We start from the raw sequence: 56217 nt of genomic DNA, 5'->3' as shown, positions 1-56217 counted from the left end.
GGCGCGGGTGTTCACGTCCGAAGCAGCCGCGGTGGCCGCCATCAAGGAGCGAGCGGTGAGTCCGGGCGACGTGATGGTGATGATGGGCATCGGCCCGACGGGCACGGGGATGGAGGAGACCTTCCAGGTCACGTCCGCGCTGAGGTACCTGAGCTACGGCAAGGAGATCTCCCTGATCACCGATGCCCGGTTCTCGGGCGTCTCGACCGGCGCGTGCGTCGGTCACGTGGGCCCCGAGGCCCTGGCGGGCGGGCCGATCGGGAGGGTGCGCGACGGCGATCTGGTGGAGATCCGGATCGACGTGGCGAACCTGGAGGGGACGATCGACCTCGTGGGCGACGGGTCGGGGCGGTTGACGCCGACCGAGGGCGCCCGGCTCCTGGCGCAGCGCTCGCCGCACCCGGACCTCGCGCCGCATCCCCAGCTCCCCGCCGACACGCGCCTGTGGGCCGCGCTCCAGGAGGTGAGCGGGGGGACGTGGGCCGGGTGCGTCTATGACACCGACCGCATCGTCGCCGTTCTCCGCGCGGGACTGGCAGCGTTGGACGGCGCCGACGGGTGACTGTCACGCCGGCGGGTCGCCTGACGATCGCCGGAGCGAAGCATCACGGGTCGCGGCTCCCCCGACGCGGTACTGGCTAGGGCGTGCCTCATAGGCCCACATGGCGAGCTCCACGCGATTGCGGACGCCGAGCTTCCTCATGAGGCTGGCGAGGTGGGCCTTGACGGTGCTGATGCTGATGTACAGCTCGCCGGCGATCTCGTCGTTGGTGCGCCCCAGCGCCACCGGAACGAGAACCTCCTCCTCGCGGGCCGTCAGGGGTTCCAGGGGCTGCCGTACAGGTCCTGGCTCTGAGTGTGCGAACGCTGCCAGGAGGCGGACGGTCACGCTCGGTGCGATGAGCGCGTCCCCGTCAGCCGCGGCGCGGATCGCCTGGGTGAGCAGCGCGGGTCCGGCGTCCTTGAGCAGGAACCCGCGGGCACCGGCCTTGAGCGCCCCATAGACGTACTCGTCGAGGTCGAAGGTCGTGATCACCACGATCGGCAGAGGGTCGTCGACGTCGGGTCCGGCCAGCTGACGGGTGGCTTCGATGCCGTTCATCAGCGGCATCCGGATGTCGAACAGGCCGACGTCCGGGCGGAGCTGCAGCGCCAGGCGCACGGCCTCGCGGCCGTCGGCGGCTGCACCGACCACCTCGATGTCGGGTTGGGCGTCGAGCAGCATCGTCAGACCGGAGCGGACGATGTGCTGGTCGTCGGCGATCAGCACCCGGATGCTCATCGTGCGGTCCCGGTCCGGGGAAGCGTCGCTCGGACCCTCCAGCCGCGGCCGGCGGCCGGCCCGGCTTCGAACGCGCCGCCGAGCAGGGTGGTTCGTTCCTTCATCCCCACGAGGCCGAACCCTTCCGTGCTGCTGCCGGCCGGGCTGGGCGCACCGTCGTCGTCGACGGTCAGACGAACCCCCTCGGCGTCACCGACCACGGCCACGGTGACCCTCGTCGCGTGGCGCGCGTGCCGACGAGCGTTCGTGATCGACTCCTGGGCCAGCCGGTAGATCGCTGCGCCGACGGCCGGGCTGAGGTCCTGGAGCTCGCCGGAGAGCATCACCTGGACCCGAGGACGCGACTCGGAACCGCTGGCGAGCTGCTCGAGGTCGGCCACCCCGGGCTGCGGCGCGAGCTCCGCATCCTGCGAGGCGCGCAGCACGCCGACCATGGTGCGCATCTCGACGAGCGTCCGGGTGGCGGCGTCCTCGATGGTGGCCAGCGCCTCGACGGCACGCCCCGGGTTCGAGGCCGCCACCGCACGTCCCGCCTGCGCCTGGATGGCGATGCCGGAGACGTGGTGGGCGACCGTGTCGTGAAGCTCGCGAGCAAGCTGCTCGCGTACGCGGGCCTTGGCTTCGTCGATGTCGCGCATGCGGGTGACCGCGTGATACCGGATCGCAGCACCGAGCGCCGCGGCGAACAAGAAGAAGGCGTACGCGCCCACCGCATCGACCAGGCTCGTCGGGTCCGCCACGAGGCTCACGGCCAGCCAGGCGGCGATGAGACCGAAGCCGAGCACAGCCTCACGACCGGCCCCCCAGCGGAACAGGGAGTAGGCCAGGACCAGCACCCCGCCGACGCTCATCAACAGGACGGCGCCCTCCCCCGCGACGATCCGCACACTGTCGAACACCGTCAGCAGGCCGAACGAGGCGACGACGGCGCCGAGCGGGTGAGTGCGTCGCCAGAGCAGGGGGGCAAGAGCCAGGAGCACCGCGACGAGCACGATCGGCCGCCAGATCACGTCATCGCGAAGGACCGCTTCGGCCACGGACCAGACGGCCAGCACGGCGACGAGCACCCAGTCCCGGAGGTTCCGTGCGGGAGGGTTCACCGGTCGAGGCTCGGCCCACAGGGTGCGCAGGACGGTCGTGACCATCCGGTCAGCCTAGGGATCGCGCCATCTGCGGCGAATCAGCCGAAAGCACAAGATGGCCCCTGAGCGACCGGCCAATGCAGGTCGGGCTGCACGGCCGGTGTGCCCAGCACGGCGGTCGGCGATCGTGGCGGAACAACACTTCACCACGAACAACGGAGCACACGATGAGAAACCGTGAAGACCACACCACCGCCCTGGACGAGTCGCGGCTGCCGGTGCGAGCCAAGCTCGTCGCGGCGTGGACGAGCCTCATGTTCCTGTACGCCTACGTCGACATCATCGGCTTCTTCGTGCCGGGCAAGATCGACGACATCCTGGTCGGCGTCGTCTTCGAGTTCGACATCACGCAGGCGCTCTTGACCGGCTTCCTCGTGCTCATGGCCATCCCGATCCTGATGGTGGTGCTTTCCGCCACGCTGCCAGCCCGCGCGAGCCGGATCGCGAATCTCGTCGTGGCATCGATCCAGATCCCCTTCGCGATGTTCAACGCGGTAGGCGAGACCTGGACGTTCTACTACTGGGGCGCCGTCGTGCTGGAACTGGTCCTGCTCGCCGCGATCCTTCGGCTGGCGTGGACCTGGCCTAGCCGCGTCGCGTCGCCGGTGACCACGACAGCGAGCGTGTACGACGAGACTCATCAGACGCAGCGGCTCGCATGACGGCAGCCGAGAAGTCGCCGATCGACAGTTCGACGCTTGTTGGGTGAACGTGCCGGTGGGACGCTCCGGCCCATGAGTTTCGACGTCCACGTCCAGCGCTTCGTCGACGGCGAGCCGGCCGACGCGACCAGTGCCCAGCTTCGCGATCTCATCCCGCCCCGCTGACGCAGCAACTTGCGAGCGGACTACTCGATCGCCTCGGAGGTGGAGTCACCACCCGCCGGCCTAGCGCGAACGACGGCCGGTCATCCTCGGGGCCGATACCCCTGCCCGACGGCCTAGTTAGCATGGCCGCCGGACGACCTGGAGGCCATCTGTGACGACTGCCCGTGCTCGCACGACCACCGCCCTGCTGACCGGCCTGACGACGGCCGCGTACTACGCCGTGCCGGACGTGACCAGCACCCGCGCCACGCGACGATGGCTCAAGGCCGCCTGCCTCGCCGCCGGTGCGGCGGTCGCCGTGCCGGACGCGCGCCAGGCATGGACGGAGCTGCACGAGGCACGGCGGCGCCGCACGGCCGGCGAGGCCACGAACTTCGACGGCACGGCCCTCGACGGCATCCCCGTCGCAACTGAGAACCTCGCTCAGAGCGTGCTCGACGACGTCGGGGGCGGCCCCGCGCCCTCAGCGGCCGCGCGCATGGTCGTGCGCGGCGTCGTCGTCGTGGTGGCGCTCGCCGGCTCGGTGGCCGTCACGGTCGCGTTCGAGCGGTGGGTGTTCCGCCGCGGTGAGGCGCGCGCCGCCGCGGGGGTGCGGTTGGCGCACACCCGCACGGGTCTGGTGCTCGGGGCGCTGACCGCGGCGAGCGCCCTGATCCCGGACTCGGCCGAGCGCCGCTGACGTCTCACCTGTACCTCGCGCAAGATCCCGGCCGGGTCGTAGACCTCCAAGAAGTCCGCGCGAGGATCGATGCTCACAGTGATGCGCCCCAAGTCAGGTCGTCCGGCGGTCAGCCACCGGTGCCGTCCTTCGACGTCCCCACTCGAAGGCGGCCACCAGAGACGTCTTCCGCATCCGCAAGTTCGAGCCAGTGGCGGAGCGAACGGCGTCGCTACGCACCCGGCGAGGTCGCCGAACTTCGGGTGCCGACGTCGGACGGTTGGGTCGGGTCCGGGCGCTCCACCGACGTCCTGGCCTCAACGTCAGCTGGCGAGGCAATGCGCGCGCTCGAATCTGTGGCGACTACGTGCGGTCGGCGGTCCGGAGCACGTCCAGCGCTTCGCCGGCTCTAGCGCGAACCAGCGGCCAATTGGCGTCACCGAACCACAAGCGATCCACATCCTCCGGTTGCAGGCGACCAGCGACGGCGAGCACTGCCTCGACCACGCGACTTACGGCCAACGCCTCACGCTCGTCGTACAGAGTCCGGCCGATCGACTCGCTCGGGTCCTTGGCATCCCACCAGGTGTCATCAATCAGCCAGTGGATCGCGTTCGTGACATCTGGCCAGCGCGGGTCTACGTCACTGCCCGACAGGCGGGGAGGCTCCGCTGCCAGGCACTCCAGCGCCGCGAGTACGTCCTCACGCCAGTCGGGAAACTCCAGCGTCATGAAGACGCCCTGCGGATCCCGTACTTGTGTCCGCGCATGGTCGAAGGCTAGCGGCGCCGCGCATCCGCGCTCGCCGTGCTCGGGTGGCCGGTGCGGACGCCCCACCACCTCGCCGAGACCGAGCAGATCCCCTGCCGCCGGCTCGGCACCGTCATCCTCATCCCGGCCTCGTGGGTCGATCGGGAGCCCGCGCAGCCGCGCCGCCGCTGATGTCCGTCACGCGACGGACACTGCCCTCGGGCACGGTGACCTGGCGCGCGAAGGTCTTCTTCGAGCACCGGGTCATCGCCGAGAAGTCGTTCCAGCGGAAGACCGATGCCCGGCGCTGGGAAGCAGACCAGCTGGTCAAGCTCCAGCGCGGCACCTGGATCGACCCGACCCGCGGTCGGGTGTCGTTCGGGACGCTCGCCGAGGAGTGGCAGGGCTCGCGACAGCACCTCGCGGTCCGGAGCCAGGAGACGACGCAGTTCCTGCTCGACTCCTACGTCATCCCCCTGCTCGGACGCTTCCCGATCGCCGTTATCTCCGCGACGGACGTCGAGCGTGTGCTCACGTCAATGACGGTCCGCGGGCTGGCCACGGCCACCCGGCGGCGCGTCCTGTCCGTCATCCGACTGGTGCTCGACTACGCCGTCCGCGACCGGCGCATCTCGGTCAACGTCGCCCGCTCGATCCCGCTCCCCAAGGGCACCACCAAACGCGAGCCGCACTGGCTGCGCGCGGGACAGCTGGGCAAGCTCGCCGACGCGATGCCGCCGAACTGCCGACCGGTCGTGCTCTTCCTCGGCCTGGCCGGCTGCCGGTTCTCGGAGATGTGCGCGCTGCGGGTCGACGACGTCGTCCAGACGCCGCACGGCTTCGGAGTGCGAATCCACCGCGCCGCCCCACAGTCGAAGCGGACCAGCGGGGCGATCTTCGGCCCGACGAAGACACACCAGACCCGGACCGTGCCGGTCCCGCCGACGCTCGAGACCTACGTCCGAGACCGGATCGACAGCGCGCCGTCCGGCTCGTACCTCTTCCCAAGCCCGACCGGCGCGATCTGGACCAACACGAACTTCCGGGTCCGGTCGCGCTGCACCGAGACCACTCAGTCGGTCGGCCTGGCCGGCACGACGATCCACGACCTCCGCCACACTGCTGCCTCGCTTCTCATCGCCGCCGGCGCCGACGTGAAAGCGGTCCAGATGATCCTCGGCCACGCCACAGCGACGATGACGATGGACCTCTACGGCCACTTGTTCTCAGAGGCGCCCTGGGTCGCGATGGAGCGAATGCCGATGTTCCCGGAGCCCGGCAACGCGACGGGCGACGCCACCGCCAAGTGACTCCTGGAGTCGGAGGCAGCCGCGGGGGTGTCGATCCGACCTAAGTCATCCGTCGATGACGGTCGCGTTCTTCCAATCCCAGCAATCAGGAGACGTAATGGGGGAGCAGAACGCCGAGTCGTGACGCTCGGCGTATTCGGTTGCGGTGGGCTCGCCACAGTTCGGGCAACTGTCGGTGGCCATCATTTCTCCCGGCGTCGGGTCGAAGGTCGGCACTTCGGAAGGGTGCCTAGCGGAAGTCGTAGTCCTCATCCATTCCGCTCGACAACCAGATGTCCTTGGCGTCCGATTCGCTCAGCGTCTGGCTGTCGTCATGGTCGTCACCAATCATGCATCGACAGACTTCCTCGTTCCGCTGCTCCACGCCGTTGATCAGGGTGTCGTACCAACGCAGGTGCTTCGGTCCCGTGGGCATGTCTCGATGTTACGGAGTCCGACCACATAGATCTCGCGCTTCGCCCACCTGAACGAGGGCGAGAAGACGAGCCCAGAAGTCGCAGCGTCACAGAAGGCCAGAGGCGGATGCCCTTGCATCGAGCCACGGCAGTGCGAGGCAGAAGAGGTCCCGCATGACCTCGTCAAGAATCGGCTCAACGGGCTGGCCCGTGGTCAGCTCCCACCAGTGGTCGACTCCCTCGTTCCGCAGAAATCCGATTCGGTTCTGCGCTGCAGGCGGGCCGATGTGGGTCGTCGGGCTCGGCTCCTTGCCCATCCACGGGTCGCGGGCAACGACGCTCGCCCACGCGTCACGCCGGATCACCGAGACGTTGACCGTGAAGGAGACCGAGTCGCGATCACTCCAGTACGACTTCTGGAACGCGAGTTGCGCCCAGTGAGTCGTCGACGGCACGGCGAACTTGCCTGACGATCCTCGCAAGCCGACAGTACGAAGCGCCGGGGCGACCTCGTCGCGAAGCACGCGCTTGTAGACCTCCTGGGCCGGCTCATCGCTCGGCTCCGCCGGTCGGCGTCCGCTCTTCCACGCGTCGTAGTGGGCCCGCGTCACGGGCTCAGAGTAGTGATCGACGACCCCCGAAGGCGGTCCAGATGATCCTCGGCCACGCCACCGCGACGATGACGATGGACCTCTACGGCCACCTGTTCTCCGAAGCGCGGTGGGTGGCGATGGAGCGGATGCCGATGTTCCCGGAGCCAGGTGCCGGGGACCGGTCACCGGGCGGCTGAAGTGGCGCGGTTGACCAGGCAGTAGCCCATATCGTCGTCCGCATGGTTGATGTCCCCTGGAAAGTGAGGCAGTACTGCTACTTCTGGATCGCGAGCGAAGTCGTCAGCGCCGCGGACATCGCCGACGTCCTCGGTATTTCGCCGGATCGGACCGCCGTCATGGGTGCCACTCGCACGTCTCCTCGGACTGTTCCGCCCGAACACCGGTGGGAGATCGTCTGCGACGTCCATGGCCGTATCGACCAGCAGGCAACCTCGGTACTCAACCGAATCGCGCCCGTCACCCAACAAGTGCGAGCACTAGTGGACCGCGGCGACGTCAGGGCAGGCCTGATGATGGTGCGCTTCTTCGATGACGAGGACGGGGGCTACCGAGCCATGGGCTGGTGGCTCAACCCCGATCAGGTTGGTCTCCTGGCCGCCATGGGTGCTGCCATCGACGCCGATGAGTACGCAGGCGACTTCACCGCACACTCTCCGGACTAGGGGGCGAACAACTCGGACGTGGCACCGTTGGTGACTGGGCAACGGATGTCGATCCATATCCGAGCAGGCGACCGCGCGCCGACCGGAGCAGCCCCATCCGGCGGTGCCGGCTGGCGCGGGTCAGGGGGGCGCAGACCAAAGACGTCCGTCGCAGTCGATCTAGACCCCCTCGCGCGCTGACACAATCCGAGCGTGTACGGACTCGAGGTTGGTACGGACGTCAGCGGCCTGAAGGGCCGCACCATCGAGCAGATCGCGGTTGGCGAGCATCAGGCGCAACTCCATCTGTCGAACAGCGCCAGCATTTCCATCGAGGGCGACTTCTCGATGACGTCGGCCGGCGGGGCACCAACAATCTTCGAGCGTCCGAGGGACGCCGCACAGGCCCTCGCCGACCGCCTGGGCCTCGACGTCGTCTCCGCGGACGTTCTAGAGCCTGGCGTCCTCACGCTCGAGTTCTCCGACGGATCCCAGCTGCGCGCCTACGACTCCAGCGACCGCTACGAGAGCTACCAGATCCGCATCGGCGACCGGCTCATAGTGGTGTGAGCCCGTCTTTGGGGACTGCTGACCATTTGCTGACCACGAGGCCCCTGCAAGCACCGCGGCGGACTCACCGGATGCAGCCACCAAGGCTGTGAACTGCAACAACACACTGTGCGCCTGGGCAGATTCGAACTGCCGACACCCGCTTTAGGAGAGCGGTGCTCTATCCCCTGAGCTACAGGCGCGCGGGCCGCACAAGCGACCCGTGCACGCCCGAGAGAACCCCGGACGCCGGGTCAGCCTACAAGGCACGACCCGGTCAGTTCACGCCTCGCTGAGGACGCAGAACTCGTTCCCCTCGACGTCCGCCAGCACGACGAACGAGCGCGACGGTCCTTGCCCCACGTCCACGCGGGTTGCTCCCAGCGCCTCGAGCCGCGCGACGTCGGCCTCCTGGTCGGCGGAGAAGAAGTCGAGGTGCACGCGGTTCTTCACGGTCCGCTTCTCGGGGACGGGCTGGAACACGATGCTGGGCGGGCCGTAGACGGTCTCGCCCTCCTGTGCCTCGATGATGACTTCGCCGCGCTCTCCGGACCCGCGGCCGGACCAGCCGAGGGCCTGCTGCCAGAAGTCCGCCACGGTGGCGGGGTCGGTGCTGTCGATGACGATGCCGCTGAACGTAAGAGTCATGCGCTTCATCGTGCACCGGGGGTCTGACACTCCGCAGACCCTTGGCAGAGCCGCCCGAGAGCCGCCAGAGTCGTGCCATGCCGATGGCCGGAGCGCTGCCCGCCACCTTCGAGGGCGACGTCCTCGTCCCTGGTGAGATCGAGTACGACGCCGCGCGCGCCGTGTGGAACGGCGCCGTCGACCGTCGCCCGAAGTACGTGGTCCGCTGCGCGGGCACCGACGACGTGCGCGCCGCGGTCCGCGTCGCGCGCGAGCTCGGTCTGCCGATCGGGGTGCGGGGCGGCGGGCACAGTGCGGCGGGGTGGGCGGTGCCGGACGGCGGGCTGATGATCGACCTGTCGCGGATGCGGGGCGTCGTCGTCGACCCCCATGAGCGCACAGCCCAGGTGCAGGGCGGGGCGCTGCTGGGGTCGTTGGACGCGGCCACGCAGCCGTTCGGGCTGGGGACGACGGCGGGGATCGTGTCGCACACGGGCATCGGCGGGCTGGCGCTCGGTGGGGGTGTCGGCTGGTTGGGCCGGCAGGTGGGGCTCACCTGCGACAACGCGCTCGGGTACGAGGTGGTGACGGCGGACGGCGACCTTGTGCGTGCGACGGCCGACGAGAACCCCGACCTGTTCTGGGGGTTGCGGGGTGGCGGCGGCAACTTCGGGGTCGTCACGCGGTTCGACCTGAGGTTGCACGACGTCGGCACGCAGGCGCTCGTCGCGGAGGTGGATCTCGACCCGGCGCACGGGCTCGAACCGCTGCGGGCGTGGCTGGCGGCGGCAGACGACGCGCCGCGGCGCGCGACACTCATCGCGGAGGTGCGGGCCGGGGGTCCGCTCACTCTCGGGTTCGTCTGGGTCGGACCGCCCGACGACGCTGCCCCGTTGGTCGCGCAGCTCGACGGCGTCGGCGCCGTCCTGGAACGTCGTGTCGCGCCGATCAGCTACCTCGACCTGCAGCGGCAGTCGGACGTCGGGGCGGCGTACGGCTACCGGCGCTACGCCAAGAGCCACTACGTCCGGGAGCTGCCCGATGCGGCGCTGGAGGCGTTCCTCGCGCACACGGAGGCAGACGTCGGTGCCGCGAGCCTCGTCCAGTACGGGGGCGCGATCGCGGACGTGGACCCGGGAGCGACGGCGTTCGCGCACCGCGACACCCGGTTCGAGTACGACGTCGGCGCCAAGTGGGCGGACCCCGCCGAAGACGAACCGCACGCCGCGACGTGCCGGAGGCTCGCGGCGACGATCGAGCCCTGGAGCAAGGGCGTGTACGTCAACGCGCTCGGGGTCGAGGGCGCCGCGGGAGTCCACCGGGCGTACGGCGACGCCACGTACGCGCGCCTCCAGGCGCTGAAGACGATCTGGGACCCCGACAACACCTTCCGGCTCAACCAGAACGTCCCGCCCGGGTGAGCACGGCGCCGCCGCGTCAGATGCATCCATGTGGGCGATAGACACCCTCGCCACGTCGCGGTCACGCTTCGACGGTGTCCTTCCCCGGTGTCCGTCTCGCTCTGGTGGCCGTCGCTGTCGGGCTGACCGTGGCGGGTTGCCTGCCGGAGCCCGTGCAGCCGTCCGCACCCGCCGGCATCGTCGAGGAGGTACCGGCTGCGCCGCCGGCCGCCCCCGCACAGGAGTGCGTCGTCAAGGGGAACGTCTCGATCGACTCGGGTGAGCTGATCTACCACGTGCCGGGTCAGGAGTTCTACGACGAGACGATCATCCGCGAGGAGTTCGGCGAGCGCTGGTTCTGCTCCGAGGAGGAGGCCGTCGCGGCAGGGTGGCGCAAGAGCCTGCGGTAGGCTGGCGGGGAGCGCACGACCCTGGGGGTGACTGCCCCATCGGGTGTCGGGACGCCGCTCCACCTACGGCCGCGGGGCGGCGGTCGGCGTCGGGCGGGCGAGGCCGCGGCGCTTCTGCTCGCCCCACTCGGTCTTGCCGCGGACGATGTCGACGTACCCGAGCAGCCGCCAGGTGAGGTGGACCTGGTGGTAACCGATGCTCTCCACGACCGTGTAGGCCATGAGTCGCAGGACGTCGCGCCGGCGCTTGTACCGCCCGAAGCTGAGCTCCTCGATGGCGAGGGCGGCGGTGGACAGGACGACGCCGAGCACGACGGAGACGGCGAGCATGGACAGGAAGTAGCCGGTGGACACGACGCCGGCGGCCCAGAGGGCGGCTGTCAGCAGGAGGCCGAGGAGCGCGAAGATCGGGCTGAGGAACTCGAACACGGCGAAGTAGACGAGGACGAGCACGCCGACGATCCCGTACCTCGGGTTGCCGATCATGGTGCGGTGCCGGCGCAGGGACTCCCAGAGGCCGCGCTGCCAGCGGCGTCGCTGGCGGCCGAGGGTGGCGAAGTCCTCGGGGACCTCGGTCCAGCAGGCGGGGTCGTCGACGAAGGCGATCCGGTAGGGCTCGCCGCGTTCGCGCAGGTAGCGGTGGAGGCGCAGGGTCAGCTCGAGGTCCTCGCCGACGGTGTCGACCCACAGTCCGCCGACGGTCTGCAGGAGGGCCCGGTCGTAGATCCCGAAGGCGCCGCTGATGAGCCCGAGGGCGTTGAGGCGTCCCCAGCCGACGCGCGCGACGAGGAACGAGCGGATGTACTCGAGGGTCTGGACGACGGCGAGGCGGTTGCGGGCGAGACGCACGTCGAGGACCTGGCCGTTCTCGATCCGGCAGCCGTTCGCGACGCGCACCGTGCCGCCCGCGGCGACGAGGGACCCGGGCTGGTCCAGGAGCGGCTTGGCGATCTTCAGGAGGGCGTCCTGCTCGAGCAGGGAGTCGGCGTCGATCATGCACACGTACGGGTAGCGGGCGGCGTTGACGCCGGCGTTGAGGGCGTCCGAGCGACCGGCGTTCTCCTTGTCCAGCACGAGCAGGTCGGGGTGCGGGCGGGAGACGTACGCGGTGCGGATCCGGGCCGTCGCGATGCCCTCCCGGATCGCCTGCCGCACGGGCACGAGGTCGAACGCCTCGACGAGCGCGTCGATGGTGCCGTCCTTCGAGCCGTCGTTGATGACGACGACCTCGTGCCGCGGGTAGCGCAGCGCGAGCAGGGACCGGACGCTCTCGACGATGCCGGCCTCCTCGTTGTACGCGGGGACGAGCACCGAGATGCCGGGGGTCAGCGGGGAGGCGAACACCTCGTCGAGACCCAGGTAGTTGCGCCGCCACAGCTTCTTGCGCAGGTCGACCCACGCGAGCGCCGTCAGCGTCAGGTAGAGGAGGTCGAGCACGACGAAGTACGCGAACGACAGCACGGAGAACACGACGAAGACCGTCTCGGCGCCGCTCACAGCCGCAGCCGATCCGCGGCCTCGAGCAGGTGCGGGCCGGAGTCGGGCTCCTCGGCGGCCCGGAGCACCAGCGCGGGGTCGATCCGGGCGAGCGCCCGGGCCGCTTCGGAGGCGGGGTCGAACTCGTCGTGCCGGGCGACCTCGAGCAGCGCCGCGGTGGCGGTCCGGCCGCCGATCTGGCCCAGGGCGCGCGCGGCGGACGCCCGCACGTACGGGACGCGGTCCTGCAGGGTGGCGACGAGCTCGTCGCGCGCGGTCCCGCTGCCGAGCCGGCCGAGCGCCGCTGCGGTCGCGGCACGGACCTCCGGGGACCCGTCACGCAGACGGCTCGGCAGCGCGTCGGCGTCGTTGGCGGCCCCGAGCAGACCGATGAGCTCCGCGGCGTCCGCCCGGAAGTGCGGGTCCTCGTGCCCGAGGAGCTCCAGCAGCGACGGCACCGCCTGCGGACCGATCTCCAGCAGGGCCGCACCGGCGACCGCCCGCGGCACGCGGAGCGCGACCGACGCCGCGATCACCTGCTGGACGGCGGTCGTCGCACCGAGCCGGCCGAGGCTGCGCGTCGCCGCCGCGCGCACGTCGGCGCTGCGGTCGTCCAGGGCCCGCACCAGCTCCGGCACCGCTCGCGACGAGCCCAGGTCACCGAGCCCGAACGCGGCCTCCACCCGGGACCGCTCGCGGACGCCGTGCAGGTGCCGGAGCTCGCGGTCGACCGCCCCCGTCGACTCGAAGTACCCCGAGATCCGGTCGTCGGCCTCGCCCCGCAGCCCGCGCGAGTAGTGCACGAGCAGGTCGGCGAACACCAGGGTGTCGGGACCGGACAGCGTCGGGACCTGCGGGTCCTCACCGTCGATCAGCGCCAGCGCGGAGGGGCGCAACCGGTTCGCGGTCTCGCGGCGTCGCGCCTCCCGCCGGGTGAGCCACGTGCGGTGCTCCAGCGCCGCGAGCACGGCGACCGCACCGAGCACCGCCAGGACCGCGATGACGACGAACAGGGTCACCGGGGCACCGCCCTACCGGCGACCGAGGATCGCCTGCACCCGGGACCGGAGCTCCTGCGGGCTGAACGGCTTGCGCACGTAGTCGTCGGCCCCGGCGTCGAAGCCCTTCTGCACGTCGGCGTCCTGGACCCGGGCGGTCAGCAGGATGACGGGGATCCGGCTGGTCGCCTCGTCGGCCCGCAGCGCCCGGGTGACCTCGTAGCCGTCCAGCTTCGGCATCATCACGTCGAGCACGATCAGGTCGGGGAGCGTCTCCCGCGCGGCCTGCAGCGCCTGTGCGCCGTCGTGCGCACGCACCACCGTGTACCCGGAGCGCTCCAGCCGGAACGCGACCATCTCGAGGATGTCCTCGTCGTCGTCGGCCGCCAGGATCACGGGCTGCCGGGTCGGGCTGCCGTCACCGCTCATCGTGCTCCTTCGTCAGCTGGGGGGACCCGGGGGCGGACAGCGCCCGGACCGGGAGCTCGACGTGGAACGCCGTCCCGACGCCCTCGGTGCTGCTGACGGTGATCGTCCCGTCGTGCACCTCCACGATCGACTTCACGATGCTCAGCCCCAGGCCGGTGCCGGCGACCGCACCGACCGTGGACGTCCGGAAGAACCGCTCGAAGAGGTGGTCGACCTCGTCCTGCGGGATGCCCATGCCGGTGTCCTCCACGGTCACGTGGACGACGTCGTCCGCCCCGCGCACCTCGACCCGCACCACCCCGCCGGGCGGGGTGAACTTGACGGCGTTGGACAGCAGGTTGTCGAACATCTGCCCGAGCCTGACCGGGTCCGCCCAGACCTGCGGCACGGGTTCCGCGACGGTCAGGTCGACCGTCACCTCGCCCTGCTGCGCCCGCGCGCTGACCGTCTCGACGCTCGCCTCGGCGACCGCGGCCACGTCCACCCAGCCGAGCTCCAGCGACAGGCGCCCGGCGTCGACGCGCGCGACGAACAGGATGTCGTCGATCATCCGGTTCAGCCGGCGGCAGTTGCGGTCGATGATCTCCGCGAAGTGCCGCTGGTCCGCGGTCAGCTCGCCGGCCTCCCCCTCCAGCAGCATCTCGATGTACCCCCCGAGCGAGGTCAGCGGCGTGCGCAGCTCGTGCGAGACCGAGCTGACGAGCTGGTCCTTCATCCGGTCCAGCTCCCGCAGCTGGGCGTTCTGCACGGCCAGGCTGTCCGCGGCCTGCCTCTGCGCCTCGAGGAGCTGGTCGCGCTCCAGGGCCACGGCCAACCCTCGGGCCAGGCTGCCGAGCGCGTCGCGGACCCCCCGCCACGTCGTCCTCGCCCGGTCGGCCACCACGGAGGCGACCACCACCCCGCCGACCTCGACGGGCACGACGAACAGCTGCCGCTCGTCGAACGCGGACGGGTCCTGCTCGACGACCCGTGCGTCGCCCTCGGGGACCAGCTCGGCGGCGGCGCGGGACGCCTCGTCGAGAAGGTCCTGACGTCCGCCGCCGCGCAGCATCGCCGAGCTGAACCGGCCGAGGGTCGCCCCTCGGGCCGTCGCGGCGCGCGTCTGGCCTGCGAGGTCGATGAAGCGCGCCACCACCAGCGCCGCGATCAGGGTCAGGGCGGTGATCGTGATCCAGGCGTACCGCGCCTCCCCGAGGATCGCCTGCACCGCGAGGACCGCCACCGGGATCATGCTGACCAGGTACAGGGTCACCACCCGGGGCACGCTGTACTCCGGCGTCCTGACCTCGGCGGGCTCCGTGGTCAGCTCCGTCATCGTCGGGTGCAGCCCGGCCAGGCCCATGGTCAGCACCCCGGCGAGGAGGAGCGCGTCGGCCGTGGAGGCATCGCCCGGCGAGGTGAACAGGCTGGTCACGCTGTAGAGCAGGTCGCCGGTCAGCAGGAGGGACAGTCCCAGCGCGAGGATCTGCAGCGACGGCGTCCGCCAGTTCACGGACAGCAGGAACCGGAGCGCGAGCGCGAGCAGCAGCACGTCGGCGAGCGGGTACGCGCTGGCCACGATCGTCGCCAGCAACGAGATGCTCGGATCGTCGACGTACTGCCTGGCGATGAGCAGGAAGGCGAACATCGCGGCGGTCGTCGTGATGATGGCGGCGTCGATGAGCGCGCCCCGATCACCCTCCGGGACGCGCGCGTTGCTCGCAGCGTGCAGACCGATGGCGAACAGCGGGTAGGCGATCAGGTAGAACACGTCCGCGAGGGACGGGAAGGGCTGGCTCCCCGCCACCTCGTGCAGGCCGTACACGAAGTCTGCGACGGCGAACGACGTCAGACCGCAGGCGATCAGCAGCCACGCGGCCGGCACACGCGGTCGGTACCGTCGCACGCCGACCACGATCGCGGCCGCGGCGACGAGGCTGCCGGCGGGGTAGAGCACGAGCACCCGGAACGCGAGGAAGTCGTCCGGCACCAGCACGTAGGCCAGCCACAGGACGAGCGCACCGATCGCACCCGTCCGCCACAGGCGGAGGTCCGCCGACGTCTGCGCCGCCGCGACGGGCTGAGGTCCATCCAGGACGGTGGCCACGTTCGATCCTCCCACGGGCGTCCGGGGGCGGGTAGGCCGCCCCGTCCCGCTACCCGTAGAAGCTCTTCAGCAGCTCGAACACGACGATCGCCGGCCACACGATCGCCTTGGGGATCGCGAGGACGAAGTCCCAGAAGTTGTCCCCCGCGGAGAAGTAGTAGATCGCGGCGCCGACGAAGCCGAGACCGTAGACCGCGCCACCACCGGCCGCACCGCCGGCCGAGCTCTTCGACGTCATGCCAGTCCCCTCAGCGAAGAACCGCCGACAGCCCCTCGCGCGAGTGGACGCCGGTCTTGGCGAACACCCTAGCCAGGTGCGAGTCGACGGTGCGGACGGACAGGGTCAGGCGCGACGCGATGGCGCGGCTGGTGAGCCCGCCGGCGGCGAGCGAGGCGATCTCCTGCTCGCGGCGCGTCAGCGACACGATCGACTCCACCGGCGGCAGCCACAGGCCGCAGCGGTTGAGGTCGCGCTCGGCGATGCGCACCAGGTCGTCGTCGCCGGCGGCCTGGGCCTCGACGTGCCGGACGATCGCGGTGGCCCGCGGCCCGTCGACGAGCGGTGCCAGCTCCCGCACGCGGCGCAGGACGTCGGGGTTGACGCCGCGGGGTCGGGTGCCGGGGCGGCGGCGGTCGGCGGAGCGGTGCAGCGCTTCGAGCTCGACGCGCAGGAGCCCGCGCTCGCGGGCCCACCCGGCGAGCGCGCGGGCCTCGTCGACGGCACGCGGGTCGCGGAGCCACGCGAGGGTGTCGGCGCGCAGGAGCTGCACCTCGCCGTCGACGCCGGCCATCGCGCGGGCGGTGACGTCGGCGTGCTGGGCGAGCAGGCCGCGGGCCGTGGCGGCGTCGCCGGTGGCGGCTGCGGCGAGCGCCTCGGCCGCGAGGTTGTAGACGGCGACGCCGCCGAGGTCGGCGTGGCCCCGGCGGGCGCTGGCGGCGTGCAGGTCGGCGTGCGCCTGCATCCAGGAGCCGCGGGCGATGCCGATCAGGCCGCGGCTCACGTGGACGGCGACCCAGTCGACGGCTGCGTCGCTCTCCTGGTCGAGGGCGTCGACGACGCGCTCGGCGGTGGCGACGTCGCCGGACCAGAGCGTCGTGAGGAACGCGGCGACGGAGACCTCGCCCCGACCCCACCGGTACTGGTCGTGGTGGGCGGCGGCCAGCTGCGCGGAGCGGGCGGCCAGGTGCGCGGCGTCCGCGAACCGCCCGGACTGGGCGAGGCCCACGATGGTCGGGGCGGCGAGCGGGAGCGCGGCGCTGCCGGCGGACGGGTCGAGCAGCACGGCGAGGGCGTCGTCGAGCCGGGGACGTCCGCCGTACCCGAGGCGGGTCAGCCGGGCGCTCTCGAGCTCCTGCAGCCCCCGGGCGGCGTGCTCACCGGCGCGCTCGAAGATCCACCGGGCGGCGATGTCGAACGGGACGAGCGCCTCGTCGAGGTCGCCGTCGCGGTGGTACGCGATCCGGGCGCGCAGGGCCGTCGCCGCGACCATGAGCCGCACGGTGGGCGCGTCGGCCCGGTCGGTCCCCCAGAGGGTCTCGAAGACGTCGGTCAGGTCCCGGGAGGCCCGCCCGGCGTCGTCGAGGTGCCACCACGCGTCGGCGCGCTGCATCGCCAGCGTGGCCCGACGCGGGTCGCCGGGCGGGGTCCGGCGCAGGGCGGAGGTCAGCAGGCGGGTGGCGGTGTCGGGCTGCTGGAGCTCGAACGCGGCGTCGACGGCGGCGTCGAGCCGGGAGGGTTCGACGGCCAGGTCGCAGTCGAGCGCCAGCGCGACCGAGCGGACCAGCGCGGCGCCGGTGCGGTGCCCGGTGTTGGCCAGCCCGGCGACGCGTTCGAGCACCTCGCGGCGACGCGCCCGCGGCACCCCGGACCGGACCGCCTCGGCGTAGAGCGCGTGCGCGAGGTCGACCGTGACGTCGCCCTCCCCCGCGACGGTCAGCCGGGGCGACATCGAGACGAGACCGACCCGGGACAGCTCCTCGACGACGGGGCGCGACACGAGGTCGAGCAGGACGCTCAGCGAGACCGGGCAGACGAGCGCAGCGATCTCCAGGGCCACGCGGGCGTCCCCGCTGAGCCGGGACATGTCGTGCGCCACGACGTCCAGCAGCCGTCGACCGGGCGCCGCGCCGCCGACCCACACCCACGCCCCGCCCTGCTGCTCCAGGGCGGGCACCACCTCACCCAGGTGGAACACGTTGCCGGACGTCTCGGACCAGACGCGGCGGACCGTGTCGAGCGAGACCGGCCCGCCGAGCTCGCCGACGAGCCACTGCTGCACCTCGGCGAGCGTGAACGGCGGCACGTCGATGCGTTCGACGACGTCGTCCTTCCACAGCTCCAGCCAGGGCGACTGCGACACGGCCGACGAGCGGGCCGTCGCGACGAGCTGCACCTCGTGCTGCTGGACCATCCAGGCGAGCGCCTGGCTGCTGGCACGGTCGAGCAGGTGCGCGTCCTCGACCCGCAGGATCACCGGACCGCCGCGGGAGCGCGCGCGCAGCGAGGCGGCCAGCGCGTCGACGGCGCGCGCGAAGCTGCCCAGGGAGCTGATCGCGACGTCGCCCAGCAGCGGTTCGAGCGCCCCCAGCGGGATGCCCGCCGGGCAGGTGGCGCCGGAGACGCTGACCACCGTCGGCATCGGGGACGTCGGGGTGCCGATCCACAGGTGCGCGAGCGCGGCCGTCACGAGGTGCGTCTTGCCGACCCCGGCGTCGCCGACGACGAGGACGCTCCGGCCCGACTGGACCTCGGCGCGGACCTGCTCGGTGAGGGGTCGGACGACCAGGGTCCGACGCGCGACCGCGCTGAGGCTCTCGGCAGGAGCCGTCGACGACGTCGACGGGACGTCGGTGTCAGCCGCCACAGCCCACTCCACTCACCGATGAGCACCCGGACCCTCGCCCCCTGCCGTTGGGTGGTGGCATTGCGTGGGTCGCCTCTGAGGCTTGTTCGGTTCGCACCTTATGCGCGCTTTGCGTCCAGGTTCAAACCTCGGTAGCGATTACCGATGCCCGGCGGTGACCGGCGTTCGTACCGTGGCGATCGACACACCCGCGTCGCAGCGTCCCTCCGCAGGTCAGATGCAGGACCACCCAGGGGATGCGATCCGAGCAGAGGATGGCCAGTGCCTACTTACACCGCGCCCGGCGTCTACGTCGAAGAGATCCCCTCGACCCAGAAGGTGCTGGCGTCCGCCCCCACCGCTGTGGCCGCGTTCGTGGGGTTCACGGAGCGAGCACCGCAGGACGACCCGAACGACCCGCAGGGCCTCGCCCCGCGGCTCGTGACCAGCTGGAACCAGTTCGAGAGCCTGTACGGCGGCTTCGTCGAGGGCGCAGTGCTGCCCCTCTCCGTCTACGGCTACTTCCTGAACGGCGGAAGCCTCGCCTACATCGTCCGCGTGCCCAACGCCGAGCCGTCCGGTGAGCCCGCCCGCCTGGCGCTGCCGGCCGCGGACCGCTCGCTCGGCCTGCCCATCGCGGTGGAGTCCGTCGAGCCCGACGCGAACCTCACGGTGGTCGTCGAGACCTCCGACGTCGCCGACGACCACGACGGGCCCGCCCCGTTCAGCATCACGATCGTCGACGGCGGTGAGGCCGTGGAGAGCTACGACGACCTCACGCTCGGTGGCCCGCGCGACGCCGCGACGGTCATCAACAAGACCTCCACGCGCGTCAAGGTCGAGGTCAAGCTCGCTGACGACGTGGACCTGAAGAGCCAGCTCGAGCTGCTCAAGCCCGGCGCCTACAGCCTGGAGCAGGCAGCCGCGAAGCCGGTCCCGGTCAACGGCCGCAAGTTCGCCGGGTCCGAGTCCGCCCGCACCGGCATCGCCGGCCTCGCGATCGCCGACGACGTGACGATCGTGCTGGTCCCGGACCTGGTCACCGCCGCCACCAGGGAGGACGGCACCCTCGACCTGGGACTCTGGAAGGCCGTGCAGACGAGCCTCATCGCGCACTGCGAGCTGCACGCCAACCGGGTCGCCATCCTGGACGCCCCTCCGGGCCTGTCGCCGCAGTCCGTCAAGGAGTGGCGGACCGACACCGCGCAGTTCGACTCCGCGTTCGCGACGCTCTACTACCCGTGGATCAAGGTGGAGAACCCCACCGGCTCCAACGGCAACTCCGAGGTCCTCATCCCGCCGTCGGGCCACGTGGCCGGCGTCTGGGCGCGGACCGACGAGACGCGCGGCGTGTGGAAGGCCCCGGCCAACGACACCATCCGTGGCGTGCTCGACGTGGAGCGCTCCATCACGCAGGCGGAGCAGGGCGTGCTCAACCCGCTCGGCATCAACGCGATCCGGCCCTTCGGCCAGCGGGGCATCCGCATCTGGGGCGCCCGGACGCTCACCTCGGACACCGACTGGACGTACATCAACGTCCGCCGGCTGTTCAACATGATCGAGGCGACCATCCTCGAGGGCACCCAGTGGGCCGTCTTCGAGCCCAACGACGTGGCCCTGTGGGAAGGCGTCAAGCGCACGCTCAACGCGTACCTGCGCGGGCTGTGGTCGGCCGGTGCCCTGTTCGGCGCCAGCGCGGACCAGGCGTTCTTCGTCCGCTGCGACGAGACGACCAACCCGCCCGAGTCGATCGACGCGGGAAAGCTCGTCGTCGAGGTGGGCATCGCACCCGTCAAGCCGGCCGAGTTCGTGATCTTCCGCATCAGCCAGAACAAGCAGATCGCGTCCTGAGCGCGCCCCTCATCGATCAAGGAGTACGTAGATGCCCAACGACCTCATCGACAACGACCCGCTGATCGCCCAGAACTTCTTCCTGGAGATCGACGGCTCCGTCGTGTCGATCCTTGCCTCCGTGTCCGGCCTCGACGTCGAGATGGAGGTCGCGAGCACGCAGCAGGTGGGCAAGGACGGCAAGTCCCAGACCATCAAGACGCTGGCCGGCCGCAACAAGGCCCCCGACCTCTCGCTGGTCCGCATGGCGCCGCCGGACTCGACCCAGGACAAGATGTGGGGCTGGTTCAACGACATCATGAACAAGGGCATCCTGCTGTCGGACCGCACCAACAACCGCAAGAACGGGTCGATCGTCATGTACGACTCGACCCACGTCGAGGTCGCGCGGTTCAACTTCACCAACGGCTGGCCCAGCAAGATCTCCACCGACCAGCTGAGCGTCGACTCGAACGACCCGGTGAAGGAGACCATCACCCTCACCATCGAGTCGCTCGCGCGGGTGAAGTGAGCCTCAAGACCCGCTACGAGTTCACGCTCCCCCGGGGGTACGTGGACCGCAACGGCGGACTCCACCGGGACGGTGTCATGCGCCTGGCGACGGCGCGCGACGAGCTGGAACCCCTGCGCGACCCCACGATCAGCGGCCCGGACGACCCCCGGCTCACGATCGTGGTGCTCGCGCGGGTGGTGGAGACCCTGGGGTCGCTCGACCTGGTCACCCCGCACGAGATCGAGGGTCTCTTCGCGGCCGACCTGGCGTACCTGCAGGACTTCTACGGCGTCATCAACTTCGGGTCGCAGGAGGAGTTCGACGAGTTCGTCGCCGCACAGCAGGGGGCAGGGCCGCTGCCTGGGTCGGAGCCACCGGTTCCGGCGCCGACCCAGGCGGAGGCTCCCGACGAGGTCCCGACCCCGGTGCTCAGCCGACCCGGCCGGGCGTCGATCGAGGAGATCCGGACCGAGGCGCGGTAGGACCCATGCTGCGCTACCCCACCGAGGCGCTCTGGCAGGAGATCGCGTTCCTCGCGTACCACCTGCACTGGCCCATGGACGAGCTGCTCGACCTCGAGCACCTCGACCGCGTCCGCATGGTGCGTGCCGTGTCGGCCATGAACGCCCGAGCGTGGGAGGCGGTGAGGGAGAGTGCCTGAGGAGCCGTTGGGGGGAGACCTCCCCGTCGCCGCCAACTTCGTGTTCGAGGTGGACGGCGTCGAGATCGGCGCGTTCAAGGAGATCACCGGGCTGCAGATGACCGTGACCACCCACGAGTACGTCGAGGGCGGCCAGAACCAGTACGTGCAGCAGTTCCCCGGGGTCATCCGCTGGCCGCACCTGGTGTTCAAGCGCGGCCTGGTGAACTCCGACGCCCTGTTCACCTGGGTGGGCAAGTCCTCCGGCGAGGGCTTCGCCGGCAACCAGAACAAGGTCACGCGCTCCACCGGTGCCGTGACCGTCCTCGGCAACAACGGGGAGCGGCTGCGCTCCTGGGAGTTCGAGGGCGTGTTCGCCGTCGCGTGGAGCGGGCCGACGCTCAGCGCCGACATCGCCGACTCCCTCACCGAGACGCTCGAGGTCGCGCACAACGGCTTCCGGGCGACGACGCTGTGAGCGCGGGCGTGCCGTACGCCGACGACCCGCGCACCCGGCTCGGTCGGGCCATCGGGGTGCGGCTGCGGCGGCCCGGCCCCGTGCTCGGGCACGCGCGCCCGTCACCCATCGGGTCGCTCGCGACGTCCTCCGCGCGGTTCTCCGCGGGGTGGGGGCGCTCCGTGGCGGTCCGCCGGTCGCTCCTCGGGCCCGCCGCGTCGGTGTCGGTCGGGTCGGGACCGGCCAACGTCGCACCGCCGCGGTGGTGGTCCGACGTGTCGGTCCTGCGGTCGGCTGCTGTCGAGCCCTCCCCCCGTGGCCTCCCGCGCATGCTCGCGCGGGTGCCCGACCAGGCCAGCTACCGTCCCGGGGGCAGCACCACGCGCCTGGCGCCGACGACCATCCCCGTGCGCGTCTCCGACGACGTGCGGGCCGCCGGGAAGATGACGATGAAATCCGACGCCCGCGTCATGCGCACGCCCGCGCCGCGCGCCGGACCACCCGCCCGCCCGGGGAACGACGGGGGGCCCGGACGAGCGTCGTCCGCCGTGACAGGTGACCGGGCTCCCTCCGCTGCGACGCTCCCGACCACCCCCGCCGCTCGGCCCGCACCCTCCGGACGGCTGCTGCGCCGCCGCGCCCTCGCGACCGCGACGGCCGACTCCCGGCGCGCAGCCGCGTCCGCGCGGCCGACGGCGGGGGCTGCCGCGCGCGCACGCCCGGCGGCGACACCCGCCACCACCGACGCGATCCGACGGTCGCCCGCCGGGGCCCCCCCGGCTGGCCCCGTCACCGGCGCGGCGGCTCCCCCGAGCGGCGCGCCTGTGCCAGCCGGCTCGCCCACGGTCGAGCTTCGGCGGTCGCCCCACGACACGACCACGCCCGCACCCGGCGCGCGCGGCCCGTCCGACGGCCCCGCGATGCCGAACCCGCCGGCCACGCCGGCCCGCGCGACCGGCACCGGCGACGCCGCGATCGCGACGAGCGCACCACTCACGCCCGGCGCCGCGAGCGCGTCCGCCGCGTCGGGCTCGCCCAGCGCCCCTGCATCGCACGGCACGGGCACGACCGCGACGCCCCTCGGCGCGACCACGTCGTCCGCCGCCACCTCCGGCGCGACCACGTCGTCCGCCGCCGCCTCCGGCGCGACCGCCGCGACCTCCGCCTCTGACTCGGCCGGTCCGTCGGCTGCCGCAGGTACCGGCGCACTCGGCCCGGGGCTCGACGCCGCGGACCTCCGACGGTCGGCTGCCGGGGGCAACGCCACATCCGGCCCCACGGTCGACGCCGCGGACCTCCGACAGTCCGCTGCCGGAGGCGACGCTGCATCCAGCCGGGACGTCGGCGCGACGGACCTCCGACGGTCCGCTGCCGGAGGCGACGCCGGTGACGCGTCGAGCGGGCCGACGACGGTCGACGACGGTGCGGCCGCGGCTCCGATGGCGCTGTTCGCCGGGCCTCCCGTCGGAGCGTCGACCGACCAGCCGCTGCCCTCCTCGGCCCACCAGCCGCTGGCGAGCGCGGTGCGGCGCACGCTGTCGCGACGGATGTTCCGGCCGCACGGCACCCTCTCCGACCCGACCGTGCGCGTCCGTCGCTCGGTCGCACCGACCTCGGCGGCCGCCGCGGCCGTCGCAGCGGACTCGTCCGCGTCCACCGCGACGGCCGGTGCCCCGTCCTCCACGGCGGTCGCAGCCGGTCGTGCAGCCGACGCGTCGGCGGTCCGTCGTGTCCCGTCGGCCCCCGCGTCGCCGGCTCCGTCGTCGTCGAACGGCACCCTGTCGCGCACCGCCGGGGCAGGCATCGCGCCGGTGGGCACCTCGTCGCCCACCGCGCCCGCCCCGTCACCGTCCCCGGCGCGGGACACAGTCGCCGGCCCCACGACCACCCGGCCTGCCGCTCCGGGGGCGTCGGGCACCGGGGGCGCCCCTGGCACGCGCGGGTCGTCACCGACCTCGCCGGCGGCCGGGGCGTCGGGTGGCGCGTCGCCCAGCACGTCGGCATCGGGGGCGCCGACGTCGGGCGGCGCGCCACCCACGACGTCGGCGTCGGGGGCATCGGGGACGCTGGCGCCCGCCCCGTCCGCGCCGGCCGCGGGCGTCCGCACCCCGCCGGGCACACCGGCTGGAGCCGGGGCGCCGCCCGCCGTGCCGACCGGGGGAAGGCACGCCGGGTCCACTGCGGCAGCGCCTTCCTGGTCGGTCGCGGAACCACCCGCCCCGTCGCCCACGCGAGCGCCCGCCGGACCCGCCGCGGGAACACCCGCCGGAACGCCCGTCGCGTCCTCCTCGGCCGCGAGCCTCGGGACCGGCGCGTCCTCCGTACGGCGACGCACCCGCACCCCGGCGGTGGGCCGCTGGTCGGCCGACGGCCTCGGGAGCGCGCCTGCCGAGGAGGGGCGACTGCCGGGCACCGGTCACCGGCGGGCGGGTCATCGCCAGACGCGTCCGTCGGGGTTCGGCCTGGGCATCGAAGGGGTCGACGTCCGCCGGTGGGTCGGGCCAGCCGGGCCGGGGGGATCGTCGGCGCCGGTTCGTGACCACCGCGGCGGCTTCGCACCGCCGACCGGAGCCGCGGCGTACGCCTCGGCGAACCGGACGACACCGAGCGTGGGAGGCGCGGCCGGTGGACGGAGCTCGGCCACCACGTCGGCGCCCGGTGCGGGGACCCTCGCGGGCGCGGCGGGCACGGGCCCGCGTCATCCGGCGAGCACCGGCCCCGGGAACGCTGCGACCGCTGTAGGCACCGGCCCGCGGAACCCGGCGAACCCGGCAGGCACCGGCGCGCAGTACGCGGCGAGCCCGGTCGGCACCGGCCCGCTGAGCCGTGCCTCCGCCTCGGTGGGGAGCCCTGCGAGCGGGCTCGCAGGAGGCGAGCAGCAGCGCCTGCTGGCGGGGCCGGGCCACGCGCTGCGGCTCATGTCTCCGACCGTCGTCGCCGCTGCGGGTGGGGCGTCGGCGGCTGGGGCGTCGATCCTCTCGGCGGCGTCGCCGGTCCGCCGCCGAGCGGGGTCGCCGTCGGCCCGGACACGGAGCACCTCCGCCGGGCCCTCCAGCGACGGCTCGGCGGTCTCGGCCGGGAGCACCTCGGGCGGGGCACCCGGGACGAGGGCGGCCTCCGGCGCGACACCCGCGACCGTCGGGAGACCGAGCAACGGGATGGCGACGATCGGGACCGGCGCACCGACCGTCGGGACATCGAACAGCGGGAGGGCGACGGGCGGGACCGCCGCCGCGACGACCGCTGGCGCCCCGGTTCACGCACCGACAGGCACGTCGTTCGCCTCGGCGGCGACCGGCGCGCGGGGCGGCGCAGGGGGCCGCCCGGCCGACTCCGGTCCGTCCTGGCGTGCAGGTGCTCCGGCAGTGGGCGGCGCCGGCTCGCTCGCGGTCGTCGGAGCTCGGGCGGTCGGGCCGGCGGTGCGCCGGTCGACAGGCCTCGCGGGGACGACACCGTGGTCCCCGGTCGGCCCGCCGCGGTCCTCGGGTCGGGACGCCGGGCCCCCGGTGCCGGCGAGCGGGACGAACCCTCCGCAGCTGCCGTCGTCGTGGAACGTCCTGCCGCCGCGCACGGTCGTGCGCCGCGCGGTCGCGGACGTGCCGACGTCGGCCACGGCGGAGGCGCTCGCGACCCGCACCGCCCCCGCAGCACCCATGACCTTCGGCGCTCCTGCCGGCTCGCCGCACGTCGTGCGGCGCTTCCACCACGAGGGGGAACCGGACATGAGCATCGACGACGCCTGGCGTGCGAGCTTCGCCGAGTTCGACAACTCCGGCGTCGACAAGGGCGTCGAGGGTCTGTACACGCCCTCGGGGTCGGGGTACGCGTCGTACGGCGACCCGGAGTTCCGGGAGGCGGTCCTGCGGATCGTCGAGGAGCGGCTCGAGGAAGAGACCGACCGCCGGGCGTGGCGTCGCGGGTCGGAGGTGTTCTGATGCCGGCCGCCCAGACCCCGCCGTCGAGCCAGAAGGCATTCCTCGAGACCGAGGACGGCACCACGGTCCCGTGCCTGTTCAACCCGGCGCAGCTGAAGATCACGCGCAGCAACACGTGGGCGGGTGCGGCACTGCCGGGGCGTGGCGTGACGCGGTTGCGGTACACGGGTGCGAACTCGGGGGTGCTGCGGGTGGACCTGTTCTTCGACACCACGGACACGGGCACGGACGTCAGCGCGCACACGGGCACGATCGTCGACCTCATGGAGGTGGACCCGACCCTGCCGGGCACGGACGAGACCAAGCACAGCGTCCGTCCGCCGTACGTGACGTTCCACTGGGGGGACCTGCACTCGTTCAAGGCGGTCATCGAGCACCTCGACCTGACGTTCACGTACTTCTCCAGCACGGGGATGCCGCTGCGCGCGACGATGGGGCTGGTGCTGCGGCAGTACGAGGAGTCGCAGGCGTTCGGCAGGCAGAACCCGACGTCGGGGACGCCACGACCGCACCGGGTGCACCGCGTGCAGGCGGGCGAGACCCTCGACCGGATCTCCGCGCAGTACTACGGCGACGCGACCAGGTGGCGGCTGCTCGCGTCGGCGAACGCGATCGCCGACCCGCTGGCGCTGCGGCCCGGGTCGATGCTGACGATCCCGAAGCTGGACTCATGACGAGTCCCCTGGTCGATGTCGGGGCGGTGAACCTCAAGGTCACCGTCGACGGTGTCGAGCTTCCCGACGACTACCAGCTCCTGCAGGTCCGGGTGCAGCTGGGGCTGCGGGCGGTCGGGCGGTGCACGCTCGTGTTCGTCGACGAGAACTACGCGGTCGTGGGGTCGGGGAAGCTCAACATCGGGAAGGCGGTGTCGGTCGCCGCCGGGTACGACGACCTCCTGGGCACCGTCTTCGAGGGGACCGTCACCTCGGTCGCCAGCGAGGTGGACGCATACCGCGGCGCCACCCTGACGGTGACCGTCCAAGACCTCGGGTACGAGCTGCTGCGGGACACGAACATCGAGTCGTTCACCAACATCTCCTACAAGGACATCGTGTCCCGCCTGGTCCAGGAGGTCGGCCTCTCGATCGGCACGATCGACCTGCCGACCGCCCCGGTGAAGTACGCGCTGCGGAACGACACCGCCCTGGGCCTCATCGACGAGATCGCGCAGCGCACCGGCCGCGACTGGTGCATCTCGGGGCGGACGTTCTCGATGTGGTCGGCGGTCACCGGCAGCGCACCCGGTGCCCGGCCGGTCTCGATCACGGTGGGCAAGGACATCATCGCGTTCAGCGCGCGGCAGGTGGGCGACGGCGACACGAAGGTCACGGTGCGCGGCTGGGACCCCGTCGCGCAGTCCGCGGTGGTGGGCACGTCGACCACGCCCACCTCGCGCGCGGGCTTCGACGTGAGCTCCGCCGGGGCTCCGAAGTACACGCGCGTCGACGCCCGCGCCGCCACGCGCTCGCAGAGCGACGCGACCACGGCCGCCGTGGCGATCGCCGCCCGGACCGGCCGCGTCGTGGCCACCGGCAAGGTGCAGTACACGGCGCTGATGGTCCCCGGCGGACGCGTGACCGTGGGCGGGGCCGGGCCGTCGAACGGCAACTACTACGTCCGGGAGGTCACCAGCACCTGGATGGACGGCACCGCGATCACGCGGTTCGTCGCGGGCGACCGGGACCCCGTGCAGCTCTCGGACCCGTGGGAGACCACCGCGCCGGTGTCGAGCTTCCGGCGCACCGGGCTCGCCGTCGGGATCGTCGACAACGTCAAGGACCCCGACGGGATGGGGCGGGTCAGCGTCTCGTTGGCGACCGCGTCGGACGCCGCCACGACCACGTGGGCGCGCGTGCTGGGGCTCGGCGCCGGGGCGGGGCGCGGTCAGGTGGTGCTGCCGGAGGTCGGCGACGAGGTGCTCATCGGCTTCGAGGACGACGACGTGACGCGCCCCGTGGTGCTGGGCGGCCTGTACGGGAGCAAGTCGACGACGCCGACGGCGGCGGTGGACCAGAACGGTGCGGTCGTGACGCGCGCGCTGACCAGCCGGCTCGGGCACGTCCTGGAGATGAGCGACGGCACCGCCCCCGCGACGCAGCACGTGGTGCTCGCCGCGGCCGGGCTCAAGCACAGCCTGCGGATCGGCAAGGACCGGGCGGACCTCAAGGTGCCCGACGGGACCCCGCTGAAGATCACGGCCGGCTCGTCGTTCATCGAGTTCGACGGCAGGGGCGGCATCACCATCGACGCGACGACCGTGACCATCAAGGCGAAGACGAAGGTCGAGACGTCCGCGGTGGACATCGACACCAAGGCGACCGGGGCGCTGAAGCTGCAGGGCACGCAGGCGTCCCTCAAGGGCACCGGCATGGGCGTCGTCGAGGCGGGCGGCATCCTCGAGGTCAAGGGAGCGATGGTGAAGATCAATTGAGCGAGCTCTCCACCACGCCGACGTCGGACTTCGTCGGCCGCGGCTTCACCTGGCCGCTCGGGGTCGACCACACGGGGGCCATCGCGCTGACCCGGCCGGGCGGCGACCTGGAGGACTCCATCCGCGTCGTCCTGCTGACCGCGCCGGGCGAGCGGCTCATGCGCCCGCAGTTCGGCTGCCGCATCTGGGACCTGATGTTCGAGCCCGTCAACGCCAACCTGCTGGGGCTCATCAGCGAGGCGGTCCGCGACGCGCTCGCGCAGTGGGAGCCCCGGATCGAGGTGCAGGACGTGACGCCGGAGCAGGACCCGGAGTCCTCGGGCGTCGTCCAGATCCGCATCGCCTACCGCGTCCGCGCCACCAACGACCGGCGCAACCTGGTCTACCCCTTCTACGTGATCCCCCGCGAGGACGCCTGATGCCGCTCGAGCCCCCGAACCTCGACGACCGCACGTTCCAGGACATCGTCGACGAGACCAAGCGCCTGATCCCGCGCTTCACCCCGGAGTGGACCAACCACAACGTGTCCGACCCGGGGGTGGCGCTCATCGAGCTGTTCGCGTGGATGAGCGAGATGGTGCTCTACCGCGTGAACCAGGTGCCGGACCGCATGTACGTGCACTTCCTCAACCTCGTGGGCATCGAGCCGTTCCCGCCGAGCGTCGCGCGCGCGAACCTCACGTTCTGGCTGTCGTCCCCGGCCGACCGGGTGGTCCGCATCCCGGAGGGCACCGAGGTGTCGACGGCCCTCGACGACGCCGACGCGACCGTGTTCTCCACCGCGGGCGAGGCCGTCGTGAGCCCGCCGACGCTCACCACCGCGCACACGTCGAACGCGGCGCACCTCGCGTCGACCGACGTCTGGGACGACCTGACGCTGCCGGGCCAGTCGGCGGTCTGCTTCCCGTCCTCCCCGCTGGCCGAGGGCGACGCCCTGTACCTGGGCACGAAGGAGTCGCTCGCCGGGTTCGCGGTGCGGCTCGACCTGGCCGCCGACGCCCAGGGCATCGGCGTCGACCCTCGCAACCCGCCGCTGGCGTGGGAGGCGTGGAACGGGGAGGCGTGGGTGCGCACCCTCGTGGAGTCCGACGGCACGGGCGGGCTGAACAAGGCCGGCTCCGTGGTCCTCCTCGTCCCGCAGAAGCACGAGCCGCTGGTGCTCGGCGGCACGCTCGCGCACTGGCTGCGGGTCCGCCTGCTGCGGCCGCAGCCGGGCCAGCCGACGTACCAGGCGTCGCCGCGGATCGCGTCGATCGCGCTGCAGGCCATCGGCATCACCGTGCCCGCGGAGCACGCGAGCGCGCAGCCCGCCGAGCTGCTCGGGCGGTCCACAGGGGTCACCGGCCAGTCGTTCCACGTCTCGACGACGCCGGTCGCGGCGCGACGCGACGACGAGCACGTCGTGGTCGTCGACCGCCGGGGCACGCACGACTGGCAGGAGGTGCCGGACTTCGCCGCGTCCGGGCCGGACGACCTGCACGTCGTGTGGGACTCGAACACGGGCGAGGTGCAGTTCGGCCCCGCGATCCGGCACCCCGACGGGGTGGTCCGCCAGCACGGCGCGATCCCGCAGGACGGCGCCGAGATCCGCGTCACCGGCTACCGCTCGGGCGGCGGCGCGCACGGCAACCTGGGCACCCGGACGCTCACCGCGCTGCGCACCGCGCTGCCGTTCGTCGCGTCGGTGACCAACCTGGAGCCCGCGACGGGCGGGGTCGACGCCGAGACGCCGCAGGAGGCCAAGGCGCGCGGACCGCTGACGCTGCGGACCGGGCAGCGGGCCGTGACCGCGTCGGACTTCGAGGCGATCGCCTGCCAGGCGTCCGTCGAGGTCGCCCGGGCGCGCTGTCTGCCCGCGGCGGAGAGCGGCTCGTCGGTGGTCCGGGTGCTCGTCGTGCCCCAGGTGCGCACCGACCCACGCCTGCACAGGCTCGACGACTTCGCGCTGTCCGCACAGCTGCACGCGGTCGTCGGGAAGGCCCTCGACGTGCGGCGGATGGTCGGAGTCCCGATCGAGCTGGGCACCCCGTACTACCAGGGCGTCAGCGTGGCCGCACTCGTCCGCTCGCTGCCCGGACGGCCGGCCGCGATGGTCCGGCAGCGCATCGTCGACGCGCTCACCCGCTTCGTGCACCCGCTCACCGGCGGCTCGGACCGGACCGGCTGGCCGTTCGACACCACCCTGACCGCGACCGCCGTCACGCAGGTGATCGAGGCCGTCGAGGGCGTGCTGGCCGTCGATGAGCTCCAGCTGTTCGAGTACGACCTGCGCACCGGACGCCGCATCGGCGGCGGTCGCGAGTCGATCGTCCTCGAGCCGCACACGCTCTTCCTGTCCGCCGAGCACCGGGTGGTCGTGCGATGAGCCGCGACCAGGACTGGCTGCTGCGCCAGCTCCCGCTCGGGATGGTGTCCGAGGACTTCTTCGTGCGCTTCGTGTCCATCTTCCAGGAGCAGGCCGGCACGCTCGTCGCGCACGCCGACAACCTCGCCCACCTCGCGGACATGAAGCTGACGCCGCCGGAGATGGTCCGCTGGATGGCGCAGTGGCTGGGGCTGCCGGGGATCGACCCCGAGTACAGCGAGGCCGTGCAGCGGCGGATCCTGGCGACCGCCGCCGCGACCCTCCAGCTGCGCGGCACCACCGCCGGCCTCACGCGGCTGCTCGAGCTCTACTCGGGCGGTCCCGTGATCGTGTCCGAGGGGGGCGGGATCTTCGAGCAGGGCGAGGCCCCCGTCGGCCCCGCCTGGGTGGTCATGGAGGTCCCGTCGACCGGGCTCCTGGAGGAGGCGGACTTCCTGTCGCTCGTGCTCGACGAGGTGCCCGCGCACGTGCACGCGGAGATCTGGGTGGCGCAGCGGCGCATCTGGCCGACGCCCGAACGGCTGGCCGAGAGGGAGGCCTCATGACGGACCTGGACCAGCGGACCGACGGGACGGTCGTCATCCCCTGCCCGGAGTGCGGCACCCCGTCGCCCGTCCACACCGACCAGCGCCTGGCCACCGACTTCTGCCCGACCTGCGACTACCCGCTGTTCTGGGCCCGTCCGTCGGTCGCGCCGCCGGGGGTCGAGGGCCGTTCCGACGACGCCCTGCGCCGCTCGCCCGGCGCCTCCGGGACGGCCACGCCCGCCACGCTGGCCTGCCCGGTGTGCGCCGAGCTGAACGTGCCGAACGCCGCGGTGTGCGTCCGGTGCGGAGCAGACATGAACCCACCTCCACCACCTCCGCCTGACCCGCCGCCTGCGCCGCAGCCGGTCATCATCGTGCAGCCCCCGCCGCCGCCCGAGCCGTGCGGGCACCCGCGCACGTGGGTCGTGGTGCTGGTGACGGCGCTGGTCGTCATCCCGCTGACGCTGCTGGTGGTCTGGCTCGTCTGACGTGGCGCCGCCCGACGTGCGGGATCACGGCCGCGGCAGACTGGCGACGTGACGGGTTCGGTGCTGGACCGACCCACGACCGAGGAGGTTGTGATGCGCGGCGTGACGTCATGGGGAGAAGCGCTGCACCAGGCACGCGGGTGCTGACGCGGGTCGCGGAGGGCATCCTGGTTCACCAGAGCGAGCTCCTCCAGAACAACACGACGGTCGTGCAGGGCCGTTCGGGCGTCCTGCTCGTCGACCCCGGGATCACCGGCGCCGAGATGGAGTGCCTCGCCGAAGACCTGCGCGCACTCGGCCTGCCCGTCGTCGCCGGCTTCGCGACGCATCCCGACTGGGACCACGTGTTGTGGCACGCGGCGTTCGGCGAGCCGCCCCGCTTCGGCACCGTCGGCTGCGCGAGCGCCATGCGTGAGCTGCGGTCGCAGCCGGACTGGAAGGCCCAGGCCGCCGAGGGACTTCCGCCGGAGCTCGCCGGACAGATTCCCCTCGACCGGTTCGGCGACATCACCGGCCTGCCCGCTGGGACCTCGACGTTTCCCTGGGACGGTCCTGCCGTCCGGGTCATCGAGCACCCGGCGCACTCCGCGGGCCACGCCGCACTCCTCGTCGGTGACCGCGGGGTGCTCGTCGCCGGCGACATGCTCTCCGACGTCCTGATCCCGATGCTCGACGACTTCACCGGCACCGACGACCCCGTCGAGGGATATCTCGAGGGTCTGCGGATCCTCGAGGCCGTGGCTGACGGCATCGACGTCCTCGTCCCCGGTCACGGGTCCGTCGCCGGGGGTGACCAGATCGCCGCCCGGATCGGACAGGACCGCGCGTACCTGTATGCCCTGCGCGACGGCAACGCTCCCGACGACCCGCGCCTCGGCGACTCGGCTCAGCCGGGCTGGGAGTGGGTCAGCGGGATCCACACGTGGCAGGCCCAGCTCGTCGCCGAGCGGACCGGACGCGCCGTGAACGAGGTACGGCGAGGAACGGCGACCACACGAGCGGACCAGTCCTAGGGCCCGAGGGTGCGGCGGACCGGGCTGGTCCGCCGCACCCGCGGTGGTGCCGATCGGGTCAGGCGGCGTCGCAGGTCACTGTGGCGCCCGCCCCTGTACCGGTGCCCTGGAACCCGAACGACGTGCTCTGGCCGGCCGCGAGCCTGCCGTTCCAGGCCGCGTTGGCGACGCTGACCGACCCTGAGCTCCCCGTGAGGACCCCGTTCCACGACTGGGTGGCCGTCGCGCCGCTCGGCAGCGTCAGCCGCACGGTCCACCCGGTGACTGCGGAGCGCGCGGTCACCGAGACGTTCGCGACGAAGCCGCCGGGCCACTGGTCGGACACCGTGTAGGACGCGCTGCACCCGGAAGTGCCCTGCGTCGGGGTGGGTGTGGGGGTCGGGGTGGGGGTGGGTGTGGGGGTCGGGGTGGGTGTGGGGGTCGGGGTAGGCGTCGGGGTCGGGTCGACGCCCAGCGTGAGGTTCTTCTGCTGGGCCGTCCACCCGTTGCCGCACAGCCCGCAGCCCTGCCCGACGAACGCGCGTCCCGCCGTGGTGTCGCCCTTGAGCTGCCACCGGAACCACAGCTGCGCCGCCCGGCCGAACTCGCCGCCGTTCGTCTGGTGGTAGGTGCCGCCGTGCCCGACGTTGAGGTTGCCCATGAACGCCGGCAGACCCGACGGGAGCTTGCCCCAGTCGTCGATGGCGTTCGGGTACGCGATGTCGCTCGGACCGCCGATGATGTAGACGATCGGGTGGTCGAGCCGCCGCAGCTGGTAGTCGTCGGCGTCGTTGAGCAGACCGCTGCTGAAGATGCCGGTCGTGGTCACCCGCGGGTCGCCCGAGACCGCGTAGGCCTCGATCCCGCCGCACGAGAAGCCGGCGACGCCGATCTCGGTCGTGTCGAGTCGGTTGTACAGCGCGCTGCCCGAGCGGGAGTTCTCCGCGATCGCCCAGTCGATCGACTGGGTGAGCCAGGACGAGCTCGAGCTGCCACCGCCGCCGGGGTTGCCGTTCGAGATCACGAGGAAGCCGTGGGAGGCGATCTCCTTGAGGAAGTTCTGGGCGGAGGTGCCGTCCGCCGAGCAGGCGCCGTTGCTCCAGACGACGATCGGCATCCGCTGCGACGGCAGCGTCGACGGGCGGTAGATGGTGTGGTTCGGCAGGCTGCCGGCGGTCGAGTAGTCGGCCGGGTACGGACCCGAGCCGCCCGGCGCAGCGGCGGCCGGCAGGAGCGCCGACGAGCCGAGCACGGCGGCGGCCGCCAGGGTCGCGGTCAGTGCGGCACGGGTGAGCAGTCGTCTCATGGGAATCCTCCGAGGTGGCGCGATGCTCGTCGGTGCGCCGACGGAGGCCGTGGACGCCGGCGTCCGGCCCGCCGGGGCTGCACCGGTCGAGCGTCTGTGCAGCAACCGTTGCGGCAGTGACGAAATATGTCTAGACGATCCGGGCCGACGACCCGGGGCTAAACGATTCCGGACCGCCGCCCGCGCGCCGGGGCGACGCGGCCGGGTCGTCGGACGCGACGAAGTGCGTCACCCACGACGCGGCATCGGGCCACGTCGGCACCATGACCTGGACGAGCCGCTCCTGCGCCAGCGGCCCGAGCGCCGTGTGGATCTCGAGGAACAGGTCACGCGCCTCCTGCCGGGGCCACGGGTCGGGCAGCAGGTGCGCGGGAAGATCGGGGTCCTCGAGCGCGAACCTCCGCCAGGCGTCCATGAGCGTCGTGCGCGCGACCAGCGCCTGCGCGGCACCGACCTGCCCCGCGCGCGTCGCCGCTCGCAGCGCGGTGTGGTCGTCGACGAAGCGCCGGTACGAGGAGGCCAGCCCCGTCAGGTCGTAGGCAGCCGCAGGGCCGTGCGGGCCCGTCTCCTCGTCGAACCGCACGTGCAGCACGGACCAGCGCGCACCCGGCACGGGTGCCAGGACCTCGTCCAGCATGCTGCGCGCCGGCTGCGGGTCGCGGTCCGGGCTGATCCACGTGCTGTCGTACAGCCGGACGAAACCCAGCTCGCCCAGGCGCTTGCGGACCGCGTGCCGCTGCGCGTGCCCGGACTCCGGCAGCGAGTACGCGACCGCGAGCCAGGTCCCGTCCCCCGGCCGCGCGGCGGCCCCGAACGCGAGGAAGCGGTGCATCGTCGACCGGTGCCGCGCGATCGTCTGCGGCGTGAGGCTGTAGACCGGCGGCCGGGTGCGGCCCCGCGTCGCGACGATGCCCCGCCGCGTGAGCCGCGACAGCGCCGCCCTCGCGCTCGCCGCGCTGATGCCGAATTCGGCGAGCACGGCGACCACGGTCGTCGCGGGCAGCTCGGCGTCGGAGGAGTCGAGGTACTCCCCCAGCAACGTCGCGAGCAGGTGCTGCGGGTTGGGTCCGGACTGCACGCGCGGCGCGTCGACGTCACCCTGGGCCTCCACGCCGACAACCTAGCTCGCGGCGGACCTGCGGCTGGGAGCCGCAACGAGCCTCAGCCCACCGCCGGCTCGACGTTCTCGAAGATCGCCCACACGGTCTTGTCCGTCGAGGTGGCGTACCACCCCACCTCGACCGACAGCTGGCGTGCCATGTGCAGACCGAGGCCCCCGGCGCCCCGGACACGCTTGCCCGCGTACACCGGGGCGACATCGGGGTCGTGGTCGGTCACCTCGAGCAGGAAGCTCTCGCCGTCGCGCAGGAGCCGCGCGATGGTGGGTGGCCGACCGTGGCGCAACGCGTTCGTCGCCAGCTCGGACGCGATCAGCACCAGCTTGCTCGGCACGTCACCCATCGGCCCGACCGGGAACCCGAGCCCCTCGAGCGACCGCGTGAGGTCTGCCCGGAACGCGGTCAGCTGCTCGACTGACTCCAGCCGCCACTCCTCCACCCGGTCGTAGTGCGCCGGCGGGCGCGAAGTCGCCAGTCCGTCGTCGTGGGTCGGGATCTCGATCACCGTGTCGCGCTCTCCCCTCGGCGGCTCCGCCCTCTGGCGGAGCGCCCAGTCTCGGGTGCTCGAGCACGTCGCGCACGTCGGCGCGGCACCGGAGCAGACCGGTGCTGTTCCGGTCACGCCGGGAACGCCCCGAGGTCACGGTCCCGAGACCGAGACCGTCGCGCTCTGCGACGCGACGAACGTCGTCGCGCCGGTGTACCGGGCCCGCACGTTCTGCGTCACGCCGGCGGCGGGCGTGTAGGTGCAGGTGGCGACGCCGGCGGTCAGCGCGACCGCGCCGCAGCCGGCGATGGCCGTCGCGGGTCCGGCGGCCGGGACGACCTCGAACGCGACCGTCCCCGTGGCGGCGGACGGTGTGACGGTCGCGGTGAGGACCCCGGCGGCGGCCGCGAGCGCGGTGGTCGTCGGCGTCTGGACCGTCACAGTGACCTCAGGGCTTGTGGAGGGCGCCCAGGACCCGGCCCCGGAGTACGCGACGCGCAGCGTCACGACGCCCGTGCCCCAGCCCGCGTCGGCGGTCGCGGTGACCGTCTGGTTGCCGCCCGTGGCGACCACCTCGTCGCCCACGTCCGTCCACGTGCCGGCCGTCGTGCGTCGCTGGAGCTGGAGCGTGCCGGGTTCGACGGTGCCGCCGCCGGACGCCGGCTGGACGCGCGTGGCCACCGACACCGTCCCTCCGGTCGCGACGGTCGCGGCGCCGACGGTCGCCGTCGTCGCCGTGGCCCGACCGGTGACGTCCATCGTGACCGACCGGAACGTGGTGCCGGCGGGGATGGTGCCGCCCGTCACCGTGACCACCCAGCCGCCCGCGACGGTCGCGGTCACCGTCGCGGCGGTGTCCGGCAGGAACAGGACGGAGTCGCCGCCGCCGACGGCCACCGTCACCGGCGTCGCCGTGCTGCCCTGGGTGACGGTCGCCTGGACCGTCGCGGGTGCGTCAACGACGCTCGACGTGGCGCGCAGCGCGAGCTGCGTCTCACGCACGGTCACCGCGGCCGGCACGGCGCCGGTGCCGGTCGCGGGGACGTCCACGGTGGCCGTGTGCGAGCCGAGGTGCCCGGACGGACCGGAGACCGTCACGGTCCAGGTGCCGGTGGGGACCTGGTTGAACGTCGTGGAGTACGTGCTGGCGCCGGCGCCCGTGCGGACGACGGGCTGCGCGGCCGGTCCCGTCGCGGTGGCGCTGGTCAGGCTGACCAGCGCCCCGGTGAGGTCCGTGCCGTTCGCGGACGTCACGGTCACCTGCACCTGCCGGGTGACGTCCTGCAGCACCAGGTCGACGACGATCCCCTGCCCGGGCTGCACGGCGACGGTCCGGGTCGCGCCGAGCCCGTCGACGGTCGTCGAGACGGTGTAGGTGCCCGCCACGACGACCGGGAACGCGTACTGGCCGTTGGCGTCGGACGTCGTGGTCCGGGGGTCACCGGTCTGCGGGGTCAGCGTCACGACGGCGCCGTCCACGAGGTCGAGCCGCCCGTCCGCGCGCTGGTGCTGGACCAGGCCCTGGATCGAGCCCGACGGGGTGGTCATCGGCACGCTGATGGACGGCGTCTGGCCGGGCGGGATGGTCACGGGCAGCGAGAGCGGCGAGTAGGTCGGGCCGGAGATGTTCAGGTTGTAGGTGAGCGGCGGCACGTCGAAGAAGACGTACAGCCCGCCCGGGCAGGGTGCGGTGCTGTTGTCCGGGCCGCAGGTCGGCGTGATGGTCCGGGGGCCGGTGGAGTCCAGGTAGCTGAGCTGCATGGTCAGGCCCGGCACCACCGTGGTGCCGTCGTACGCGCGGACCTGGAGCCCGCCGTTCTTCGCGGGCAGCAGGATCAGGGGTACGGAGACGTCGAGGCTCCCGAGGGGTGCGAAGTTCGGGTCGGGGACGGTGACGGCGGTCGCGGGCACCGGGTCGTGGCCCGGCGCCGTCGCCTCGACCTGCCAGCCGCCCCCCACCAGACCGTCCGTGACGGTGGTGCCGGTGAGGCGGTACGCACCCGTCGGGCCGGTCGTCCCGACGAACGGCGTCCCGCCGACGCCCTGCCGCACCGACACCTGCGCGCCGGGCAGGTCCTGCTCCAGCCCCGTCGTCAGCAGCGACCTCACGACGCCCTGCACCAGCCCGAGCCGCCGCACGGTGACGAGCTTGTCGTCGTCGGGACCGTCCCCGGCCTCGAGCCGCACCGTCGTGGTCACCCGCGCGTGCCCCGGCGCCCGGACCTCGACCGTGTAGTCGTCCGTGGGCAGGTCACCGAAGTCGACGTGCGTGTCCCCCGGGTTCGCCGCGCGCTGCTGGGTCGTGCCGCCCTGCAGCGTGATCGTCACGATCGCGCCCTGCACCAGCAGGGCCGGGTTCTGCGTGGTCCCGATGGTCACCCGCAGGAACCCGAACTTGCGCAGCGTGAAGACGAGCGCGTCGGGGTCGGGCGGCCGCGGCATGGCGACGCCGGGGTCGACCGTGAACGTCATGGGCGCGAGGTCGTAGCCCGGCAGCGTCGCCGTGACCGTGTACGTGCCGGGCCGGATGAGCCGGCTGCCCGTGGGGCCGGTCGGGTCGGCGCCCTGCGCGGAGTCCGACCAGACGACCGTCGGCGTCGTGCCCACCATCACCGCGGTCAACGAGAGCTGGCCGACCCCGGGCGGCGCGGACTGGACGGAGAACCGCACGTTGCGCACCGCGTCGGCCAGGGCGGTGGGGTCGAGGCCCGGCACGAACGTCAGGTTCCCCGAGAAGGGGACGCCCGCGGGTGACAGGGTGATCGTCGCCAGCGCGGACGTGGGCACGTCGACGGCCGAGAACGGCTGGAAGCCGGGCGCGGTGACCGTCACGTCCACCCGCGGCTGCACCAGGGGCAGCACCATCGTGCTCAGCGGGCTGGTGACCTCCTCGGGGCAGGCCCCGCCGTCGGTGCAGATGGTGAACGCGCCCTCGACGGGGGTGACGGCCGAGGCGGTCTCCCGGACCGGGGTCAGCCCGTTGAACCGCGTCGTGCCCGTGACCGTGACCGTCGCGTTCCCGACGGGGGTCTGCTCGCCCGCGATCAGCTGGGTCACCACCGTGCCGGTCACCTTCGCGACGGGCAGCGTCAGGACGATCTGGACGGAGACCTCCTGGTTGAGCCCCACGGTGACCGGGCTGGGCAGGGTGCCCGTGCTGATGCCCGTCGCGGTCACCTGGTAGTCGCCCTGCGCGAGCCCGATGACCTGCGTGAGCCCGTTGACGTCCGTGTCGGGTGTCGGGGTGGACAGGACCGACGCCGGGGTCGTCTCGACGGACGCCCCGACGGCGGGCACGAGCGCGGAGGTGCCGTCGGAGCGCATCACGGTGACGTTGAGCCGGCCGAGCCGGTCGAGCACCGCGTCGAACCGTCGCGACGACCCGGGGACCAGCGCCACGCTGCCGGGCTCGGGCGGCAGGTACTCCTCGTCGGCCGGCGGTCGGACGAACACGGTGTACGCGCCGGCGGTCAGGCGGTTGATCTCGTACGAGCCGTTGATCCCGATGAAGCTGCACGCCGCGCCGGTGATCTCGCAGGTCGTCACGCCGCGGGTGCACGGGTCGGGCGGCACGACGACGCCGGGCCCGGACGGCACGGCGATCACGCACGTGTTCGTGGACACGGCGCCGACGCGCGCCTGGACCGTCCCGACGATCGACGGCGACTGCTCCAGGGCGACGGGGGTCGCCTCGACGACCTGGCCCATCGGCACGGTGACGTTGACGTGGCCGTCCTCGTACCCGGGCGCGGAGATGGTCAGCCGGTAGAGGCCCGGCAGGAGGCCGGGGTCGGTGGCCGCGGGGAACGTGTAGTCCCGGTCCGGCTCCGTGACGGCCTCGAAGGTCTCGGTGACCCCGTTCGAGTCGGTGACGTCGCCGGTGATCGTGATCTCGCACGTCTCGTCCGGCCGGAGGTGCGGGCAGGTGACCTGCCCGCCGGTGCTCGCGTCGCGCACGCTGCCGCGGATGCGGGACGTCGCGAGGAGCCCGTCCCCGGGGATCGGCGTCAGCACCAGGTCCGCGCGCGCCGTCGTCCCGCTGGCCACGGTGACCTGAGCGGAGCCCGGCTCGTGCCCGAAGACGGTCGCGGTGAGCACGTACTGGCCGGGCGCGATCCCGGAGAACCGGAAGGTGCCGGACCCGTCGGACGCCGCCATCGTCTTGTACGTCCCGGCCGGACCGTCGAGCGTGAGCCCCGCACCCGCCAGGCCGCCGCCCCCGGTGGCCGTGACCGTGCCTTCGACCACCCCGCCGACGGAGGTCATGACGATGTCGAGCGGCGCGATGCCCGCGGGGGTCAGCTCGACCTGCCGCGTCTGCGTCGCGTACCCGTCGCCGGAGACCGTCACCGTGTACGACGCGGGCACGGGCAGGTCGGGGAGCACGAACGTGCCGGCGCGGTCGCCCGTCACCGTGGTCGCCGTGCGGGTCACCTCGCCCGCCGACGCGGTCACCGTCAGACCGCCCAGCCCGCCGAAGCCGCCGAGGGAGTCGGTGCCGCGCACGGTCCCCGCGAGCGTCGCGACCCCGCTGCGCAGCGCCAGGTTCACCGTCCGCGAGCCGTCGGCCTCCAGCCGCAGGAGCACGGACTGCGCACCCAGGCGCTCGGTGCCCGCGGTGACCAGGTAGGTGCTCGGCGTGGACAGGCCGTCGACCTCCCAGTACCCGACGCGCCCGCTCGTCGCGGTCCGGGTGGTCACCGTCGTCGTGCCGTCGGAGAGCGTGATCTCGACCCCGCCCGCGGCGCCGTCCGGGCCGGTGACCGTCCCCGACATCCGCCCGTTCCCGGGCACCATCTCGAGCTCCAGCGGCGCGGCGGCCGCCTCCGCACCCGTGACCAGGAAGCGCTGGGTCTGGTACCCGGGCTTCGACAGCACGATGAGGTAGCGGCCCGTCGCGGACAGGTCGGCGAACGCCCAGGTGCCCTTCTCGTCGGTCGTCGTGCTGCGCCGCTGCGACGCCTCGTCCGTGAGCTCGACCGGCAGCGCGGTGCCCAGGACCTTGCCCGCGCTGCTCGTCGACGGGGTGGCGCTGGCCGCTGCGAGCACCGTCGCGGCGAGGCGGCCGGGTGCCGCGAGCGCGACGAGCCTCCGGTCCGGGCCGGACGCGGTCGGCGGCGGCGTCTGCGTCCCTTCGGGGGCGAACGCCGACGCGGGCGCGACCTGCACCTGCACGCCCGCCGGCTCGGCCCCGGTGACCTGGCCGGCGACGCGGACGCCCGGGGCCGCCGGAGCAGCGGGCGCAGGCGCGTCGGGTGCCGACCCGTCGGTCCCGCCGTCGGCTCCCCCGTCGGTGCCCCCGTCGGCGCCGTCCTCCGACCCGTCGACCGGCTCCTTCGCCTGTTCCTGTGACCGGTCCGCGACCACCTGCGACACCAGCGGCAGGGCCGCCAGCACGGCCCCGACCCACAGCAGCGACACCATCGTGATCGCGACGGCCTTGAGCACGGTCGACGTGAGGAGGGGGCGCAGCGCGACGGAGCCGTCGAACCGCTGCGGCGCGCGCGCACCGGTCGCGACGACGTGGAACGGCGACCGCTGCGTGCTGCCGACCACCCGCGGCCGCAGGGCCCTGACCTGCCCGGGGATGCGGACGGTCTGGTGCGCCGCGAGGTCGACGTCGGTGGCGTCCAGGTCGACCGCGAGGTCGGCGTCGCCCAACGCGTCGAGACGCACCCGGACCGGCTGCTCGCCGGTGTTGGCGAGCACCACCTGGATGGGCTTGCGCCGGACCGCCCGGGAGTCCGCCGGCTCGACGCTGAGCACCAGGTCGCTGACGCCGTCGACGCGCAGCACCACCTCGGCCAGGGTCGTCGCGGGGGTGGTGGCGCCGGGGCCACGGGCCTCGACCGCGACGACGAACGGGTAGTCGCCGGGCGCGGCGCCGACGGGAGGCATCAGCGCCAGCTCGACGGTGACGGTGGCGTCCGCGGGGACCCCGGGGACCGCGACGGGCGCCGGCAGCCAGGCGCCCTCGAGGCCGAGCGCGGAGAACGCGAGGTCCTGCGCCTGCGTGGTGACGTTGCGCGCGTGCACCCGCAGGACCGCCGACTGGCCCGGGGCCGCGTGCGCGCCGGGCTCTGCCAGGACGCTCGGGGCGCCCTGCCCGGTGCGCTGCGGTGCGACGGCCACGCGGATCCCCCTCAGTCGGTCGGGACGGAGAGGTTGACGACGAGCTGCTGGCTCGCGCTGACGGTCTGCGGTGTCGAGGTGACCAGCACGGTGCCCGACGGCGTGGTGCGGACCTCGACGATGTAGTGCTCGGGGGCGCTGACGTCCTGGAACGCGTACGTCCCGTCGGCCGCGGTGGTCGTGGTCGCGACCGGCCCCGCCGCCGTCCCGTACTGCGCCGCGAGGTACAGCAGCACGGCCCGGCCGTCCTGCACCACGCCGCCCTGCGTCACCGTGCCGGAGATCGCGGCGGGTGCGACGAGGACGGGGCTGAGGTCACGGGTCTGCGACGCCGCGAGGACGACGATCGTCGAGGTCGGCCGCGTGCCGGCCCGCGAGAACGTCACCGTGTACGTGCCGGGGGGCAGCGTGTCGACGACGTACCGACCGACCTGCGACGCGGGCGTCGACGCGGTCGTCACGACCCGCTGCGTCGTCCCGGAGCTCACGGTCACGGTCACGTTCCCGACCGGGCTGGTCGCGCCCGTCGTCGTGCTCTGCCGGACGGTCCCGGAGATCGTGCCGTCCGCCGCCCGCAGCGTCGCGTTCACCTGCGTCGCGCTCGGCGCCCCGGACGTGACGTTCCCGAACCCGTCGAGGCTCACCGAGAGCACCTGCGACTCCAGGTCGGCACGGGAGAACGTCACCGTGTAGGTGGACGGGACGCGCAGACCGGTGACCTCCCAGCTGCCCGCCGGCGCGGACGACCGCGTGACCGTCTGCGCCGTCACCGCCCCGTCGGTCACGGTCACGACGACGCCGCTCGGGTCGCCGCCCGGCACCGTGACCAGACCGCTGATGCTCGACTGGTCCTGCCCGAGCAGCACCGCGACCCCCGTGAGCTCCTGCGCGGGCGTCAGCGTGAGGTTGAGCGTCGCGGGGGCGAACCCCTCCGCGGTCACGACCACGGTGTACGTGCCGGGGGTCGGCAGCCCGCGCAGCGTGAACGACCCCACCGGGTCCTCGGTGAGCGTCACCGTCTCGACGACGACCTGCCCCGCGCTCGCGACGACGGCGGCCCCGCCGACCGGGCCGGCGGCGCCGCTGACCGAGCCGGCGATGGACCCGTCGCCCGTCAGCAGCGACAGCTGGATCCCGCTGCGGTCCTCCCCCGCGGCCACGTCCACGCGCTGCACCGCACTGGCGAACCCGGCCTTGGACACCACCAGGTCGTACACGGCGGGCGAGGGCAGGTCGGCGACCTCGAACGTGCCGTCGGCGCCGATCGGGACGGTCCGCACCACGGCGCCCGTGCTCCCGGTCGCGGTCGCCTCGCCCGGCTCCGGCCCGACCACGCCCGCGAGCGGCGGCACGTCGAGCGGCAGCTCCACCGTCAGCTGGGCGCCCCCGACGTCCGCGCCCGTCACGGTGCCGGTGAGGGTCGCGGGCACGCCACCGACCACGACCGTCAGGCCTCCGACGGTCTGCCCGGTGGTCAGCTCGACCGGCTGCGCGTCCGGCTGCGCGGCCGCCGACGGGTACCAGGTAGGGGCGAACCCGGCGCCGGTCACCTGGATCGTGTACTCCCCCGCGGGCAGGTCCGACATCGCGAACGTGCCGTCCGTACCCGTGGCCTGCGTCTTCACCGGCTGCGACGGGTCCTCCGCACCGAACAGCAGCACCGTCACGTCCTGCGCGGGCGCGCCCGTGCTCAGCTGGATCACCGTGCCCTCGACCGTCGACGTCCCCGTCTGGGCGGCGGCCTGCCGGGCCTGCGCCACCTGGATGGCCAGGTCGCGGTCGGCGGCGGACCTGCCCACCACGGAGCTCAGCGCGATCGTGATGATGAGCGCGAACACGGAGATGGCCAGCAGGAGCCCGAGCAGCCCGAGCATCCCGCGGGACAGCAGCGGCTTCTGCACGAAGACACCCGAGGCAGCCGGTGGCGCATCCGTCGGCGGTGCCGACGGACCTTCCAGGCGCAGCTCGAACGGCCGCAGCAGCGGGTCGCCCACGAACGGCCGCTTCGCGCTCGCGGCGAGCGCCACGGACGTGCTCTGCCCCGGCGCGAGGCTGAACCCGTCGGGGTCGAACGTGTACGTCGTGGCGGCCTCGGGGTCCCGCGCGACGAGCCGGGCGTGCTGGACGGTGTTGCCGTCGTTGCGCACCACGGCGGCGAACCCGGCGACCTTGCCGGCGGTGACGGTCGCGGGTTCCAGGCTCACGGTCGTGCGCGGCAGCGCCGGGACGTCGATGGTGACGTCCTCGATGGCGATGGCCGCCTGGTCGGTGACGTCGCGGACCTGGACGGACACCCGTCGCTCGCCCGCCGGGATCCCCTCGGGCAGCGTCAGGACGATCCCGACGGACACCGACTCCCCGGGGAACAGCCGCGGCGACGGGTCCTCGATCTCCACCCACGACGGGTCCGCGCCGAGCACCCGCAGCACGTACCCGGAGATGACGTCGGAGCCGTTGGTGACGACGACGCCCAGCATCGTGGGCGTCCCGGGGGTCGCGACGGCCCGGCGCGGCTCGACCGCGAGGCGCATCAGGGGCTCCCCGCGATCGGGAGGTCCTGCGCCGTGGTCGCCCCCGGCCGGACGGTGACGACGGCGGTCGCCAGGACCGCCCCGCCGGTCGTCACGGACACCGTGTAGGTCCCCGCGGGCAGGTCGGGCAGCAGGTACGTCCCCGCGCCGAACCCACCGGACGCCGTCGTCGTCGTGGAGCGCGTGATGGTCCCGTCGGTGGCCTGGACCGTCGCGCCGGGGACTCCCGCACCGTTCTGCGTGACGCGGCCCGTCACGTTCCCGAGCGCCGAGCTGAGCGCCACGGTCACCGGGGCCGGCGGTCCGGCGTCCGTGAGCGTCACCGGCACGCTCGCCGAGGTGTAGCCGGGCTTGCTGAAGGTGAGCGTCACCGAGCCCGTGGCCAGGCCGGTCAGGGTGAACGAGCCGACGGACCCCGCCGTCAGGGTGGTCGTGGTCACGGTGCTCGCGGACCCGCCCGCGGTCACGGTCACGCCCCCGAGCCCGATGCCGAACGCGTCGACGACGCTGCCCGTCACGGTCCCCGCACCGCCCGCGAGCAGGACCCGCAGGTCTGCGCGCTGCTCGCCGGGGCCGAGGTCGACGACGACCGTCTGCGTGCTGAACCCGGTCTTGGTGAACGTCAGGACGTAGGTGCCGGGCGTCGCGAGGTTGGGCACGACGAACTGGCCGACCTGCCCGATCGTCGGCGTCCCGACGACCACCGGCTTCCCGTCCATCGTCGTGCTCACCTCGACGCCGCCCACGGGCGCCGACCCGTCGGTGACCGTCCCGGAGATCTGCCCGGGACCCGCTCCGAGCGTCACGTCCAGCGCGAACCGCGACTGCCCGCCCAGGACCCGCTCGGACAGGCTGCTCGGCTGGTAGCCCTCCGCGACGAAGCTCAGCTCGTAGGTGCCCGGTGCGGGCAGACCCGCGAACGTGTACGCGCCAGCGGCGTCCGTCTCGGTGACGTACTCGGTCGCCGGGTCGGCGCCGGCCCACGCCGGCTTCGCGGTGACCTGCACGACGACCGTGCCGGGCGCCTCACCCGTCTCGACGTTCCCGCTGATCGACGCGGGGTCCCCGGTGACCGCCAGGTCCACGCCGGTGGTGACCTGCTGGGCAAGGGCGTCGACCTGCGTCCCCGTCGCGAAGGACGTGCCCGCCTCGTACCAGACCGTCTCGTACCCCTGTGCGGCGACCTCGAGCAGGTACGGGCCGGGGAACAGCCCCGCGAGCGAGTAGCTGCCGTCCGCCTGGGTCGCCGCGGACGACACCTCGACCGGACCGTCGCGACCCTGCCGCCACGCCGTGACGGTGACGCGCCCGACGCCCTCCTGGTCGGTCGCGCCGAGCACCAGCCCCGTGACGGTCGCGCCGGTGCCCGCCGGGACCGGCCCCTCCTTGGGCATCGCGCCCGCGGGCGTGCCCTCCGGCAGTGTGCCCTCGGCCGTCGCCGTGTTCACGAAGAACGACGGCGGCGCGACCTTGGCGTACGGGTCCGCGCCGAGGACCTCGCGCATGCCGAGCACGAACGCGAGCGCCCACGCGGCGAGGATCGACAGCAGGACGAGCGCCGTGAGGAGCCCGCGGCTGAACGTGGACTTCTGCCGGAGCACCAGCTCGACGTCGGCGGTCGTCTCGGTCGCCTGCGCGACCACGCGCAGGGGACGGTCCCGGTCGGAGCCGAGCAGCTGGCGCGGGCCACGCGCCAGCACCGTCGTCGTCGCGACCGCACCCGCCGGCACCGTCAGCGTCGACGGCGTGATCGACGTGCGCAGGGTCCGGTCGGTGTCGACGGCCCGGAGCGCGACGTCGAGCGGCACGTTCCCCTCGTTGCGCACCTCGACCGTGAACGCCGCCCGCCCGCGCGTGCGCACGAGCGACGGGGTCGCGGTCAGCGCGAGGCGCGGCTGCGGCGGCACGACGAGGTCGAGGTCGTGGAACGCCTCCGTGGCACCCGGTGCGCTGCCCGCGATCACGAACGTCAGCGGGTACGTGCCTGCCGGGAACGCGTCCGGCAGGTCGAGGGTCAGGGTCAGGGCGCCGGACGCCTCCGGGAACAGGGCGAGCGCCCGGGGCTCGGACCGCACGAGCGTCTCGGGCAGCCCGATGGCCCGCACGGACAGCGACTCGATGACCTCGGAGGTGTTGATGACCTCGAGAGGGACCACCCCGGAGCCGCCGGGCGACACGTCCAGCCGCTCGACCGTGCTGCTGACCCTCACGAGCTGACGCCCGCCCGGATCGGGACGGCCGAGCCCGACACGGACGTGACCTCGGGTGCGGCGGCCTCCCAGTCGTACGCGTCCGCCGCGACCGTGACCAACAGCGTGAACGACGCCTTGAGCGAGCCGCCCAGCCCGGACCACACGTCGCGCGGCCGGTTGTGGTCGTCCGGTGCGAGCGCCAGCTGCACGGTCGACGACAGCGGCCGGGGCAGGTGCTGGCCGGGCAGCACCTGGTGCGCGAGCAGCCGCGTCAGCGCGTCACCGAGCAGCAGGTGCTCGTCGCGTGACGAGCCCGCCCACGCGCTGACCAGGTAGGACAGCTGCACCATCGGCAGGGCGTGCCGACGTTCCGTGGACCCGTTCGTCGCCGCCCTCGTCGACGGCCCCCGCGACGGCTGGCTGCTCCGGGCCACCCCGTACAGGAACAGGTTCACCGTCAGCCGGTTGACCTGCGCCGACCAGGTGCTCGACGGGGCCTCGAAGGAGATGTCCCCCTGCTCCGTGGACAGCGGCAGCGTCGCGCGCAGCAGGCGTTCCAGGCCGTCCTCGACGACGGGGATCAGCACGGCTCACCCGCCTCCTCGACGCGCACGAAGTCCCGCGTGACCAGGCAGGACGCTTCCCGCAGGCTATGCAGCGGCGGTTTGCGGGAGCATCGGTAATCGCTACCGAAGTTGCCCGTCAGCCCTCGAGCGTCTTCATCGCGCCCGGGTTGAGGATCTGGATGACGCCCCCGTACGCGCACTGGCAGGTGGCGCCCATCGTGAGGGCGGGCTTGCCGCCGACGAGGGTCTGCGTCGCGCCGTTCATCCACGGCGCGACCGTCGCGGGGATGCACGGCATGGGCGTCAGGACGCCGAGCGCCGCCGCCGTCGCCGCCGCGACCGTCGGGTTGGCCAGGCTCGTGCACATGCCGAAGGGCGGGATGTTGGCCCCGGGGATCATGTCGGTGATGGCCGCCGCCGGCTTGCCCTCGACCAGCACGCGCGCGACGGGAAGGACGACGAGGGTCGACGGCGCGATGCCGAAGCTGCACTGCAGCATGGCCGTCGCGGTGGCAGCGGGCTTGCCCATCAGGTCACCACTGCGTCCCCTCGACGGACTGCGTCAGCTGCGCCCCGTCGGTCGTCGTGACGAAGCACAGCGTCGTGCGGTCCTCGTCCTGCTCCCAGCTGCGCGGCGACGGGAGCAGGTAGGTGAAGAACAGCTCCGAGTCGCGGTAGTCGACGCCCACGTACCCTGCGTACTCCTGCGCGCAGGCCCCGTCGGCGAACGACTTGAGCGCGGCCTCGCCGGGGAACGTGTCGGGCGTCGTGTCCGTGCCGGGGTCGGTGTACGTCGCGAGCGCGTACGCCTCCTGCTCGTGCGGCACGTCGCACTCGACGCGGTCCAGCGTGGTGAACGTCGTCGTGATCTCCTTCGGCGCGGTGAAGCAGTCGCCGACCTCGACGTCGAACACCGAGACCTGGTCGGTGTCGTCCCGGTCGAACAGCGAGCACCCCGGGAGCACCAGCACGACGCCCGCCGCAAGCACCCCGCGCCACACCCTCATGGAGGTGCAGCCTAGGAGCGGCGTCGGAGCCGTCCATCCGTAGTCGTTGCGTAACTTGCGCCGACAAGAGACCTGCCACTTGCGCCGACAAGAGACCTGCCGCACCCCGTGGCAGGATCGCGGGATGACGACGGAGCAGACGACAGCGCCCGACATCACCAAGAACGCCGGGGACACCGAGCTCTGGGTGGAGCGCACGGGCAAGCGCCTCTACACGGGCCGCAACTCGCGCGGTGCCGAGGTGAGCATCGGCGGGGTCGAGGTCGACGGGGCGTTCAGCCCGGGCGAGCTGCTGAAGATCGCGCTGGCCGGCTGCAGCGGGCTGTCCGCCGACTCCAAGCTCGCGCACCGGCTGGGCGACGACGTCGACGTGGTCATCAAGGTCAGCGGCATGGCCGGCGACGAGGACCGGTACCCGGCGTTCGCCGAGGAGCTCGTGGTCGACCTGAGCTCGCTCGACCCGGAGGCCCGCGAGCGCCTCATCACGGTCGTGCACCGGGCCATCGACTCGCACTGCACGGTGGGCCGCACGCTCGACGCCGGCGCGAACGTGCAGCTGACCGTCACCGGGGAGCGCTGATGCCGAGCATCGTCGAGGCGGCCCTCGCGAAGGCCGTGACCATCCCGTCGTCCACGATCCACGCGCACGTGAGCTCGTTGCGACGCAGGAACCCCGAGGCGACCCCCGAGCAGCTGGTCCGCCTGCTGGAGAAGGAGTACCTGCTCGTCGTGCAGTCCACCGGCGGTGCGGTGGGTGCGACGGCGGCGGCCCCGGCCGTCGGCACCGGGGTCGCCCTCGCGCTCACGGCCAGCGACATCGCCACGTTCTTCGGGGCGTCCGCCGCGTTCGCGCTGGCCGTGGCCTCCGTGCACGGCATCGAGATCGAGGACGTCGAGCGCCGTCGCGCGCTCCTGCTGACCACGATCCTCGGGGACTCCGGCGCCAAGATCGTCACCGACGGCGCGGAGCTGACCAGCGTCAGCGTCGCGCGGGCGCTGCTCACGCGGATGCCCATGGCGACGGTCCGCAAGGTGAACACGACCATGACCCGGCGCTTCGTGCGGACGCAGCTCACCAAGCAGACCGGGCTGGCCGTCGGCCGGATCGTCCCGTTCGGCATCGGCCTGGTGATCGGTGTAGCGGGCGCCCGCGCGCTGGGCAAGAACGTCATCGAGGGCGCGCGCCGCGCGTTCGGCCCGCCGCCGCTCGCGTTCCCGAAGGTCGTCGAGGTCGCCGCTCCGGCCGACGCACCCGTGATCCTGCCCGCGGAGCCGAAGCAGGTCACGGGCCGGTTCAAGCGGATCGGCTCCAAGAAGTAGGGACTACCAGCGGGCGTGGACGTGCTGGCGGATCCGCCCGTCGTAGATGCCGCGCAGGCCGTCGAGCGTCTCCTCGTCGATGGGTGGCAACGACGCCGCCTGCGCGTTGGAGACGGCCTGGACCGCCGAGCGCGCGCCGGGGATGACCACGGACACGCCCGGCTGGTCGATGATCCACCGCAGGGCGAGCTGGGCCGTGGTGGCACCCGCCGGCGTCAGGTCGGCGACCTCGCGCGCGGCGGCGACACCGACCTCGAACGGCACGCCCGCGAACGTCTCGCCGACGTCGAACGCCTGCCCGTCGCGGTTGTAGGACCGGTGGTCGTCGGCGGCGAACTGCGTGCCCTCGTCGTACTTCCCGGACAGCAGGCCCGACGCGAGCGGCACGCGCGCGATGATCCCGACGCCCTCGGCGGCGGCGAGCGGCAGCACCTGCTCCAAGGGCTTGCGCCGGAACACGTTGAGGATGATCTGCACGGTGGCGACGTTCGGCCGGACGATCGCCTCGAGCGCCTCGTCGACGGTCTCGACGGACACCCCGTAGGCGGCGACGCGGCCCTCGTCGACGAGCACGTCGAGCGCGTCGTAGGTGGACTCGCGCCGGAAGACCTCCGACGGCGGGCAGTGCAGCTGCACGAGGTCGAGGGTGTCGACGTCGAGGTTCTCGCGCGAGCGGTCGGTCCAGGCGCGGAACCACGAGAGCGTGTACGCGTCGGCGACGTGCGGGTCCGCGCGGCGGCCCATCTTCGTCGCCACGGTCAGCCCGTGGTTCGGCCCGCGCGCGGCGAGGAACGAGCCGATGAGCTTCTCGGAGCGGCCGTCGCCGTACACGTCGGCCGTGTCGAGGAACGTCACGCCGGAGTCGACGGCAGCGCCCAGCACCTCCAGCGCCGCCTCGTCGGACACCGACCCCCAGTCCGCGCCGAGCTGCCAGCACCCCAACCCCACGACCCCGACCGACCTGCCTGTGCGCCCTAGCTGCCTGCTCTCCATGGACAGGGACGCTACCCGCGCGGACGATGGGGCGCGTGACGAGCATCCCGATCGACGCCGTGGTCCGGTCCTTCCCGGTCGATGCCGCGGCGGCGTGGGCGCTGGTCGCCGACCTGCGCAACCACGAACGCTGGATCCCGCTGACCCGGGTGTCGCTCGACGGTCCCGCGGCCGCGGGGGCCACGGTCACCGCCGTCTCGGGGCCGTTCGCGCGGCGGGGGTTCCCCGGGCTCGCCGACGTGATGACCGTCGACCGCTACGACCCGCCGGTCGGCGCGGAGCCGGGCGTCGCGACGTTCACGAAGATCGGGCACGTGCTCAAGGGGCACGCGAGCATCGTCGTCGTGCCCGCGGGGCCGTCCTCCAGCCGGGTGTTCTGGAGCGAGAACGTCTACCTCGCGGGCCCGCTCCCCCGCCGACTCACCGAGGCCGCGCTCAAGCCGTTCCTCGGCGGGATGGTCCGGTACGCGCTGATGAAAGCCCGCCAGGAGGCTCACGCAACGAATCGCCACGCTTAGGTTCCGCGACGCAACGGATCGCGGCCCAGCGCACAACCTGAGATGAACGGCCCGGAGCGTACCGGCTCGTAGCCTTGGGGGAACGACACGCCACGAGGAGCCTTCATGACCCCGACCGCCCCCGGACGTACCGATCGCCGCTACCTGATGTGCGAGCCCGTCCACTACACGGTGTCCTACGAGATCAACCCGTGGATGGACAAGACCAGGTACACCGACGCCGACCTCGCCGTCCGCCAGTGGCGCACGCTGCGCGACGTGTACCTGGACCTCGGCCACACCGTCGAGACGATCGACCCGATCCCCGGCCTGCCCGACATGGTCTACGCCGCCAACGGCGCGACCGTCCTGGACGGCGTCGTGTACTCCGCGAGGTTCCGCTACGCCGAGCGCCAGCCCGAGGGTCCCGCGTACCAGAAGTGGTTCGCCGACCGCGGCTACGTCACGCACACCGCCGCCGAGACCAACGAGGGCGAGGGCGACCTGCTCGTCGTCGGCAACCTGGTCCTGGCCGGCACGGGCTTCCGCACCGACCGCGCCGCGCACGCCGAGCTCCAGGAGCTGTTCGGTCGCCCGGTCATCTCGCTCGACCTGGTCAGCCCGCACTACTACCACCTCGACACCGCGCTGGCCGTGCTGTCGAGCGACCCGGCCGACCCGCAGATCGCGTACTACCCGCCCGCGTTCTCGGCCGGCTCGCGTGCCGTCCTGCGCCAGCTCTTCCCCGACGCGGTCGAGGCCACCGAGCGCGACGCGGTCGCCCTCGGCCTCAACGCGGTCTCCGACGGGCTGAACGTCGTCGTCGCCCCCGGCGCCGTCGACCTCGCCGCGGCGATCGCCGCGCGCGGCTACAACCCGATCCCGGTGGACACCAGCGAGCTGCTCAAGGGCGGCGGCGGCGCCAAGTGCTGCACGCTGGAGATCCGCCCCGCCTCCGGCTCCGGACGATGACCCTCGTGGATGCGGGGCTCTCGGTCCTCGCGCCCAACTACCACCCCCTGCCCGTCACGCTGGTCGAGGGGCTCGGCTCGTGGGTGACCGACGACGAGGGCCGGCGCTACCTGGACCTGCTGTCCGGCTACTCGGCACTGAACTTCGGCCACCGCCACCCCGTCCTCACCGCGGCTGCCCACGCGCAGATCGACCGGCTCACGCTCACGTCCCGCGCGTTCGACCACGAGCTGCTCGAGCCCTTCGCGGCCCGCCTGGCTGCGCTGATCGGCCCGCTGGTCGCCGGCCCGCCCATGGTGCTGCCGATGAACACGGGCGCGGAGGCCGTCGAGACCGCCATCAAGGCCGCCCGCAAGTGGGGCTACGACGTCAAGGGCGTGCCCGCCGACCGCGCGACGATCGTCGTCGTCGACGGCAACTTCCACGGCCGCACCACCACGATCGTGTCGTTCTCCACCGACCCGGACGCACGTCGCGGCTTCGGCCCGTACACGCCCGGGTTCCGGGTCGTGGCGTACGGCTCCGTCGACGCCGTGCGCGAGGCCATCGACGAGACGACCGTGGCCGTGCTCGTCGAGCCCATCCAGGGCGAGCAGGGCGTCGTCATCCCGCCCGACGACTACCTGCCCGGCCTCCGCGCGCTCTGCACCGCGCAGGACGTCCTCCTCGTCGCCGACGAGATCCAGTCCGGCCTCGGCCGCACCGGCACCACGCTGGCCTCCGAGCTCTGGGGCGTGAAGCCCGACCTGGTCACGCTCGGCAAGGCCCTCGGCGGCGGCGTCCTGCCCGTGTCCGCCGTCGTCGGCCGGTCCGACGTCCTCGGCGTCCTGACCGCCGGCACCCACGGCTCGACGTTCGGCGGGAACCCGCTCGCGTGCGCGGTGGGTCTCGCGGTCGTCGGCCTGCTGGAGACCGGCGAGCTGCAGGCGCGGGCGACGACGCTCGGCCTGCACTGGGGTGCCCGCCTCGACGCGCTCGTCGACGAGGGCCTGCTCGCCTCGTCGCGTCGCGCGGGCCTGTGGGCCGGCCTGGACGTCACGCCGCCGCTGACCGGCCGCCAGCTCTGCGAGCGCCTCCTGGCCCGCGGCGTCCTCGCCAAGGACACCCACGGCAGCACCATCCGCCTGGCCCCGCCCCTGACGATCACGGTGGAGGACCTGGACCTGGCGACGGACGCCCTCACGGACGCCCTCCGCTGACCCGTCGCGGCTGCCCCACCCCCACCGCGAGCGTTCCGAGGACGTGGCTGCCCCCGCGACCACGTCCTCGGACGCCCGGTCGCCGCACATGACGACGTCCGAGCACCTGGCCGTCAGGGCGGCCAGATGCTCGGACGTGCCAGGCGCTAGCTGAAGCGCACCGCGCCGTAGAGCCAGCCGTTCAGGCTCGCGCCGCCGACGGACATGCTCGACACGTCGGTCCGACGCATCTGGGCGTCGTGCCCGGCGGACCGGGACCAGGCGGAGACCATCGAGGACGCCGAGCCGTTGCTCACGCAGGCCACGATGTTGTCGCCGCCGGAGTGCCAGATGCCGCCCGCGTTGGCCATGGTGATCGAGTGCGACACGAGGCTGCCGCTGCGGGACACCGACAGCTGGGAGAGACCGAGCGAGGCACGGTAGGCGTTGATGGCCGAGCCGATGGCGGACACGCTCGACTCGCCCGCCCCGGAACCGCTCGAGGTGCAGACCTTCCCGCCGGACGGGATGCTCGCGCCGCTCGGCGCGACGGGTGCGGTGCCCGCCGTGGACTTCTGGGTGGTGGACCGGGGCGCCGTGGACCGGGCCGGGGCCTTGGCGACGGAACGCGCCGCAGCCGCCTGTGCGGCGGCTGCGGCGGCGGCCTGCTCGGCGGCGATCCGCGCATTCTCCGCGGCCTGCCACGCCGCCTGGGCGTCGACGGCGGCCTTCTCGGGTGCGGCGACACCGGCGACGAGCGTGCGCAGCGACCGCAGGCTCACGTCGGGAGCGGTCAGGGCGGCGCCGACGGCACCGGACGCGCCGGCGAGGGCGGCCCGCGGGGCCTCCCCGGCGTTCGGCACGGCGGCGAGGGTGGCGTTCGCGTGGTCGACGGTGGCCTGCGCGGCACTCGTCGCGGCGGCGCGGCTGCTCTGGTACGCCGCCTGGGCGACGACGACGTCGGCGGAGCGCTCCGCGACCGCGTCGCGTGCTGCGGCGAGCACGTGCTCGTCCACCCGCTGCCCCGCGGCGAGCGCCTCCGTCTCGGCCCGCTGCGCGCGCTGCTCCGCGGCGTAGACGCTGCCGCCGGCCGCGACGGCGAGGACGAGACCTGCGGCGAGTCCGACCCAGACGGCCCGGCGGGTCCCGGCCGACCGCGGTACGGCGGGATCGGGCTGGGGCTCGACGAGGGGAGATGGTGCGGCGTGGGGGTGTGGGACGTCGATGACGGTCGGTGGATCTGCGATCACCGGTGTCGGTGCACTGATCACCGACGGCCGCTGGCTCGGGACCACATCGAGCCGTTTCTGGGTCTCCTTGACCACGTCGCCTCCCTCGCTAGACCCCAGAAGCTGGGGCCTCCCCTGATCTCGGCACGTCCTGCGTCCGCCTTGAGGCAAGTTGCCCTATTTGTTGAATCACCCGTTCGGCGTATTGCGTGCACATTGTCATCGTTTGGATGACCACACCAATCGAGAGCATGTCCGCGATGATGAGGGACGTGACGGACGACTCCGGGCTCGACGCCCTCGACACCGCGATCCTGCGCGTCCTCGCGCTGGACGCCCGGGCGACGTTTGCGCAGGTCGGGGAGCAGGTCTCGCTGTCCGCACCGGCCGTGAAGCGCCGGGTGGACCGGCTCCGTGAGCGGGGGGTCATCCGCGGGTTCACGGTCCGGCTGGACCCCGCGGCGATGGGCTGGCAGACCGAGGCGTTCGTCGAGCTGTTCTGCCAGGGCTCGACCAGCCCGGCGACGATGCGCGCGGCCGTCGAGCACTACCCCGAGGTCGTCGCCGCGAGCACGGTGACCGGGGACGTCGACCTCATGGTGCAGGTGCGCGCGCGGGACATGCGCCACCTGGAGCGGGTGGTCGAGAGGCTGGCTGCGGAGCCCTTCGTCGCGCGGACCCGGTCGACCGTGGTGCTCTCGGCGCTCGTCCGCCGCCCCGACGTCCCCCCGGCCCCCGCGGGCTGACTACCCCGCGACGGCCTCCGCGGTGGCGCACCGGTTGGTGACCACCATGACGGGGCAGTCGGAGTGGTGCAGGACGGCCTGGCTGGTCGACCCGAGCAGCAGCCCCGCGAACCCGCCGCGGCCCCGCGACCCGACCACGATCAGGTCGGTCGCGACGGAGAACTCGGTGAGCAGCTCCGCGCCCGTGCCGTCGAGCGCGATGCGCCGCACGGTCAGGTCGGGCACGTCCGCCAGGGCACGGTCGACGACGACGTTCAGCCCCTCGGTGACGTCCCGCAGCACCTGCTCGTGGTCGACGGCCGCCGGCAGCCACGCCAGGACGCCCGACATCGACCCGACGGGCACACCGGCCACAGCGGTCAGCTCGGCGCCCCACGCCCGGGCCTCACCGATGGCGTAGCGCAGGGCGTGCTCCGCCTGCGGAGACCCGTCGACGCCGACGACGATCCGCTGGACGGGACGCGGAGCCGGGATCGGTGCGTCGTCGGGCAGGGCCTTGCCGGCCTCCCGCAGCGGGACCACGACCGTGGGGCAGTACGCGTGCGCGGGCAGGGCCGACGAGACGGTGCCCAGCAGCCGGTCCGCGAACCCGCCCCGGCCACGCGTCCCGACGACCGCGAGCCGGACGGAGTGCGACATCTCGACGAGGACCCCCGCGGCGTCGCCCGTGAGCACCTTGGCGGTGACGGGGACGCCCATCGTGGACACGCGCTGCGTCGCCTCGGCGAGCACCGCCTTGGCGCCCTCCTGGATCGCGGTGTCGTCCAACGCCGCGTACCCGCCGTCGAGCGAGGCCGCCGTGAACGACGGCAGCGAGTAGCTGCAGACCAGTCGGACGGCCCAGCCGTGGGTGCGGGCCTGTGCCGCGGCCCAGTCGAGCGCGTGCAGGCTCGCCGCCGATCCGTCCACCCCGACGAGGACCACATCGTCACGCGTCATCCGGAGCCTCCGTGCTCGTACCGAGCCCGCCGTGCGCTCGTCCCAGTGTCCTCCTCTGAGGCCCACTTGCGCCTTCGAGTTCCCGGAATGATGCCATACGTTGGTGGATCCTTGACGAAGACGAGAGTCAGGCCACGACGTACGCCGACCACAGCGGTTCGGACCGGACCGACGTGGTCCCGAACGCCACCGACCAGCGCGGCGCGCGCGGCACGAACGGCAGCTCCCAGCCGATCTCGTGCAGCAGCCGGTCGGCCTTGCGGTGGTTGCACCGGACGCAGGCCGCGACGACGTTCGTCCACTCGTGCCGCCCGCCGCGCGAGCGCGGGTGCACGTGGTCGACGGTGTCCGCCCCGCCCCCGCAGTACGCGCACCGGTGGTCGTCGCG

The 56217-nt window shown here is 73.0% G+C and carries 56 protein-coding genes and 1 tRNA gene (1 of these 57 only partly in view); 28 read left to right on the top strand and 29 right to left on the bottom strand.

Annotated features, from left to right (window positions below):
- A protein-coding gene (locus CTE05_RS09445; protein WP_146845875.1) for a YjhG/YagF family D-xylonate dehydratase crosses the window boundary here: on the top strand, positions 1-562 show its end. 1409 nt of this gene lie to the left of the window's left edge; only the last 562 of its 1971 coding nucleotides appear in the window; its start codon lies beyond the left edge, outside the window; it ends in the stop codon at positions 560-562.
- Positions 563-565: 3 nt separating this feature from the next.
- On the opposite strand, the gene CTE05_RS09440 is transcribed toward CTE05_RS09445, so the two are convergent.
- Together CTE05_RS09440 and CTE05_RS09435 are read right to left on the bottom strand one after the other, a co-directional pair.
- Complete coding sequence (locus CTE05_RS09440) at positions 566-1282, bottom strand: response regulator (protein WP_146845874.1); 717 nt, start codon at positions 1280-1282, stop codon at positions 566-568.
- Positions 1279-2427 carry a sensor histidine kinase gene (locus CTE05_RS09435; protein WP_146845873.1) on the bottom strand — a complete coding sequence of 383 codons (1149 nt, stop codon included), beginning with the start codon at positions 2425-2427 and terminating at the stop codon, positions 1279-1281. The genes CTE05_RS09440 and CTE05_RS09435 overlap by 4 nt, the downstream gene beginning before the upstream one ends.
- Positions 2428-2501: 74 nt before the next feature.
- On the opposite strand from CTE05_RS09435, the gene CTE05_RS09430 reads away from it, so the two are divergent.
- Positions 2502-3086, top strand: a complete 585-nt coding sequence (locus tag CTE05_RS09430) for a DUF6326 family protein (RefSeq protein ID WP_246123459.1) — start codon at positions 2502-2504, stop codon at positions 3084-3086.
- A gap of 316 nt (positions 3087-3402) precedes the next feature.
- Positions 3403-3930 carry a hypothetical protein gene (locus tag CTE05_RS20250; protein ID WP_186814815.1) on the top strand — a complete coding sequence of 176 codons (528 nt, stop codon included), beginning with the start codon at positions 3403-3405 and terminating at the stop codon, positions 3928-3930.
- A gap of 342 nt (positions 3931-4272) precedes the next feature.
- Here CTE05_RS20250 and CTE05_RS09420 read toward each other — a convergent pair whose 3' ends face one another.
- Positions 4273-4641, bottom strand: a complete 369-nt coding sequence (locus CTE05_RS09420; protein ID WP_146845872.1) for an SCO4402 family protein — start codon at positions 4639-4641, stop codon at positions 4273-4275.
- Positions 4642-4886: 245 nt separating this feature from the next.
- Between CTE05_RS09420 and CTE05_RS09410 the strand changes: the two genes are divergently transcribed.
- A complete protein-coding gene (locus CTE05_RS09410; protein WP_246123458.1) occupies positions 4887-5969 on the top strand; it encodes a tyrosine-type recombinase/integrase in 1083 nt (360 codons plus the stop codon).
- Positions 5970-6014: 45 nt separating this feature from the next.
- On the opposite strand, the gene CTE05_RS20245 is transcribed toward CTE05_RS09410, so the two are convergent.
- The 3 genes from CTE05_RS20245 to CTE05_RS09400 all read right to left on the bottom strand — a co-directional run bounded on the left by CTE05_RS20245 (position 6015) and on the right by CTE05_RS09400 (position 6975).
- Entirely contained in the window at positions 6015-6185 is a 171-nt protein-coding gene (locus CTE05_RS20245; protein ID WP_186814814.1) for a hypothetical protein, read from the bottom strand.
- A gap of 13 nt (positions 6186-6198) precedes the next feature.
- Complete coding sequence (locus CTE05_RS09405; protein ID WP_146845870.1) at positions 6199-6384, bottom strand: hypothetical protein; 186 nt, start codon at positions 6382-6384, stop codon at positions 6199-6201.
- An 87-nt stretch (positions 6385-6471) separates the two neighbouring features.
- Entirely contained in the window at positions 6472-6975 is a 504-nt protein-coding gene (locus CTE05_RS09400; RefSeq protein ID WP_186814813.1) for a DUF4304 domain-containing protein, read from the bottom strand.
- A 41-nt stretch (positions 6976-7016) separates the two neighbouring features.
- On the opposite strand from CTE05_RS09400, the gene CTE05_RS20240 reads away from it, so the two are divergent.
- From CTE05_RS20240 to CTE05_RS09390, 3 genes are all read left to right on the top strand, one after another.
- Positions 7017-7154 (top strand): hypothetical protein, encoded by a 138-nt coding sequence (locus CTE05_RS20240; RefSeq protein WP_186814812.1) that lies wholly within the window; start codon positions 7017-7019, stop codon positions 7152-7154.
- A gap of 42 nt (positions 7155-7196) precedes the next feature.
- Complete coding sequence (locus CTE05_RS09395; protein WP_146845868.1) at positions 7197-7640, top strand: DUF4279 domain-containing protein; 444 nt, start codon at positions 7197-7199, stop codon at positions 7638-7640.
- A 192-nt stretch (positions 7641-7832) separates the two neighbouring features.
- Positions 7833-8189: a DUF6188 family protein gene (locus CTE05_RS09390; protein WP_146845867.1), complete on the top strand. Its 357-nt coding sequence runs from the start codon at positions 7833-7835 to the stop codon at positions 8187-8189.
- A 109-nt stretch (positions 8190-8298) separates the two neighbouring features.
- Here CTE05_RS09390 and CTE05_RS09385 read toward each other — a convergent pair.
- Positions 8299-8371 (bottom strand) — tRNA-Arg (locus CTE05_RS09385).
- Between the two features lie 79 nt (positions 8372-8450).
- Positions 8451-8816, bottom strand: coding sequence for a VOC family protein (locus CTE05_RS09380; protein ID WP_146845866.1), 366 nt, complete (start codon positions 8814-8816; stop codon positions 8451-8453).
- A 77-nt stretch (positions 8817-8893) separates the two neighbouring features.
- Between CTE05_RS09380 and CTE05_RS09375 the strand changes: the two genes are divergently transcribed.
- On the top strand, positions 8894-10216 hold the full coding sequence (locus tag CTE05_RS09375) for an FAD-binding oxidoreductase (protein ID WP_146845865.1): 1323 nt from the start codon (positions 8894-8896) through the stop codon (positions 10214-10216).
- A gap of 74 nt (positions 10217-10290) precedes the next feature.
- Complete coding sequence (locus CTE05_RS09370; RefSeq protein WP_146845864.1) at positions 10291-10605, top strand: sunset domain-containing protein; 315 nt, start codon at positions 10291-10293, stop codon at positions 10603-10605.
- Positions 10606-10668: 63 nt separating this feature from the next.
- On the opposite strand, the gene CTE05_RS09365 is transcribed toward CTE05_RS09370, so the two are convergent.
- Genes CTE05_RS09365 through CTE05_RS09340 form a run of 6 tightly spaced genes read right to left on the bottom strand, consistent with a single transcriptional unit; the run spans position 10669 to position 18458 of the window.
- A complete protein-coding gene (locus CTE05_RS09365) occupies positions 10669-12102 on the bottom strand; it encodes a glycosyltransferase family 2 protein (RefSeq protein WP_146845863.1) in 1434 nt (477 codons plus the stop codon).
- Positions 12099-13100, bottom strand: a complete 1002-nt coding sequence (locus CTE05_RS09360; RefSeq protein ID WP_146845862.1) for a HEAT repeat domain-containing protein — start codon at positions 13098-13100, stop codon at positions 12099-12101. The genes CTE05_RS09365 and CTE05_RS09360 overlap by 4 nt, the downstream gene beginning before the upstream one ends.
- Positions 13101-13112: 12 nt before the next feature.
- Positions 13113-13508, bottom strand: a complete 396-nt coding sequence (locus tag CTE05_RS09355) for a response regulator transcription factor (RefSeq protein ID WP_146845861.1) — start codon at positions 13506-13508, stop codon at positions 13113-13115.
- A complete protein-coding gene (locus CTE05_RS09350; RefSeq protein ID WP_146845860.1) occupies positions 13498-15594 on the bottom strand; it encodes a sensor histidine kinase in 2097 nt (698 codons plus the stop codon). Before CTE05_RS09350 ends, CTE05_RS09355 begins: the two co-directional genes overlap by 11 nt.
- 49 nt (positions 15595-15643) lie before the next feature.
- A complete protein-coding gene (locus CTE05_RS09345; RefSeq protein WP_146845859.1) occupies positions 15644-15832 on the bottom strand; it encodes a hypothetical protein in 189 nt (62 codons plus the stop codon).
- A 10-nt stretch (positions 15833-15842) separates the two neighbouring features.
- Positions 15843-18458 carry a helix-turn-helix transcriptional regulator gene (locus CTE05_RS09340; RefSeq protein ID WP_146845858.1) on the bottom strand — a complete coding sequence of 872 codons (2616 nt, stop codon included), beginning with the start codon at positions 18456-18458 and terminating at the stop codon, positions 15843-15845.
- Between the two features lie 261 nt (positions 18459-18719).
- Between CTE05_RS09340 and CTE05_RS09335 the strand changes: the two genes are divergently transcribed.
- Genes CTE05_RS09335 through CTE05_RS09320 form a run of 5 tightly spaced genes read left to right on the top strand, consistent with a single transcriptional unit; the run spans position 18720 to position 21899 of the window.
- Positions 18720-20288: a phage tail sheath family protein gene (locus CTE05_RS09335; protein ID WP_146845857.1), complete on the top strand. Its 1569-nt coding sequence runs from the start codon at positions 18720-18722 to the stop codon at positions 20286-20288.
- A gap of 31 nt (positions 20289-20319) precedes the next feature.
- A complete protein-coding gene (locus tag CTE05_RS09330; protein ID WP_146845856.1) occupies positions 20320-20799 on the top strand; it encodes a phage tail protein in 480 nt (159 codons plus the stop codon).
- Entirely contained in the window at positions 20796-21263 is a 468-nt protein-coding gene (locus CTE05_RS09325) for a hypothetical protein (protein WP_222595452.1), read from the top strand. The genes CTE05_RS09330 and CTE05_RS09325 overlap by 4 nt, the downstream gene beginning before the upstream one ends.
- A gap of 5 nt (positions 21264-21268) precedes the next feature.
- Positions 21269-21442: a DUF6760 family protein gene (locus CTE05_RS20235; protein WP_186814811.1), complete on the top strand. Its 174-nt coding sequence runs from the start codon at positions 21269-21271 to the stop codon at positions 21440-21442.
- Positions 21435-21899, top strand: coding sequence for a phage tail protein (locus CTE05_RS09320; protein WP_246123456.1), 465 nt, complete (start codon positions 21435-21437; stop codon positions 21897-21899). The genes CTE05_RS20235 and CTE05_RS09320 overlap by 8 nt, the downstream gene beginning before the upstream one ends.
- Positions 21900-22236: 337 nt before the next feature.
- Here the strand turns inward: CTE05_RS09320 and CTE05_RS20230 are convergent, their stop codons facing one another.
- Positions 22237-23985: a hypothetical protein gene (locus tag CTE05_RS20230; RefSeq protein ID WP_186814810.1), complete on the bottom strand. Its 1749-nt coding sequence runs from the start codon at positions 23983-23985 to the stop codon at positions 22237-22239.
- A gap of 591 nt (positions 23986-24576) precedes the next feature.
- Entirely contained in the window at positions 24577-25032 is a 456-nt protein-coding gene (locus CTE05_RS09310; protein WP_146845855.1) for a hypothetical protein, read from the bottom strand.
- Positions 25033-25243: 211 nt separating this feature from the next.
- Here CTE05_RS09310 and CTE05_RS09305 point away from each other — a divergent pair, with 211 nt between their 5' ends.
- From CTE05_RS09305 to CTE05_RS09270, 8 genes are all read left to right on the top strand, one after another.
- Positions 25244-25813: a hypothetical protein gene (locus CTE05_RS09305; RefSeq protein ID WP_146845854.1), complete on the top strand. Its 570-nt coding sequence runs from the start codon at positions 25244-25246 to the stop codon at positions 25811-25813.
- Positions 25813-26487, top strand: a complete 675-nt coding sequence (locus tag CTE05_RS09300; protein ID WP_146845853.1) for a CIS tube protein — start codon at positions 25813-25815, stop codon at positions 26485-26487. Before CTE05_RS09305 ends, CTE05_RS09300 begins: the two co-directional genes overlap by 1 nt.
- Complete coding sequence (locus CTE05_RS09295; RefSeq protein WP_146845852.1) at positions 26484-28244, top strand: phage baseplate assembly protein V; 1761 nt, start codon at positions 26484-26486, stop codon at positions 28242-28244. The genes CTE05_RS09300 and CTE05_RS09295 overlap by 4 nt, the downstream gene beginning before the upstream one ends.
- Positions 28241-28663 (top strand): GPW/gp25 family protein, encoded by a 423-nt coding sequence (locus CTE05_RS09290; RefSeq protein WP_146845851.1) that lies wholly within the window; start codon positions 28241-28243, stop codon positions 28661-28663. Before CTE05_RS09295 ends, CTE05_RS09290 begins: the two co-directional genes overlap by 4 nt.
- The gene (locus CTE05_RS09285; protein WP_146845850.1) at positions 28663-30609 is read left to right on the top strand and encodes a putative baseplate assembly protein; all 1947 of its coding nucleotides are present in this window, start codon (positions 28663-28665) and stop codon (positions 30607-30609) included. The genes CTE05_RS09290 and CTE05_RS09285 overlap by 1 nt, the downstream gene beginning before the upstream one ends.
- The gene (locus CTE05_RS09280) at positions 30606-31154 is read left to right on the top strand and encodes a phage tail protein (protein ID WP_146845849.1); all 549 of its coding nucleotides are present in this window, start codon (positions 30606-30608) and stop codon (positions 31152-31154) included. Before CTE05_RS09285 ends, CTE05_RS09280 begins: the two co-directional genes overlap by 4 nt.
- On the top strand, positions 31151-31624 hold the full coding sequence (locus tag CTE05_RS20225) for a hypothetical protein (RefSeq protein WP_186814809.1): 474 nt from the start codon (positions 31151-31153) through the stop codon (positions 31622-31624). The genes CTE05_RS09280 and CTE05_RS20225 overlap by 4 nt, the downstream gene beginning before the upstream one ends.
- A 140-nt stretch (positions 31625-31764) precedes the next feature.
- Positions 31765-32637, top strand: coding sequence for an MBL fold metallo-hydrolase (locus CTE05_RS09270; RefSeq protein ID WP_146845848.1), 873 nt, complete (start codon positions 31765-31767; stop codon positions 32635-32637).
- 58 nt (positions 32638-32695) lie between these two features.
- Here CTE05_RS09270 and CTE05_RS09265 read toward each other — a convergent pair whose 3' ends face one another.
- The 9 genes from CTE05_RS09265 to CTE05_RS09225 form a co-directional block, all read right to left on the bottom strand.
- Positions 32696-33922 (bottom strand): cellulose binding domain-containing protein, encoded by a 1227-nt coding sequence (locus tag CTE05_RS09265; RefSeq protein WP_186814808.1) that lies wholly within the window; start codon positions 33920-33922, stop codon positions 32696-32698.
- A 130-nt stretch (positions 33923-34052) separates the two neighbouring features.
- A complete protein-coding gene (locus tag CTE05_RS09260) occupies positions 34053-35033 on the bottom strand; it encodes a PaaX family transcriptional regulator (protein WP_146845847.1) in 981 nt (326 codons plus the stop codon).
- A 50-nt stretch (positions 35034-35083) separates the two neighbouring features.
- Positions 35084-35545, bottom strand: a complete 462-nt coding sequence (locus CTE05_RS09255; protein ID WP_222595451.1) for an ATP-binding protein — start codon at positions 35543-35545, stop codon at positions 35084-35086.
- Positions 35546-35680: 135 nt separating this feature from the next.
- A complete protein-coding gene (locus CTE05_RS09250) occupies positions 35681-41659 on the bottom strand; it encodes a carboxypeptidase regulatory-like domain-containing protein (protein ID WP_146845846.1) in 5979 nt (1992 codons plus the stop codon).
- An 11-nt stretch (positions 41660-41670) separates the two neighbouring features.
- On the bottom strand, positions 41671-44190 hold the full coding sequence (locus CTE05_RS09245) for a carboxypeptidase-like regulatory domain-containing protein (protein WP_146845845.1): 2520 nt from the start codon (positions 44188-44190) through the stop codon (positions 41671-41673).
- Positions 44190-46400 (bottom strand): carboxypeptidase-like regulatory domain-containing protein, encoded by a 2211-nt coding sequence (locus CTE05_RS09240; protein ID WP_146845844.1) that lies wholly within the window; start codon positions 46398-46400, stop codon positions 44190-44192. Before CTE05_RS09240 ends, CTE05_RS09245 begins: the two co-directional genes overlap by 1 nt.
- Complete coding sequence (locus CTE05_RS09235) at positions 46397-46969, bottom strand: Pvc16 family protein (RefSeq protein WP_146845843.1); 573 nt, start codon at positions 46967-46969, stop codon at positions 46397-46399. The genes CTE05_RS09240 and CTE05_RS09235 overlap by 4 nt, the downstream gene beginning before the upstream one ends.
- 115 nt (positions 46970-47084) lie before the next feature.
- The gene (locus tag CTE05_RS09230) at positions 47085-47477 is read right to left on the bottom strand and encodes a DUF4280 domain-containing protein (RefSeq protein ID WP_146845842.1); all 393 of its coding nucleotides are present in this window, start codon (positions 47475-47477) and stop codon (positions 47085-47087) included.
- A gap of 4 nt (positions 47478-47481) precedes the next feature.
- Positions 47482-47955: a septum formation family protein gene (locus CTE05_RS09225; RefSeq protein WP_186814807.1), complete on the bottom strand. Its 474-nt coding sequence runs from the start codon at positions 47953-47955 to the stop codon at positions 47482-47484.
- Positions 47956-48079: 124 nt separating this feature from the next.
- Here CTE05_RS09225 and CTE05_RS09220 point away from each other — a divergent pair, with 124 nt between their 5' ends.
- Positions 48080-48535 (top strand): OsmC family protein, encoded by a 456-nt coding sequence (locus tag CTE05_RS09220; protein WP_146845840.1) that lies wholly within the window; start codon positions 48080-48082, stop codon positions 48533-48535.
- Positions 48535-49275, top strand: coding sequence for a hypothetical protein (locus tag CTE05_RS09215; protein WP_146845839.1), 741 nt, complete (start codon positions 48535-48537; stop codon positions 49273-49275). The genes CTE05_RS09220 and CTE05_RS09215 overlap by 1 nt, the downstream gene beginning before the upstream one ends.
- A gap of 3 nt (positions 49276-49278) precedes the next feature.
- Here CTE05_RS09215 and CTE05_RS09210 read toward each other — a convergent pair whose 3' ends face one another.
- Complete coding sequence (locus CTE05_RS09210; RefSeq protein WP_146845838.1) at positions 49279-50268, bottom strand: aldo/keto reductase; 990 nt, start codon at positions 50266-50268, stop codon at positions 49279-49281.
- A gap of 35 nt (positions 50269-50303) precedes the next feature.
- Between CTE05_RS09210 and CTE05_RS09205 the strand changes: the two genes are divergently transcribed.
- The 3 genes from CTE05_RS09205 to rocD all read left to right on the top strand — a co-directional run bounded on the left by CTE05_RS09205 (position 50304) and on the right by rocD (position 52936).
- Positions 50304-50786, top strand: coding sequence for an SRPBCC family protein (locus CTE05_RS09205; RefSeq protein WP_186814806.1), 483 nt, complete (start codon positions 50304-50306; stop codon positions 50784-50786).
- 105 nt (positions 50787-50891) lie between these two features.
- Entirely contained in the window at positions 50892-51737 is an 846-nt protein-coding gene (gene ddaH / locus CTE05_RS09200) for a dimethylargininase (protein ID WP_146845836.1), read from the top strand.
- Positions 51734-52936 carry an ornithine--oxo-acid transaminase gene (rocD, locus tag CTE05_RS09195; protein WP_146845835.1) on the top strand — a complete coding sequence of 401 codons (1203 nt, stop codon included), beginning with the start codon at positions 51734-51736 and terminating at the stop codon, positions 52934-52936. Before ddaH ends, rocD begins: the two co-directional genes overlap by 4 nt.
- Before the next feature lie 146 nt (positions 52937-53082).
- On the opposite strand, the gene CTE05_RS20220 is transcribed toward rocD, so the two are convergent.
- Positions 53083-54240, bottom strand: coding sequence for a CAP domain-containing protein (locus CTE05_RS20220; protein ID WP_186814805.1), 1158 nt, complete (start codon positions 54238-54240; stop codon positions 53083-53085).
- A gap of 134 nt (positions 54241-54374) precedes the next feature.
- On the opposite strand from CTE05_RS20220, the gene CTE05_RS09185 reads away from it, so the two are divergent.
- A complete protein-coding gene (locus CTE05_RS09185; RefSeq protein ID WP_371863362.1) occupies positions 54375-54890 on the top strand; it encodes an Lrp/AsnC family transcriptional regulator in 516 nt (171 codons plus the stop codon).
- On the opposite strand, the gene CTE05_RS09180 is transcribed toward CTE05_RS09185, so the two are convergent.
- Together CTE05_RS09180 and CTE05_RS09175 are read right to left on the bottom strand one after the other, a co-directional pair.
- Positions 54891-55829: a universal stress protein gene (locus CTE05_RS09180; protein ID WP_146845834.1), complete on the bottom strand. Its 939-nt coding sequence runs from the start codon at positions 55827-55829 to the stop codon at positions 54891-54893.
- A 127-nt stretch (positions 55830-55956) separates the two neighbouring features.
- A partial coding sequence (locus tag CTE05_RS09175; protein ID WP_146845833.1) for an HNH endonuclease occupies positions 55957-56217 on the bottom strand: 261 nt, incomplete at its 5' end.

The sequence above is a fragment of the Cellulomonas terrae genome (assembly GCF_007990265.1).
Taxonomy (GTDB): domain Bacteria; phylum Actinomycetota; class Actinomycetes; order Actinomycetales; family Cellulomonadaceae; genus Cellulomonas; species Cellulomonas terrae.
Note: the sequence above shows the minus strand (reverse complement) of the source record. Positions and strands in the feature narration are given on the sequence as shown.

What these genes read in the sequence shown, in the direction of transcription:
- CTE05_RS09440 (WP_146845874.1), bottom strand. Translation starts at nt 1,282, where the DNA reads ATGAGCATCCGGGTGCTGATCGCCGACGACCAGCACATCGTCCGCTCC.
- CTE05_RS09435 (WP_146845873.1), bottom strand. Translation starts at nt 2,427, where the DNA reads ATGGTCACGACCGTCCTGCGCACCCTGTGGGCCGAGCCTCGACCGGTG.
- CTE05_RS09430 (WP_246123459.1), top strand. Translation starts at nt 2,502, where the DNA reads ATGCAGGTCGGGCTGCACGGCCGGTGTGCCCAGCACGGCGGTCGGCGA.
- CTE05_RS09420 (WP_146845872.1), bottom strand. Translation starts at nt 4,641, where the DNA reads ATGACGCTGGAGTTTCCCGACTGGCGTGAGGACGTACTCGCGGCGCTG.
- CTE05_RS09405 (WP_146845870.1), bottom strand. Translation starts at nt 6,384, where the DNA reads ATGCCCACGGGACCGAAGCACCTGCGTTGGTACGACACCCTGATCAAC.
- CTE05_RS20240 (WP_186814812.1), top strand. Translation starts at nt 7,017, where the DNA reads ATGATCCTCGGCCACGCCACCGCGACGATGACGATGGACCTCTACGGC.
- CTE05_RS09395 (WP_146845868.1), top strand. Translation starts at nt 7,197, where the DNA reads ATGGTTGATGTCCCCTGGAAAGTGAGGCAGTACTGCTACTTCTGGATC.
- CTE05_RS09380 (WP_146845866.1), bottom strand. Translation starts at nt 8,816, where the DNA reads ATGACTCTTACGTTCAGCGGCATCGTCATCGACAGCACCGACCCCGCC.
- CTE05_RS09375 (WP_146845865.1), top strand. Translation starts at nt 8,894, where the DNA reads ATGCCGATGGCCGGAGCGCTGCCCGCCACCTTCGAGGGCGACGTCCTC.
- CTE05_RS09355 (WP_146845861.1), bottom strand. Translation starts at nt 13,508, where the DNA reads ATGAGCGGTGACGGCAGCCCGACCCGGCAGCCCGTGATCCTGGCGGCC.
- CTE05_RS09345 (WP_146845859.1), bottom strand. Translation starts at nt 15,832, where the DNA reads ATGACGTCGAAGAGCTCGGCCGGCGGTGCGGCCGGTGGTGGCGCGGTC.
- CTE05_RS09330 (WP_146845856.1), top strand. Translation starts at nt 20,320, where the DNA reads ATGCCCAACGACCTCATCGACAACGACCCGCTGATCGCCCAGAACTTC.
- CTE05_RS20235 (WP_186814811.1), top strand. Translation starts at nt 21,269, where the DNA reads ATGCTGCGCTACCCCACCGAGGCGCTCTGGCAGGAGATCGCGTTCCTC.
- CTE05_RS09300 (WP_146845853.1), top strand. Translation starts at nt 25,813, where the DNA reads ATGCCGGCCGCCCAGACCCCGCCGTCGAGCCAGAAGGCATTCCTCGAG.
- CTE05_RS09295 (WP_146845852.1), top strand. Translation starts at nt 26,484, where the DNA reads ATGACGAGTCCCCTGGTCGATGTCGGGGCGGTGAACCTCAAGGTCACC.
- CTE05_RS09285 (WP_146845850.1), top strand. Translation starts at nt 28,663, where the DNA reads ATGCCGCTCGAGCCCCCGAACCTCGACGACCGCACGTTCCAGGACATC.
- CTE05_RS09280 (WP_146845849.1), top strand. Translation starts at nt 30,606, where the DNA reads ATGAGCCGCGACCAGGACTGGCTGCTGCGCCAGCTCCCGCTCGGGATG.
- CTE05_RS20225 (WP_186814809.1), top strand. Translation starts at nt 31,151, where the DNA reads ATGACGGACCTGGACCAGCGGACCGACGGGACGGTCGTCATCCCCTGC.
- CTE05_RS09265 (WP_186814808.1), bottom strand. Translation starts at nt 33,922, where the DNA reads ATGAGACGACTGCTCACCCGTGCCGCACTGACCGCGACCCTGGCGGCC.
- CTE05_RS09245 (WP_146845845.1), bottom strand. Translation starts at nt 44,190, where the DNA reads ATGCGCCTCGCGGTCGAGCCGCGCCGGGCCGTCGCGACCCCCGGGACG.
- CTE05_RS09230 (WP_146845842.1), bottom strand. Translation starts at nt 47,477, where the DNA reads ATGGGCAAGCCCGCTGCCACCGCGACGGCCATGCTGCAGTGCAGCTTC.
- CTE05_RS09225 (WP_186814807.1), bottom strand. Translation starts at nt 47,955, where the DNA reads ATGAGGGTGTGGCGCGGGGTGCTTGCGGCGGGCGTCGTGCTGGTGCTC.
- CTE05_RS09220 (WP_146845840.1), top strand. Translation starts at nt 48,080, where the DNA reads ATGACGACGGAGCAGACGACAGCGCCCGACATCACCAAGAACGCCGGG.
- CTE05_RS09215 (WP_146845839.1), top strand. Translation starts at nt 48,535, where the DNA reads ATGCCGAGCATCGTCGAGGCGGCCCTCGCGAAGGCCGTGACCATCCCG.
- CTE05_RS09210 (WP_146845838.1), bottom strand. Translation starts at nt 50,268, where the DNA reads ATGGAGAGCAGGCAGCTAGGGCGCACAGGCAGGTCGGTCGGGGTCGTG.
- ddaH (WP_146845836.1), top strand. Translation starts at nt 50,892, where the DNA reads ATGACCCCGACCGCCCCCGGACGTACCGATCGCCGCTACCTGATGTGC.
- rocD (WP_146845835.1), top strand. Translation starts at nt 51,734, where the DNA reads ATGACCCTCGTGGATGCGGGGCTCTCGGTCCTCGCGCCCAACTACCAC.
- CTE05_RS09185 (WP_371863362.1), top strand. Translation starts at nt 54,375, where the DNA reads ATGACCACACCAATCGAGAGCATGTCCGCGATGATGAGGGACGTGACG.
- CTE05_RS09180 (WP_146845834.1), bottom strand. Translation starts at nt 55,829, where the DNA reads ATGACGCGTGACGATGTGGTCCTCGTCGGGGTGGACGGATCGGCGGCG.